Source organism: Enterococcus sp. AZ015 (assembly GCF_050499225.1).
GTDB lineage: Bacteria > Bacillota > Bacilli > Lactobacillales > Enterococcaceae > Enterococcus_D > Enterococcus_D entomosocium.
Window position 1 is genome coordinate 1627672 of the sequence record NZ_JBMHEX010000001.1, and the last position, 57671, is coordinate 1685342.

Here is a 57671-nt window from a genome sequence, read left to right on the forward strand (position 1 = left end):
ATACAAAGAAGTTGGGTGGGGAACGTTTTCTACTATTATAATAGATGCTCAGATGACACAAGAATGTTAGGAGTTGAGTGAAAGCCTTAAAAGATTTCTCTATAGAAGGCATTCCAGCTTTTTTGGTACAACCTTTTTTAAACACTGGCTAGGCTGAAAAAATGCATTTTCTAATCAGCGTTTTATGAAGTTATTTTTTAGGACAGCTCCTCGATTTTTACGCAAGAAACAGCATCAAATCAAAATACACAAAGTGTCAGTCTGGGGAGGAAGTGTTCTCGTGAAATCTAACACAGAGTTTGTACATAGGTTTTGCATGAAAGAATTCATTCCGATTTGTAAACAAAAAAACAAGCCGTAAAGGCTTGTTTTTTTAAGCAAAGTAATTGATGCCCATTGCATTTTTGACTTCAGCTAACGTCTGAGCGGCAACTTGTTCAGCTTTTTCACTACCAAGTTTTAGTAAGTTCATCACTTCACCGGGATCTTTTGCAAAAGCTTCACGGCGTTCACGAATCGGTGCAAATTCGGCTTCTAGAACATCGATCAAATAGCGTTTGATTTTGACATCGCCTAATCCACCACGGGTGTAATGTTCTTTTAATTCAGCAATTTTTTCTTTTTCGGTACCAAATACATCAAGATAAGTGAAGACCATATTGCCTTCAACTTGTCCGGGGTCGTTGACATGAATGTGATTTGGGTCCGTGTACATGCTCATCACTTTCTTTTGTAATACATCGGCTGGATCAGCTAAGTAAATGCCGTTGTTCAATGATTTGCTCATTTTCCCGTTCCCATCGATCCCCGCTAAACGTCCCATGCCTTTTGGCGGTAAAACCGCTTTTGGTTCGACTAATACTTCACTATACGTAGAATTAAAACTATGCACGATTTCTTGCGTTTGTTCCAGCATTGGTTTTTGATCTTCGCCGACTGGGACTAAATTTGCTTTAAAAGCGGTGATATCCGCTGCTTGAGAGACAGGATAGATGAAGAAACCAGAAGGAACGCCTTCACCAAATTTTTTTTGTTCAATTTCGGCTTTAACGGTTGGATTGCGTCGTACTCGAGCAACACTGACTAGATTGAGATAATACATCGTCAATTCAGAGAGCTGAGGGATTTGCGATTGAATAAACATCGTTGTTTTTGCTGGATCCAATCCAACGGCTAAATAATCCAAAGCAACTTCTAAAATATTCGCTGAGACCTTCTCAGGTGTTTTCGCATTATCTGTTAGTGCCTGCATGTCAGCGACCATGATATAAAGCTGATTTTCAGGGTCAGCTTGCATTTCGACCCGTTTTTTTAAAGACCCCACATAATGGCCAAGATGCAATTTGCCAGTTGGGCGGTCGCCAGTTAAAATCGTATTCACTTTTTTTCCACCTTTTCCTTTGTTATATGGTTTATCTTACCTTTTTTTAGCAAAAGAAACAACCGGTTCTCCTTGTGATCTGATGGGGTGAGAAAAATTTTCATGGACAAAAACCTCACATCAAAGTAAAATAGCACTTGTCTTTTCAGAAATAAGGGGGGAACATTGGAAAAGAACCTTTACAAATGAAAAAAGATTGAGCTATAATATGAATCAAATCTTTCCAATTACTCATTTAATTTTAAAAAAAGCTAGGAGTGTGAATCAATGGCAATGATCGAATTTAAGAACGTAGAGAAATATTACGGAAAGTTCCATGCATTAAAAAACATCAACCTTGAATTTGAAAAAGGTGAGGTCGTTGTTGTTATCGGGCCTTCAGGATCTGGTAAAAGTACAATGCTCCGTACGATTAATGGTCTAGAAACCATTTCAGGTGGTCAATTATTGGTCAATGGTAAGAACTTGTTTGACAAAGATGTCAAAATGACAGAAATTAGAAAAAACATCGGCATGGTGTTTCAACATTTCAACTTGTATCCAAATAAAACCGTGTTAGAAAATATTACGTTGGCACCGATTAAAGTATTAAAACAAAATGAGCAAGAAGCCATCAATTTGGCGGAAAAACTTCTTGATCGGGTAGGGATGTTAGATAAAAAAGATTCCTATCCTTCCATGTTATCCGGCGGACAACAGCAGCGGGTCGCAATTGCCAGAGGGCTTGCGATGAAACCAGAGATGCTGCTTTTTGATGAGCCAACGTCAGCATTGGATCCAGAAATGATTGGTGATGTATTGGATGTCATGAAAAAAATTGCCAGTGAAGGTATGTCCATGATCGTTGTTACCCATGAAATGAGCTTTGCCCGTGAAGTAGCAGATCGAATCGTCTTTATGGCGGAAGGACAAGTCTTAGAAGACCGGCGCGATGTCGATGGATTCTTTGATGCACCAAGAGACGAACGTGCAAAACAATTCTTGAGTAAAGTCACAAATCATTAAGCAATAGGAGGAACCCTTATGAGAAAGAAAATATTTTCCTTTCTAGTCTTAGCCTTTGCCCTTGTGACTTTCTCAGGTTGTAAAGGACAAAGTGCCGCAGATATCGATATTTTAGAAAACAGCAAAGAGACGAATCAGATCGTTTGGGGCGTAAAAAACGATACCCGTCTTTTTGGATTGATGGATATCGCGACTAGAGAAGTACGGGGATTCGATATTGATATCGCTCGTGCAATCACTGAGAAAATTTTAGGTCGTGATGGCAATGCCATCTTTGTTGAAGTTACCTCAAAAACCCGGATTCCTCTTTTGAAAAACGGCAACATCGATGCAATCATCGCCACGATGACTATCACGGAAGAACGTAAAAAACAGGTCGATTTTTCCGATGTCTACTTTGATGCAGGTCAATCTTTATTAGTTGCCAAAGACAGTCCTATTCAAGGGATCGAAGATTTGACCGCAGACACCACTGTATTGGTCGTGAAAGGCTCTACCTCAGCTGTGAACATCCGTGAAGCAGCACCAGAAGCGCAAATTTTAGAACTTGAGAATTATGCGGAAGCCTTTACTGCTTTACAATCTGGTCAAGGGGATGCTATGACCACGGATAATGCGATCTTATTAGGGATGGCGAGTGAAAATCCCAATTACCATTTAGTTGGCGAAACTTTTACAGAAGAACCTTATGGGATTGCCATCAATAAAGGACAAAAGCCGTTTCTTGATGCAGTGAATCAAGCCTTGCGGGAAATGCGTGAAGATGGAACCTATGATGAGATATACAACAAGTGGTTCCCTGAAGACGAATCAGGAAAAGTAGAGTAGGAGGAAACTGAATGGTTGAATTATTTCAAACGTATACCGGTCAGTTTATTGAAGGCTTTAAATACACAGTCATGGCGAGTTTGATCGCACTGTTTTTTAGTCTTTTGATCGGAACCTTAATGGCAATTTTTCAGTTGTCAGACAATCGCCTCATCAAAGGGATTGCCAAAGCGTATGTTGAGTTTTTTAGAAATATTCCCTTATTGATCATCGTGATGTTCTTTTATGTCGTTGTGCCAATGTATTGGGTTTCTTTTGACGGTTTTCAAGCGGGAACGATTGGCTTAACGATCTATACATCGGCATTTATCGCTGAGACGATCCGGTCAGGGATTCAAACGGTTCCTAAAGGCCAGATGGAAGCTTCCTTGTCTTCTGGTTTTACGTACAGCCAAGCGATGCGTTACATTATTTTGCCTCAGGCTTTCAAGATCGTCGTACCGCCGTTAGGCAATCAATTTATCAATCTTGTTAAAAACTCATCAATTTTGGCGATGGTCGCAGGATTAGATATTATGTATCAAGGGGATTTGATCGCAAGTGAGACCTTCAATACATTCGATACGTATATCATTGTTGGTCTTTTCTATTTGATCATTACCCTACCATTGTCTTATTTGATGGTTTACTTGGAACGGCGTTGGGCTGTCCGCTCATAGAAAGGAGCTAACGAACTATGGATTTTTTTGAAGCTTTTTCAGCGATTAACATTCGCTTCTTGATCGATGGCTTGCGGGTAACAGTTGAAGTGTCGATCCTATCGATTTTATTTAGCTTTATTATCGGAGGGATCGCCGGCATTTTGCGCTTCAGCTCGATCCCGGTCTTTTCGAAAGTATTAGGTGTCGTGATCGATGTTATTCGTAACTTGCCTTTGCTCTTGATCATCTTTTTCACTTACTTTGCATTGCCGCAGATCGGTATCCGCTTTAATATTTTTTGGTCAGCGGTTGTGGCGTTGACGATTTTTGAATCAGCGATGCTCTCTGAAATCTTTCGTGCTGGTTTGAATGCTGTGCCAAAAGGGCAGATGGAAGCTGGTTTGTCTACAGGGCTAAGCTATGTCGAAGTATTGCGGAGCATCGTCGTGCCACAGGCATTTAAAGCGATGTTGCCAGCAATCGTCAGTCAGTTGATCTCTTTGATCAAAGATACGTCATTAGCCGTGATTATTTCTTTACCAGAGCTGACTCATCATGCTCGAATCATTTATGGTCAAAATACAAACTATGTTTTGCCTATGTTTTTGGCAATGACTGTTTTATACTTTTTGGTTTGTTATGCCTTGTCATTGCTTTCTGGCTTTTTGGAAAAACGTCAGTACGATTACTAAAAAGAATAATCGACAAAAACATCCCCACGATCGGTCTTTTACCCATGCAAGTGCAACTTGTGGGTTGTGAGCCAATCGTTGGGGCTTTTTTCTTTTTGACCGTTTCGTATTTTTTGGGAAAGCTTTTTTAGCAAACGAAAGGAATACTTGAAAAATAGACAAAAAAAGTCCAAAATGAATAAGAGAGAAAAACGCACCAAACTCTTTTTTTCATGTAAAGGATGGAAACTATGACAAACAACAGACCAATTGGTTTTATCGATTCTGGTGTTGGTGGGTTGACGGTCGTCAAAGAAGCAATCAAGCAATTACCCAACGAATCGATTCTTTATCTGGGAGATACAGCCAGATGCCCGTATGGTCCGAGACCTGCTGAGCAAGTTATCGCGTATACGTGGCAAATGACCCGTTTTTTATTAGAAAAAAACATTAAAATGTTGGTGATCGCTTGTAATACAGCGACAGCGGTCGCCCTTGAAGAAATCAAAGAAAAACTAGCGATCCCGGTGATTGGCGTGATCCTGCCCGGTAGTCGAGCAGCAGTCAAAGCAAGTAAAAACCAGCGAATCGGTGTCATCGGAACAAATGGAACGATCAAAAGCGACTCTTACAAGCGCGCTCTTCATGGCAAAGCGCCCCATGCGTCAGTCGTCAGTTTGGCTTGCCCAAAGTTTGTGCCGATCGTAGAAAGCAAACAATACCATAGCTCGGTCGCCAAGAAAATCGTGGCAGAAACGTTGCGTCCATTGAAAAACAAGCGGTTAGATACAGTGATTCTGGGCTGTACTCATTATCCTTTATTGCGCCCTTTGATCCAAAATGAATTAGGCGCCCATATCCAGCTGATTGATTCAGGGGCAGAAACGGTGGGGGAAGTCAGTACCTTGTTGGACTATTTTTCCATTGCAGCAACGAGTCAGGACGATCCGCATCCGCAACATGCATTCTTTACTACTGGTTCACCGAAAATATTTGATGAGATCGCCAATGATTGGCTTGATTTAGATACGATCTCATCGATTCACACTGATTTAGGAGGCTTTTAAATGCGACATGATGGCAGAAAAGAAACAATGTTAAGACCAGTCAACATTCAAACCAACGTCTACAAACACCCCGAAGGATCGGTTGTGATCTCTTTTGGTGACACAACCGTGATTTGTTCGGCAACGATTGAAGATCGGGTCCCTCCGTTTTTACGAGATACGGGAAAAGGCTGGGTCACAGCCGAATACAGTATGCTCCCACGAGCGACCAACACTCGTAATCGTCGAGAAAGTGCCAAAGGCAAGCTTTCTGGTCGTACGATGGAGATCCAACGGCTGATCGCTCGTTCCTTACGAGCCGTAGTTGATTTAGAAAAATTAGGGGAACGTAGTATCGTCGTCGATTGTGATGTCGTCCAAGCGGATGGCGGTACCAGAACAGCCAGTATTACCGGCGCTTTTGTCGCGTTGCGTTTAGCTATCGATACCTTGTTGCGTGACAAAGCATTGACCGAAGATCCAATCAAGGAGCATTTGGCAGCAATTAGTGTCGGGATCTTACCAGATGGTACCTGTGTGACTGATCTCGATTATCAAGAAGATTCTTCAGCTGCTGTTGACATGAATTTGGTGATGACGGAATCTGGTCGATTTGTCGAATTGCAAGGAACTGGGGAAGAAGCGACCTTTGATGGTCAGCAGTTGAATGAGATGCTGATCTACGGAAAAACGGCTATCGAAGAATTGATCGCCTATCAAAAAGAGGCACTGTTTTTACCAGATGAACCCCCTTATGAGATTCCCGAAAAAACGATTGTCATTGCTACAGGCAATCCAGGAAAAGCCAAGGAGTTTAAAGCCGTATTTGGCGCAGCAGGTTACGATGTCCGCACCTTAAAAGACTATCCTTCCTTGCCGGATGTTGAAGAAACCGGCACCACCTTTGAAGAAAATGCCCGCCTTAAAGCGGAAACCATCGCCAGAATTTTGGGAAGACCGGTGTTAGCTGATGACTCAGGACTGAAAGTCGATGCATTAGGGGGTCGACCAGGGGTGTACTCTGCTCGATTTGCTGGTGAGCAAAAAAGTGACGCTGCCAATAATGCAAAATTACTTTATGAATTGACGGATGTCGAAGATGACAAGCGCAGTGCTCAATTTCACTGTACGTTAGTTTTCGCAGCGCCAGGAAAAGAGAGTTTGGTGGTTGAAGCTCAATGGCCGGGAAGAATCGGCCGTATCCCCCGTGGAGAAAATGGGTTCGGTTACGATCCATTGTTTATTCCTGATGGTTCAGAGCAAAGCGCAGCCCAAATGAGTCAAGAAGAAAAGAACCGAGTCAGCCACCGTGGTCTAGCAATCAAAAAGCTGCAGGAACAGTGGCAGGAGTGGTTAGAAGGAGAAAATGTATGAAATATTTAGTTGTCAGTGACAATCATTCAGATCGTGAGATTCTTGTTGATCTTAAAAATGAATTCGAAAATCAAGTCGATTTATTCCTGCACTGTGGGGACTCCGAACTACCTGACACAGACCCTTTGTGGGATACTTTTCAAGTCGTTTGCGGCAATTGCGATTATGGCGGTGATTTTCCCAATGAGCGTATCATCAAAACGCCGCTGGACACCATCTATATGACTCATGGCCATTTGGCAGATGTCCGTTTTGGTGTAACGAAATTAGGGCTGCAAGCGCAACAAGCCGATGCCTCGATCGCACTGTTTGGTCACACGCATCAAATTGCTTGTGAGAAAGTTGGGAATCGGCTTTTCTTGAATCCCGGCAGTATTTCCCAACCGCGAGGGCAAATTCAAATCAAAAGCTTTGCGATTATCGAAAGTACGCCAGAACAATGGGCAATCCAATACTATGATCGTTCCTTTCATAAAGTCCCTGAGCTAGCTTTTGTTTTCACACGCTAAGTAAGCGGAATCAAAAAGTAAAAATTTCATTATAATTTTGCAGGTTTCTACTTTCTATTCTCATTTTCAAGTAAAATAGAAGAGTAGCTGTGAAATGGAGGCAATTAGATTGATAGGACAGACCGTAGAAAAAATATTACTCGAGAATCAAGAAAATTTCTTGGTGCCGGCAGAGAATGTGGCATCGGTATTTTATAACCACCCTTTGAGTCACGCATTGCTTGTTTTATCAAAAGTGGGCTATTCAAAGATCCCAGTACTAGATAGTGAGGACCATTTAGTCGGCTTAATCAGCCTCTCAAACATCGTAGAACGAATGATGGATCTCACTGGCTTCAGTATGGAAAATATTGAAGGGCTGACTGTGGCAGATGTCATGGAAGTCAATGTGAATTGCATCAAAGAAAACGATGAGTTGGAAAGTATGCTGCATTTGTTAGTAGATCAAGCATTCTTGCCGATCGTTGATGATGACAATGTCTTTGTTGGGATTATCACCCGCAAAGAGATTTTAAAATCCGTCAATCATTTGGCGCACGAAATTGAAAGACGCTATTTGCTGATTTCTAAAGAAGATGCCCCAAAGGTGACAGATGAACTGCATGTGGTATAGAAAAAAGGTTATCCCAGCTTCGGGATAACCTTTTTTAAATACCGACGATCGGCGCATTGGGGATCGTATAGCCTTTGGCAGTTAAAGCATCGATCGATGCGGCCAAAAATTCCTCTTTGATTTTCCATTGCGTACCGTTGGTCACATACATGGTCGTACGAATTGCAAAGTTGTTGTTCCCTAGATCCACTAAACCGAAGACCGTAGGGGCCGTTTGAATCTCTTCTTCATGCTGCTGAGCAATCTGTTCATTGACTTCTTCAATGATGGCACGTATTTCATCTAAGCCTTCAGATGGTAAGATACGTACGTCGACCACGACTTGCATATTGGCTCTTGATGTATTACTGATGGTCGTGATGTTACGATTTGGGATATAATGAACGGTTCCATCGACGGATTTTAATTGAACAGTCCGAATACCGACTGCCGTCACCGTACCTTCAAGCGTCAGATTGGTCAAGCGGACGTAATCACCAACATTGATTTGTTGCTCGGTAATAATAAAGAAGCCAGTAATCAAGTCGTTCATAAAACCTTGGGCGCCTAAACCAAGTGCGACACCGACGACTCCAGCACCTGCTAATAGAGAGCCTACAGGTACGCCGATGGTTGAAAGGAGTGCATAGACCAAAAAGAAGCCTAATGTGTAATGAACCGTATTGCGGATCAGGGTATGGATCGTGTTGATTCGACTCACATTGAAACTGGCTTTTTTTTCATAGGAACGATAGATCCGATCGATGATCATATTGCTTATTTTCAATAAAATACCGAATAGGATACATAAAAAAAGCAACATCAATGCTTTTTGAATCAGTAGACCAATGATCGATTCCCAGTCGATGGACGCCCACCATTTTTGCAACGCATTGAGCTGAGCAGCTGCTGGTTCGGTAATGCTGGAACCACTTGAATCGGTCGTGCTAGCTGCGAGTAGCAGTTGTTTCATAAAATCCCTCCAAGTCTTACTGCATCTATTTTAACGAAGATAAAATAGAAATGCAAAGGAGGTTTTCTGAAATACCTGTTTTTTTCAGAAAAAGCCTGCTCAGCCAACGGGTAGGCAAACAGCAGACTTTTCTATGACAATCATTGATTAAGATAAATGAACGCCTTTATCAACAAAAATCACTTCGCCGATAATCCCGCTTGATAAAGGACTGATCAAGAAGGCACAAGCATTGCCGACTTCTTCAATCGTCACTCCAATATGATCTGGTGTTCGATCCTCTGACAATTGGATCAGTTTTTGATAGTCTTTTACACCAGTTACTGCCAGCGTCTTGATGGCGCCAGCTGAAATCGCATTGACACGGATCTTTTGCGGTGAAAGTTCGGCAGCTAAATAGCGAACACTTGATTCCAAAGCAGCTTTCGCAATACCCATCATGTTGTAGTTTGGTACTGCCCGTTTGGCACCTAAGTAGGAAAGGGTAACGATTCCAGCATTTTCAGCTAAGATTGGTTTGGCATATTTAGTGACGGCAATCAATGAATAACTGCTGATGTCTTGCGCCAAAGCATAACCGTCACGAGAAATATTCAAAATGTCGCCAGAAAGATCTTCTTTATTAGCATAAGCGACGGCATGGACGACACCATGGATCTCTCCAGCATATTCTTTGATTGTATCAAAGGCGGCAGCAATGCTTTCGTCATTAGCGACGTCACACTCCACTACAAATTCATCAGATTCCAATAAGCGCTCTAAAGGCTTCTTCATGCGGTCGTTTTGATACGTGTAGATCACTTCGGCTCCTTGTGCTTTTAATGCTTGTGCACAGCCCCAAGCGATACTGCGTTTGTTGGCAACGCCCATGACGACAACTTTTTTACCGGTTAAAAAACTCATAATTCCACTCCTTAATTAATTCAACAATAATAAAATACGTATAATGACAAATAGTAAATCAAACTATCTTGATTTCTAATTATTAAGCATAATTGTTTGATTGTCAAACTATTTTTTTCTTAATAAATATTTAGTTGCGAATTCCGCTGAACTATGATACTTTGATAATCAAACTATAATAAATTCTTAAGCAAGGAAGGGAAACCATGAAAAAACTATTGACTGAAACAGAAGTCATGGATTTGATTCCAAATCGCTACCCAATTATATATATTGATTATGTCGATGAAATCGAGTCTGGCAAAAAGATTATCGCAACGAAAAATGTTACCATCAACGAAGACTTTTTCCAAGGTCATTTTCCGGGAAATCCAGTAATGCCGGGTGCCTTGATTTTAGAAACATTGGCACAAGCAGGGTCGATCCTGATCTTGAAATCCGAGGAATTCCAAGGTAGAACGGCGTATATCGGCGGCATCAACAAAGCCAAATTCCGTCAAAAAGTTGTTCCGGGAGATACTATGAAACTTGTTTTTGAGATCACCAAAATCAAAGGCTCCGTTGGAACTGCTGATGCGGTAGCGACAGTGGATGGCAAAAAAGCTGCTGAGTGCGAATTTACCTTTATCGTAGGCGACCAAAAGTAAAAGAAAACCGCTGAAATTCCCGAGTATCGGAGACTTCAGCGGTTTTTTTATTTATTCTTTGGCTTCTTGTAAGACCTTGATCGTTTCGATCTTCACTGGCTCAACCGGTTGAGAATTCTCACCATTGCCAGAGTCTTGGGTTTCTGCTTGCGCAATTTTATCTACGACATCCATGCCTTCGATCACTTGACCAAAAACGGTATAGCTACCGTCCAATTGTGGTGTTCCACCATTTTTGTAGGCTTCGATGATTTTTTCAGGATAGTGTTGGATCGCTAGACCGTCGGATACGTCTTGATCATTTTGAACGATGTAGAATTGACTGCCTTGGCTGTTTGGCGCACTTGATTTTGCCATTGCCAATGCGCCTCGCAAATGATAAAGCTGGTTCGAGTATTCTTCGCCGAATCCTTCGCCCCATATGCTTTCTCCGCCAGTGCCATCACCATTAGGGTCGCCCCCTTGGATCATAAACTCTTCTACGACACGATGGAAAGTCAAGCCGTCATAATAACCATCTTTGGCATGGGTCAAAAAGTTTTCGACTGCTTTGGGCGCAATCTCTGGGAAAAGTTTGATTTTGATCGAGCCTTCTTCCGTCACCATTTCAACTAAAGCTTCATTCTCTTGCACATCCGTTGATAATTGCGGCAATTCCAGGGCATTCAAGTCAACGGATTCTGAGGTCGACGTGCTTTCTGCCGAATTGCTTGATGAGGGATCGGTGGTACTTGAACCTGTACAAGCAGCTAATAATAAAAGGCTAGCAGCTGCTGTCAGTGTGAATAGGATTTTTTTCATTCTTTCATTCCTTCCAGTTTTCTTAATGATAATCATAACAAAAAAGAGACATAGAAGAAAGCGCAGATTTTGTGGAATGAGAAAGAAACAGGCGGAAAGGTGTAGACCACTTTTTAGATGTTTGCTATAATGAAAGAGGATTCATTATAATAAACGGATAGAATTTACAGGAGGTTTTTTTGATGGGAAAATTAGGGATATCGATTTATCCAGAGCGCTCAACGTTTGAAAAGGACAAAGCGTATTTAGACTTGGCACACAAATACGGCTTTAAACGGGTATTTACCAGTTTGCTGCAAATCAACGATGACAAAGAAAAAGTCTTGGCAGACTTTAAACAAGTCGTGGATTATGCCAATCAGTTAGGAATGGAAGTCATGGTAGATATCAATCCTGGTTTATTCGAACAGCTAGGTATTTCTTATGATGATTTATCCTTCTTTGATGAGATGGGCGCTTACGGTGTTCGGTTAGATATTGGTTTTACTGGTTCAGAAGAAGCCAAAATGACGCGTAATCCTTACGGGATTAAAATCGAAATCAATATGAGCAGTGGTACGAGCTACGTGGATAACATCATGAGTTATTCGCCTAATACTGAAAATTTACTAGGCTCGCATAACTTCTATCCTCATCGCTATTCAGGGTTGGGCTTCGACCATTTCGTTTTTTGTTCGGAAAAATTCCGCAAATACAATTTAAATACGATGGCTTTCGTGAATTCTCACGAAGCTGATTTCGGTCCATGGCCAACACAAGATGGTTTATGCTCTTTGGAAGATCATCGTGATCTGCCACTAGCTACGCAAGTCAAACATTTAGTGTTGACTGGCTTGATCGATGATATCTCTGTTGGAAATGCCTATGCTTCAGAAGAAGAATTAGCAGCAATGGCTGAAGCGTTTCACGCGGATTATCCGACATTAAGAGTCGATGTCGTTGACGGAATCACTGAAGATGAACGAATTTGTCTCTTCGATAATCTGCACAGCTATCGAGGAGATCGTTCGGAATACATCTTGCGTTCAACGATGACGCGGATCTATTATAAAGACAAGGAATTTCCACCTCATGATACCCGTGATATGGTAAGAGGGGATGTCTTGATCGATAATGCTGGCTATGGACAATACAAAGGGGAGACGCAAATCGCCTTGAAAGCAATGAAAAATGATGGTCGAGTCAATGTCGTTGGTAAGATCGCTGATGAGGAACTATTCTTATTAGAATTTTTGAAACCTTGGTCAAGTTTTAAATTGGTCGAAAATAACTAATTACCACGAAAATCAACCATTGTCAACAAAGATTGTTGGCAATGGTTTTCTTTTTGGGCGCTTGCGATTGACAAACATGAGCAAAAAACGGTAATTTATGTAGTGGGTTCTTTCCTTGAGGAATGACGAAACCATAATAATATTATGTAAACTATATAACAAGAGGACGTGACAAGTGTGAAATTGCGCTGGAAGATTGCCATCGGAGTGGCTGTATTAGCAATTGCAGGATTAGGGTATGCAGGAAACTATTTTTACGATTATGCGGTGGTTCCTTCAGAAAAAGATTTTTTGGAAGGAGATACCCCTGGTACGGATGAAAATCAGACAGGAAATGAATCGCAAAATTGGTTTACAGATCCAGCAAATCGTGAGATGTGGCAGCTGACTTCTGAAGATGATTTAAAATTATCCGCCATTTATCTACCGGCGGAGGAGAAGAATCGAGGAAAAACGGCGATCATCGCGCATGGCTACATGGGGAATGCAGAAACGATGGCGGACTATGCTAAGATGTATCATGATTTAGGCTATAATGTCTTGGTTCCAGACGCTCGAGGGCATGGTCAAAGCGAAGGAGATTATATTGGTTTTGGGTGGCACGAACGTAAGGATTATCTGCAATGGATCGATGAAGTACTCGCAAAAAATGGTCCTGAAGAAACGATCACTTTGTATGGCATCAGTATGGGGGCTGCCACGGTAATGATGACCAGTGGGGAAGACTTGCCGAAAAATGTCACTTCTATCATTGAAGATTGTGGGTATACTAACGTCAATGAAGAATTGGGTTATCAACTCGATCAATTGTTTGGTCTACCGGCCTTTCCATTGATGAATGTCACTAGTCTTGTCACAAAAATCCGAGCGGGGTATTTCTTCGGTGAAGCAGATGCAGTCAAACAACTGCAAAAGAATACGCGTCCGATCTTTTTTATCCATGGCGATGCGGATACGTTTGTTCCTTATTCGATGCTGGATATTTTGTATAACGCGACCGATGCACCAAAAGAAAAGTGGGTTGTTTCAGGTGCCGAGCATGCGAAAAGCTACAAAACAGATCCAGACCTTTATAAAGAAAACATTGCAGCTTTTTTGGACAAATACGATCATCCAGCAAGTGAATAAAAAAGTGCCGGTTCTAAAAAAGAACCGGCACTTTTTGCTTGACCTTTAGCTTATAAACGAGCAAATTCTTCTAGCAAGCGAATCATTTGGCAAGTAAAGCCGTATTCATTATCATACCAAGCGACGGTTTTCACCAGTTGGAAATCGCCAGCAGTGGTTACTTCTGTTTGTGTCGGATCAAAGATAGACCCTTGAGTGGTACCAATCACATCTCCAGAGACGATTTCACGGTCATCGTAACCGAATGACGGATTATCGACGGTGTGTTTTCTGATCGCTTCATTGACTTCATCGGCGGTTACTTTGGTTTTCAAAATTGAGACTAACTCTGTTAAAGAACCATCGACGACCGGAACCCGTTGGGCGTGGCCTTGTAATTTGCCATTTAATTCTGGGATAACCAAACCGATTGCTTTGGCGGCACCCGTTGAGTGAGGGATCGTGTTGTCAGCAGCGGAACGAGCGGCTCTTAAGTTTCCGCCTTTTACAGGACCATCCAATAGCATTTGAGTAGAAGTATACGCATGAACCGTCGTCATCGTACCAACTTCGATCCCGAATTCCTCATTTAAAAAGTAGGCCATTGGAGCTAAGCAGTTGGTCGTACAAGAACCTGCGGATATGATAGTATCATCCGGTGTTAACGTGTCTGAGTTGACATTGTAAACGATCGTTTTCATATTACCAGCTGGTGCGGAGATAACGACTCGTTTGACACCTGCATCAAGATGGGCCTGGGCTTTTTCTGCGGAAGTGTAAAAACCCGTACATTCTAATACGATATCGACGCCATTTTCTTTTGCCCAGGGGATTTTGCTTGCGTCTGGTTCAGCGTACACTCGGGTCTCTTTGCCATCGACAACGATAGCATTATCCGTTGCAGTAACAGTTCCAGGGTACGTGCCGTGGGTCGAGTCAAATTGCAATAGATGTGCTAACATTACGGGGCTTGTTAAATCATTGATTGCCACAACTTCAATATCGGCAGAAACTTCTCTGATCCTACGAAAAGCCAAACGTCCAATTCGTCCAAAACCATTGATTCCAACTTTTACTGTCATTTCTTGTTTCCTCCTTTGATTGTGTACTGGTACACTTAAAAGTTTGCTACGATTTCCTGTGACTGTCAAAGAATAACCCTTAAGAATTCGCGATTTCTTACGGAAACCCATGAGAAAAGATAGACAAAAGGCGTTTCGGTCGTTACAATAAAATAGACTTTCTTATTAGAGAAATAGTAACCACTTAAAGTGAGATAACTGATAATCAAAAAGTATAGAAGGTAGTAAAAAAAGAATGGAGGACAAATAATGTCCATGTTTTTAGATCAAGTGACAATCGATGTCAAAGCAGGAAAAGGCGGCGACGGAATGGTTGCTTTTCGCCGAGAGAAATATGTCCCAGACGGCGGACCCGCAGGTGGGGACGGGGGACGTGGCGGTGATGTCATTTTAGTCGTAGACGAAGGTTTGCGTACATTAATGGATTTCCGCTTTAATCGTCATTTTAAAGCGCAACCCGGGGAAAATGGCATGAGTAAAGGAATGCACGGCCGTGGCTCAGATGATACTTACATCAAAGTACCCCAAGGCACCACCGTTCGTGATGCTGAAACAGGTACCTTATTAGGTGATTTGATTGAGCAAGGTCAAACATTAGTAATCGCAAAAGGCGGGCGGGGCGGCCGTGGGAACATTCGGTTTGCTTCTCCAAAAAATCCAGCCCCAGAATTAGCAGAGAACGGAGAACCCGGTCAAGAAAGAAAGATCGAGCTCGAACTAAAAGTCTTAGCAGATGTTGGTTTAGTTGGTTTCCCTTCAGTTGGGAAGTCAACATTACTCTCTGTGATTTCGTCTGCTCGTCCAAAAATCGGCGCGTATCATTTTACAACACTGGTGCCAAATTTAGGCATGGTAACGACCACTGATGGTCGTAGTTTTGCTGTAGCCGATCTGCCTGGCTTGATCGAAGGTGCTTCGCAAGGTGTTGGTTTAGGGACTCAGTTTTTACGTCATATCGAACGGACGCGGGTCATTTTACATGTGATCGATATGAGCGGCATGGAAGGGCGCGATCCATATGAAGACTATTTATCCATCAACAATGAATTGTCGACCCATAACTTGCGCTTACTAGAGCGCCCACAGATCATCGTTGCCAATAAGATGGATATGCCGGATGCTGAAGAAAACCTAGCCCTTTTCAAAGAGCAGCTGGCAAAAGAAAAAACGGATGAGTTCGCGGATGAACCAATGATTTTCCCAATCTCTGGTGTCACTCGTAAGGGAATCGATGCCTTGCTGAATGCGACAGCGGATCTATTGGAAGTCACTCCTGAGTTCCTCTTGTACGATGAAGAAATCGAAGAAGATGTGGTTCATTACGGCTTCCAATCGGATGAACCGGAGTTTGCAATCGATCGCGATCCTGATGCAACTTGGATCTTGAGCGGTGAGAAAATCGAAAAACTATTCCAAATGACGAACTTTGATCACGATGAGACTGTGATGCGTTTTGCTCGTCAATTACGTGGATTGGGTGTCGATGAAGCATTGCGTGCGAGAGGTGCCAAAGACGGTGATATTGTGCGTATCGGTAATTTTGAATTTGAGTTTGTCGAATAAGCGTTTAAAAGAACATCATTTTTTTAAAAAAATCCTTCATAGTTGAATTGGTTTTGACTGCCGATCATTGATTTTCTCTAAGAAATCAATGATCAGCAGTCTTTTTGGTTTCTTTTTTCATTTAAATGATTTACTGTTAAAATAAAGAAAAGAACAAATAAACCAAAGGGAGCGATTTTTATGTCAAAACGAGTCATTGTAATGAACTTTGATGCTAGTGCCAAAGCGTATCAAGCCTTTTCTGAAGTGAAACGGATGCATATGGAACGAAAGATCAAAGGAGAGCAAATGGCGGTTCTTACCCACACCAATGAAGGCGTGCATCAATTTAAAGTCGAGGATTTTCTTGATTTTACTGGAAACAATAAGACATCAACTGGTGGTTTGATTGGGATGCTCGTTGGTGTGTTAGGTGGGCCTTTGGGAATCATGCTGGGCTGGTTTGGCGGTAGTATGATCGGTGCTACTCGTGACGCAAAAGAGATCCAAAATGCGCAAATGCTCTTCGAACACGTCGGAAACCAAATTGGTGTAGGCGATACGGGGTTATTATTGATTGCCGATGAAGAGGACAATCGTCCTTTGAACCAACTGATCATGAATGAATTAGGCGGTGACATCACTCGTTTTGACTACGATGATGTCGAGGCAGAGATCGAGACGGCCAAAAAAGTCGAAGAATCCACCAAGGCACGTGTTCAAGAGGATTGGAAAAATTCCCATAACGATGAATCCGATAGCCAATCCGAGAAATAAAAACCGCAAGCTTCAATTGCAACTTGATTTCTTTTCCGCTAAAATTGGAAAGAGATGAAAGGAAAGAAGCTTATGGAATTAGAATTTTTAGGAACAGGTGCTGGAGTGCCTGCGAAACATCGAAACGTGACCAGCACTGCGTTACGATTATTAGATGAACGCAATGCTGTTTGGCTTTTTGATTGTGGCGAAGGGACACAAATGCAGATCTTGCATTCTACGATTAGACCGAGAAAGATTGAAAAAATCTTTATTACCCATCTTCATGGTGATCATATTTATGGATTGCCAGGATTGATCAGCAGCCGCTCCTTTCAAGGCGGAGACACACCTCTAGAGATTTATGGACCCAAGGGGATCAAAGCATACATTCAAACCGTTTTGCGGATTTCTCAGACGAAAGTCAGCTATCCATTGCATTTTTTTGAGATTGAAGAAGAAGGGATTCTTTTTAAAGATCAGCAATTTGAAGTATCTTGTCTGCGCCTTGACCACGGGATTGATAGTTTTGGCTATCGTATTGTCGAAGCAAGCCATCAAGGGGAGTTGCAAGTGCAAGCATTGCTTGAACTTGGGCTGAAACCTGGTCCTGTCTTCGGACGTTTGAAAAAAGGTGAAGTAGTTACCCTCGATGATGGTCGTCAAATCAATGGGGCTGATTTTTTAGGTCAAGCCAAAAAAGGACGGATCGTGACAATATTAGGTGACACCCGTAAATGTCAAAACGCCGTGCTTTTAGCGAAAGATGCGGATGTTTTGGTACATGAAAGTACCTTCAACAAAGAAGAAGCCAAGTTGGCTCGCGCTTATTTTCATTCGACGACGCGACAAGCTGCTGAAGTTGCCCAAGAAGCTCACGCCAAGCGTTTGCTATTGACCCATATCAGCGCGCGCTATGTTGGCAAAGATATTACAAATTTAGTAAATGAAGCAAAAGAAGTATTTCCGAATACGTTGATCGTCAAAGATTTTGATGTTGTCGAGATCCCTTTTGCCGGAGAGGAAGAATCAGATGAACTTGGAGAATAAAGTTGTCGTTGTAACAGGAGGTTCTGCCGGACTTGGAGAACAAATCTGTTATGAAGCCGCAAAACGTGGTGCGATCGTCGTGACTTGTGCCCGGAGGACGAATTTGATCGGAAAAGTCAAAGAACAATGTATGGAATTAAGCGGCAAAGAAGCGTATGCGTTTCAATTGGACGTAGCAAATCCTGAAAGCGTGGAGCGCTTATTAGAAAAAATCAGTGAGAAAGTCGGAAAGATCGATGTCTTTGTCAATAATGCTGGCTACGGGATCTTTCAAGAGTTTACAGAGATGGATCCTGCGATCATCCGTAATATGTTTGAAGTCAATGTACTTGGGATGATGGTTTTGACTCAGCAAGTTGCGATTCAAATGGCTGAACAAAAGCATGGTCATATCATAAACGTTGCTTCAATTGCGGGTAAGATCGCTACGCCGAAGACCGCAGTTTACTCTGCAACGAAATTTGCTGTACTTGGTTTTTCTAACGCCTTACGTTTAGAACTAAAACCACTGGGGATCAACGTAACAACGGTCAACCCAGGGCCGATCGAAACGGCATTCTTTGACCAAGCAGATCCTAGCGGTAGTTACTTATCATCGGTGGGCAGCCTTGTCCTTGAACCAAACAAATTGGCACAAACGATCGTCAAAGCCATGATTCATCCAAAACGAGAAATCAATCGCCCACATATTTTAGGGGCGGCAGCAAAACTGTATACACTGTTTCCTGCAATCGGGGATTATATGGCAGGAACGATGTTCAACAAAAAATAGGAGTTGAAACCCATGAAAAATCAATGGCGTGTTATCGTTGGTATTTTACTGATTTTAGTGATCGTTTTATTTGCGGTTGCAAACAATATGACTGTTCCGATCAATTTTGGCTTCACAACGATTCAATCGCCACTGATCTTAGTCATTATTGGTTCTGCTTTGTTAGGCGCATTGATTTTGTTGCTGGTTTCCACAAGTGCAATGTTCCGTCAAAAAAAAGAACTAAAACAATTGAGAAAAGAGCTCTCGGATTATCGCACGAATAACGAGAAAGTTCTGCAAGATGAACGAGAAGTATTGGAACGAGAATATACCAACAAGCAGGCGGAGTTAGCAGCTAGGCAGCAACAACTCGACGATCAAGAAGCGCAACTTTCGTCACGTGCTGCAGGCGCCTCAACGCCGCCAACGATTGATGAAGAAATGAAGTCTTTTGAATCGCAAGCCTAGTTTACATGAGAGCAATTAAGAAAAGAGTTTGCCGGCGCATCGTTCGCTGCAAGCTCTTTTTTGTGATATGAAAAAATAAATTGTTTCTTTCGTTGTTTTTCCTTTTTACATAAACTTTGCTATAATAACCTAGTTAGGAGTGATTTGGTGAAACGTGCAAATTTTCATTGGGTGCGACCGCAAGATAGCGAAGCTACCCCTGTATTTAAAGAATTGATCCAAGCAAGAAAGATTCCTGAGCGCATCGGCGCGTTGCTATGGCAAAGAAATATTCGAACAGCAGAAGCGCTAGACGCTTTTTTATCAACGGATCTGCAATACCTTCATGATCCGTTTCTCTTTCATGATATGGATAAGGCCGTGGAACGGATCCATGAAGCCATTTTAAATGGTGAGCGGATCTTGATTTATGGCGACTATGACGCAGATGGGATTACGAGCACCACCGTATTAAAAGAAACACTGGAGTTGCTAGGGGCTGAAGCTGAATATTATCTGCCCAATCGCTTTTCAGATGGGTATGGTCCCAACATAACTGTCTATCAAGATAAAATTGCGGCAGGGACGCAATTGATCATCACCGTTGATAATGGGGTATCTGGACATGAGGCAATTGCTTATGCTCAAGGGCAAGGGGTCGATGTGATCGTGACGGATCACCATGAACTTCCTGCAGAACTCCCAGAAGCCTTTGCCATCGTTCATCCCCGTCACCCTGAAGGAAACTATCCGTTTGGTGATTTAGCGGGAGTCGGTGTCGCATTTAAAGTGGCTTGTGCCCTATTAGAAGAAGTGCCCGTCGAACTGCTGGACCTTGTTGCAATTGGGACGATTGCTGATATGGTTTCTTTGACAGATGAGAATCGACTACTAGTCAGCAATGGCCTGAAAATGATCCAACAAACTGATCGGCTTGGTTTGAATGAGTTGTTGACGGTCAGTGGGTTGAAAAAACGAACAGTCAACGAAACCGATATTGGTTTTGCTGTTGGCCCCCGCCTCAATGCAATTGGTCGGTTGGAAGATCCTAATCCTGCTGTTCGTTTGTTAACCACATTTGATGAAGAAGAAGCAGTAACCTTAGCCAAGACATTAGATACGATCAATCAGCAGCGAAAAACTTTCGTTGAAGAAATCATGAAAGAAGCGCAAGAAAAAATCGACCCTGCCAATCATGTTCATCTGGTCGTAGGTGATAACTGGCACGAAGGGGTTTTAGGAATCGTAGCTGGACGTATCATGCAAAGTACCGGACAGCCCGTGATCGTTTTGACCAAAAAAGAAAATGGGTTAGCAAAAGGGTCAGGTAGAAGTGTCGCTGCGTTGAATCTATTTGAAATGTTGGCTACGATGAAAGACATGTTTACCAGTTTTGGTGGTCATCATGCGGCGGTCGGCTTAAGTATCCCGATTGATCATTTGGACATGCTACAAGCTCAGATGAATCGCTATGTGGAAGAAAATGGAATTGATCTTAGTCAGGGAATCCCCTTAGCGATCGATGAGGAACTGCCATTGGCGGAAGTATCGATCAACTTTATTGAGTCTTTAAACGTTTTAGCGCCTTTCGGAACGGACAATCCGTTACCGAAATTTCTGTTTTCCAATTTATCGACTCAAAATGCCCGCCAGATTGGTACCGAAAACCAGCACTTGAAGTTAGTGATGACAGATGAGTCCAATCTACAGCTAGATGTGATTGGCTTTGGTTTTGGAAAAGACTCAGTAGAGTTTGAAAATGATCGACTATCGATCGTCGGTCAGCTTTCAATCAATGAATGGAATGGCAACAAAAAACCGCAGCTGATGTTGGATGACTTTGCAGTGGAAGGGCTGCAGTTGTTTGATTATCGTTCGAAAAGGAGTCGGCAAAGTGTCTCTCTGGGAAATGAAACATTAGGGGTCGTTTTCAATAAGAAACTGCCTCGAGAGCTGCAAGGATTTTGTGGACAAACGATCTTATTCGACTCGGTGGCTGCTGTGAAAGATACATTTTGTGCTGGTCCGTTCCAAGAGATCGCGTTTTTAGATTGTCCTGCTGATATTGCTGTGATCAAAGAGGTCGTTCAAGCGCTTCATGCTTCAAGAATTGCGTTTGTGTTTTACTCGACGGAAGATGCCTATTTAGACGGGGTAGGAACCAGAGAGCAATATGGTCGGCTTTTTCAATTGATCAAGCAGCAGCCTCGTTTGGATATTCGCTACAAATTAAAGATGGTGGCTAACTATCTAAAAATTCCAGAAAAATTACTTATTTTTATGATTCAGGTGTTTTCTGAGCTGGAATTTGTTACAATACAAGATGGTGTTTTGAATAAAAGGGCTGATCCTGTTTCTCGTCCGCTGACAGAGAGTCATTTGTATCAGCAACGACAAAAAATGATCAAAACAGAAGAATTTTTATTAATGAGTGATTTATCAACCCTACGTCAGTGGTTGACAGTCTAGGAGGAAAAAAAATGGATTTAAAAGAGTATATTGCTAGTATTCCGGATTATCCCCAAGAGGGAATTATTTTTCGGGACATCTCGCCGCTAATGGCTGATGGAGAAGCGTATCGTTATGCGACACAGCAGATCGTTGAGTATGCACAAGAAAAAGGCATCGATATGGTGGTAGGACCAGAAGCCCGCGGATTTATCGTTGGTTGCCCAGTTGCGTACCAGTTAGGTGTCGGCTTTGCCCCAGTACGTAAAAAAGGCAAATTGCCACGGGAAACCATTGAAGCAGAGTATGAAAAAGAGTATGGCGTGGATGTTTTGACGTTGCATGCCGATGCTATCAAACCAGGACAACGTGTCTTGATTTGTGACGATCTACTAGCAACTGGCGGAACGATCAAAGCAACGATTGAACTCGTAGAAAAACTAGGCGGTATCGTTGTGGGCTGTGCCTTTTTGATCGAACTAATGGATTTACATGGAAGAGATAAAATCCAAGGTGTTGAAATCAAGACGTTAATGGAATACTAAAAAAGAAGAAACAAAAAAGGACTCGCAGGAGTCCTTTTTTGTTTCTTCTGCCTTATGGCGTATGTAGGGGAAGGATCATGGTTCGTAACGATAAAAATCATGATCGTGATAATAATGGCGGTTACGTTTGCGCTCTGCTTGGCGGAATTTCTTTTCATCCCATAGCATGAACCAAAGCATCATTAGAGGACAAAAAATCAGAACAGCACTTAGAACGCCAAAATAGCCAATAACAATACCCATCAATAAAACCCATAACATAAAACCAAATCGACGAACTGCTTTCATCTCATTCACTCCTTAAATAATACGAACTTATGTTTGTATACTTATTATACGAATGTTTGTTCGGTTTGTAAAGAGGAAAGAAAAAAAATCTTCGTAAAAACGAAGATTTCCTAGTCAGCTCGTTGAGCATTAAAGCAGATGTCGATACAACCCAACAACCAATCCTAAAATCGTTACGTCAGGCAAAATGATTGGTTCTAAGTAATCATTTTCCGGTTGTAAACGAATGTAATTCTTTTCTTTATAGAATCGTTTGCAAGTAGCTTCATCTTCATCTGTCATAGCGATCACAATATCACCATTTTGCGCACTTTGTTGTTTGCGAACGATCACTTGATCGCCGTCAAGGATGCCAGCATTGATCATACTTTCTCCTCGGATCGTCAACATAAACAAACTACCGGTACTATTTGCTAAATCTGGCGGAATCGGAAAGAAATCGGATGCATCTTCCACTGCTAAAATCGGTTCTCCCGCAGTTACGACACCAAGCATCGGAATGGATGCTGGCTGAACATCGATTTTTTCAAGACCGGAAGAAGTTAATTCAATGGCTCTGGGTTTTGTAGGATCTCGCAAGATCAACCCCTTTTTTTCAAGTCGGGACAAATGGCCATGAACAGTTGAGGTAGAAGATAACTGAACGGCTTCGCCAATTTCGCGAACAGTCGGCGGATAGCCTTTTTCAGTGACACGGGTATGAATGAACTTAAGAATTTCGATTTGTCGATTTTCTGTTCGTTTTGCCAAAACTGACACCTTCTTTCATTTGATAACATTAGTGTACCATAGGTATATCGAATATTCAAACAAATGTTCGCTTTTTACACTATTGTTTTTATTCGCTAGTTTGTAGTAAAATCAAGAGGGAAAAGGAGGAACGAATATGCTATCTCAAGAAAAATTAGCTCGAATCAATGAACTTGCCAACAAGAAAAAAACAGAGGGTTTGACTGAGGCAGAAACGAACGAACAAAAAGTTCTACGTGACGAGTATTTAACCGCCTTTCGTGGAGGAATGCGTCACCATATCGAAGGAATGAAGATCGTTGATCCTGAAGGTGCTGATGTGACACCAGAGAAATTAAAAGAGATTCAAAAGAAAAAAGGTCTCCACGGCAGATAATTGTGAATTCCTTTTCATTGCTATTGAAATAAGCATCTGAATCACGTATAATAAAAGATGTAATAAAGGTAAAAAAAACCTAAATTAGGAGGAACTACCATTGTTTGATAAAATCGATCAATTAGGAGTGAACACCCTTCGTACATTAAGTATCGAAGCCGTACAAAAAGCCAATTCAGGACATCCAGGATTACCGATGGGGGCAGCACCCATGGCCTATGCCTTGTGGACCAAACACTTGAAAGTCAATCCAACGACTTCTCGCAAGTGGGTGGATCGTGACCGTTTTGTTTTGTCTGCTGGACACGGTTCGGCGTTATTGTACAGCTTGTTGCATGTGTCTGGTTACGATGTGACCATTGAGGATCTAAAAAACTTCCGTCAATGGGATAGCCGCACGCCAGGACATCCAGAAGTCGATCACACAGACGGCGTGGAAGCAACCACTGGACCTTTAGGACAAGGGATCGCCATGGCAGTCGGTATGGCAATGGCCGAAGCCCACTTGGCTGCAACCTACAATCGCGACAAGTATCAAGTCATCGATCACTATACCTATGCCTTATGTGGCGATGGGGATTTGATGGAAGGTGTTTCGCAAGAAGCTGCATCCATGGCGGGTCACATGAAATTAGATAAACTGATCGTCTTGTACGATTCAAATGACATTTCCCTAGATGGTCCGACTTCAAAAGCCTTTACAGAAAATGTCGGTGCGCGTTTTGAAGCGTATGGCTGGCAACACATTCTCGTTGAAGACGGCAATGATTTAGAAGCAATCTCAAAAGCGATCGACGAAGCAAAAGCTGAAAGCGACAAACCAACCTTGATCGAAATCAAGACTGTGATCGGATACGGTGCGCCAAATCAAGGCACCTCTGCCGTTCATGGTGCGCCGATCGGTGCCGAAGGCATTTCTGCAGCTAAAGCGATTTATGGTTGGGAATACCCAGAATTTACCGTACCTGAAGAAGTTGCCGCGCGCTTCAAAGAAACCATGATCGATGAAGGGCAAAAAGCTGAAGCCGCTTGGAACGAAACCTTCCGTGCCTATGAAGCAGCCTACCCAGAACTTGCGGCGCAATTCAAACAAGCCTTTGCGGGTGAATTGCCAGCAGATTGGGATGCAACATTACCAAGCTACGAAGTTGGCAGCTCACAAGCTAGTCGGGTTTCTAGCAAAGAGATGATCCAAGCCTTATCCAAAGCCGTCCCTAGTCTCTGGGGTGGATCGGCTGACCTTTCTGGCTCCAACAACACGATGGTGGCAGCAGAAAAAGACTTTGAACCTGGCCAATACGAAGGCCGCAACATTTGGTTTGGTGTCCGAGAATTTGCGATGGCGGCAGCCATGAACGGCATCCAATTGCATGGCGGTACCCGAATCTATGGCGGGACCTTCTTCGTCTTCGTTGATTACTTGCGTCCAGCGGTGCGCTTGTCTGCGATCCAGCATGCACCTGTGATCTATGTCTTGACACATGACTCCGTGGCGGTTGGGGAAGATGGACCGACCCACGAGCCAATCGAGCAATTAGCTAGCGTCCGTTGCATGCCAAATGTCCAAGTGATTCGTCCAGCAGACGGCAACGAAACCCGTGCTGCTTGGAAACTGGCTATGACAACAACGGATAAACCAACGGTCTTAGTCTTAAGCCGACAAAACCTACCAGTGATCGAAGGCACGCAAACCGGTGCGGATGAAAATGTCGCAAAAGGTGGTTACGTGATTTCAAAACAAGCTGGTGAAACACCAGCGGGTATTTTGATCGCCACAGGTTCTGAAGTGAATCTTGCGGTCCAAGCACAAGCTAAATTGGCAGAAGAAGGCATCGATGTATCGGTGGTCTCCTTACCAAGCTTTGATTTGTTTGAAGCACAAAGCTCAGAATACAAAGAAAGCGTCTTGCCAAAAGCAGTGAAGAAACGGGTAGCGATTGAAGCGGCTTCCCCATTTGGTTGGGAACGTTACACCGGTTGCCATGGAAAAGTGATCGCGATCGATCACTTCGGTGCATCAGCACCTGGCGACAAAGTATTAGCAGAATTCGGCTTTAGTGTTGAAAATGTTGTGAATACTTTTAAATCAATCGATTAATTGATCGACAATCAATCAAAGCTAGCACGTTCGAGAATCTTTTCGATTTTCGAGCGTGTTTTTTTCGAGTACTGCTCACTCTGAAAGTGCCAGAGTGACTTATTTAAGGTAGTAGTGGCTAAGGTTTCTGAAAAATGGTTTCACCACAAGATATAGACTCTTTTAAATAGTAAGAGAGAAGCAATATAACCCCATTCTAATAGTTTTTTTAAAAACTTCTCAGTAATTAACAAACTGAGAGGGATGTCCGGGAAGTTTTTTAAAAGTCTTTTGTCGGGTCGGAAGTGAACATTGTTTGCACTGCTAGGCATTTTTCCGTATAATAGCTGTATTGATTTATTTGAAAAAACGTACAGTTACTGGAGGAAAAAGATGGGAAGTTATCAAACAAGAAGTGAAAGACATCATCAACCAAAGAAGACGATGAAAAGACCTAGTAAAAAGGCGGTGGTCTCTTTGATGGGTGCAGGAATGATGTTAGCGCCAATGACGGTCACTTTCGTTCCTCAACAGGTACAAGCTGCTGAGAATCAATATGCGACGCAGGACATCTCAGGGTTCATCGAACAAATTGGCTGGTCAGCACAAGATGTTGCTGTCAACAATGATCTATATGCTTCTGTGATGATCGCTCAAGCGATTTTGGAAAGCGGCTATGGTTCTTCCGCATTATCCAATGCCCCCTATTACAATTTATTTGGGGTCAAAGGCAGTTACAACGGACAAAGTGTGTATATGCCTACCCAAGAGTATTTGAATGGTCAGTGGGTAGAGATGAATGAACCGTTTCGTCAATATAACTCTTATTGGGAATCGTTTCAGGATCATGCGAACGTCTTGCGAAGTACAAGTTTCGCGACAGGGACTGCTCATTACAGTGGTGTCTGGAAAAGCCAAACAACCTCATTTTATGATGCAACGAATTACTTGACGGGACGTTATGCTACCGATCCAGGTTACGCACAAAAACTGAACTGGTTGATCGAAACCTATCAGCTTACACGGTTCGATACAGGAACGACACAAAATACAGCCTGGACAAACACAACTAGCACAACGACCAGCGAAACAACGACGACCACGTATTCAGGTAGTACATCTTCAGCACAGAGCTATCAAGTTGCTTCTGGGGATACGCTTTGGGATATCGCCAACCGATTTGGCACAACCGTTGATGCGTTGATGGCATCGAATGGATTATCCAGTGAGATCATCGTTATCGGACAAGAGTTGATCGTATAAGTAAGTTAAAAACCTTAAGATGGATTGCTACAATTGCAGCCAATCTTAAGGTTTTTTTGACGTGGCAATCAAACTCTGGTCAGTGGAAATAGAACAAAGTATAAAACTATATGAAAAAAAATTTGAAATTGCTTACTTTTTATTCGCAACTCCGAGGTATTTTAGGTAGAATGGAAGAATAAGAACGGGAGGGATTTTCAATGACAAAAATCTATCAATCGGTCAATGAATTAGTTGGTCATACGCCAATCGTCAAATTAAATCATATCGTAGAAGAAGGTTCTGCTGATGTGTATGTGAAATTAGAGTTTTTCAATCCTGGGGGTAGCGTAAAGGACAGAATTGCTTTAGCCATGATTGAAAAAGCCGAAAAAAGCGGCTTATTGAAAGCCGGCGATACGATTATCGAGCCAACCTCAGGAAATACGGGGATCGGTTTAGCCATGATCGGTACGGCAAAAGGCTATCGGGTTGTGTTGGTTATGCCAGAAACGATGAGTATCGAAAGACGGAAAATCGTACAAGCTTATGGTGCAGAGTTGATTTTGACGCCTGGGTCTGAAGGGATCACAGGATCCATTAACAAAGCAAAAGAATTAGCGGAGCAAGACGGCTACTATATGCCATTACAATTTGAAAATCCAGCTAACCCAGAAATTCATGAAAAAACGACAGGAAAAGAAATTGAGGATGCATTTGAATCAAAAGGTTTAGATGCTTTTGTCGCTGGAATCGGCACTGGTGGAACGATCACTGGAGCGGGCAAAGAACTGAAGCGCGTCTATCCTAATTTGAAAATAGTTGGTGTTGAGCCTGCTGAATCTGCGATTTTAGAAGGTGGTAAGCCAGGACCGCATAAGATTCAAGGGATCGGTACTGGATTTGTCCCTAAAGTATTAGATACCGAAATTTATGATCAAGTCATTGCAATTGCCAGTGACGATGCGATGAAAACTGCACGGCAAGTTGGGATGAAAGAAGGGATTTTAGTTGGAATCTCTTCAGGGGCTGCGATCCAAGCTGCTTTACAGGTAGCAAAAGAACTAGGCAAAGGCAAAAAAGTTTTAGCAATCGTGCCTGACAATGGCGAACGTTATTTGTCCACAGCACTGTATCAGTTTGAAGACTAACAATCGAGAGAAAGCAGGCATTGAAATGTCTGCTTTTCTTTCTCGAAAAAAGGGGACGGAAGCGGGCTGAAAAAAGCGTTTTGCCTTTGAAAAAATAAGGAAAGCTGTTTGAATTTTTAGGTTTTACATAGTATGATAGGTGAGATAAGAGAAATGGAGGAACTCCTGTGAGTACGATCTACGATGAAGCGATCAAACGATTAAAACATGAAAATATTCGTATTACACCGCAGCGAGTAGCGATATTAGAGTTTTTAGCCAGTCACGATGCCCATCCGACCGCTGAAGAGATTTATCGAGCGATTGAAGTTCATTTTCCTGGTATTAGTGTCGCAACGGTATACAATAACTTACGTTTGTTCACAGAAATTGGCTTTGTAAAAGAAATGAATTATGGAGATGCCTCCAGTCGTTTTGATTTTACAACGGAGCCTCATTATCATGCTATCTGCCAAAAGTGTGGAAAGATCGCTGATTTTTACTATCCAGGATTGGAAGATGTCGAAATGGCGGCTTCGAAATTAACTGGGTATCAAATAAATAACCATCGACTAGAAGTTTATGGTCTATGTCCCGAATGCCAAGTGAAAGAGGAGGAAACAAAATGAAGATAATTTCTACAGATCAAGCACCACAAGCAATCGGTCCTTATGTTCAAGCAAAAATCGCAAACGGCTTTTTGTTTGCTTCTGGTCAAGTGCCATTAGATCCTGTTTCGGGGGAAGTTGTCGGTACGACGATTGAAGTACAGACTCAGCAAGTATTGAAAAATATCAACGCGATTCTTGAAGCGGCGGAACTTACGCCAGATGACATCGTTAAGACGACATGTTTTTTAAAAAATATGAATGATTTCGTTCCTTTCAATAATACCTATAGCACATTGTTCAATGAAGAGTTACCTGCACGTTCTGCTGTAGAAGTTGCCCGCTTGCCAAAAGATGTTTTGGTTGAAGTTGAGATCATCGCAGCAGTCAAAGAAAAAGCGTAACCAAGAATGAATCGTGGGACGTCCGCCTTTGCGTCGTCCCCTTTTTATTGGATTGATCTTGGACCAAAGGATCATAGAGTTTCAGGTGAATCAAGGAGAAGAGGATACAGTATGGTTTCGTTAAAGGACTATTTAGCAAAAGGGCAAACAACGATATCAAATTTGCTTTTAGAAAATTACCATCATCTTGGATTGACAAATGACGAATTTTTGTTATGGCTGCAGTTGTATCGCAGTCATGAGCAAGGAAATGATTTCCCCGATTTACGTGAGATTGCCTCTGTGATGGGGAGTGATCAAAAAGAAATTTATCATTGGTTAAATCAATTACTTAAAAAAGATGTACTGCGAATGGAATCAAAAAAAGATGCTGCCGGAAAAATGGTTGATTATTATGATTTCACAGGAATCTATGACCGTTTAGAATTTCTCTTGACACAGCAATCGAAAAATGAGGCAGTAGAATCAAATGAAGAAAAAATCCGTGGGTTATATCGCTTGTTTGAAGGCGAGTTTGGTCGGCCATTGTCAGCAATCGAATACCAGCGGATCGGGCAGTGGTTGGATGAGGACCATTACGATCCGGAACTGATTCAGTTTGCTTTGCGAGAAGCGGTTTTGAATCAGGCTTATAGCTTAAATTACATCGATCGTATCTTACTTTCTTGGGAACGTAAGAATATCACGTCGAAAGCGCAAGTTGAGGAAGAACAAAAAAGAAGAAAAAAACAATTTCTTCAAAATGAGAATATTTCACAGGAAGAAGGGCCAATGCCCAAAATCCCTATGCATAATTGGTTAGAAGGAGAGTAACAGACAAGGAGTTCAAATAGTCCTATGATCAGCAAAGAAAAAACAATGATCGCCATCGAAACAATGTACGAGATGTTTCCCGAAGCGCATGGTGAATTGGTATCCAAAAATGCGTTTGAATTATTGATCGCAGTCATTTTAAGTGCGCAAGCAACAGATGTCTCGGTAAATAAAGTCACCCCGGCACTTTTTGAGGCTTATCCTACACCGCAAGCTTTGAGCGAAGCACCTTTAGAAGATGTGATTGCAAAAATCAAGTCGATCGGTCTGTATCGAAACAAGGCAAAAAATATCAAAGCTTGTGCTTCGGAACTATTGCTACGTTTTGGTGGTGAAGTGCCGAAAACAAGAGAAGATTTGGTTTCTTTGCCAGGTGTCGGTAGAAAAACTGCGAATGTGGTACTTGGTGATGCCTATGGGATACCGGCAATCGCTGTCGATACCCACGTCGAACGGGTGTCAAAAAGATTGCGCATTTGTAAATTAGATGCCAATGTACTAGAAGTTGAACAAACGTTGATGAAAAAGATTCCCGAACCATTATGGGTCAAAACCCACCATACGATGATTTTCTTTGGCCGTTATCATTGTACCGCGAGGGCGCCAAAGTGTGAGATTTGCCCGTTGTTGGCGATGTGCCAAGAAGGAAAGCTTCGCATGAAGGGGAAGAAAACCATTTAATGGTGAACATAGACCAAAAGTATCTAGGATCAAGACGCTAAGCGAAATCGCTTAGCGTTTTTTTTTGCACAATTTGATAAAAAAACAGGTAATTAACGTAATACCCTTTATTAAAGCCCTTTCAAGTAACTGGAAAAACACAAGCTTACTGAATTTTTTTGATTACACCACTCAAAATCAGGTGTTTTTCACAAATAGATCGTGTGAGGGGTGATGCTCGATGCGAAATGAACCTTCCAATACGCCTTTTTTTTGAAACTATTTGTAAGCTTAGTATGATGGGCTTCTTTCGCAAAATTTTTACCCTTTCTTTTTATAAAAATGCTTATTTTTGGTCAATAAAAAGGAATATTAATAAGAAAATTCACCCATTGGTGAAAAATAATATTTCAAATCTGTGAAAATCATCAGTATAGTGAACTTTGTCAAAAGTTATAAGTCTTTCTCTGCTATTTTACGAATGACAGAAAAAGCGTTGCACATCTCAAATGATTCTGAAACGATCTCAAAATCATTTTTGTTAACGGGTCTTAGGCAAACGCTGTTTTGAAAAGATCACTTATAAGACGTGGCAAGTATAGAGGAGGAGGGAGAATGAAAGGAGAAAAGGTATGGAAATTAGTTCGTATGGTTCTGTTTTGCACTCTTTTTTATGGGATAACTATTTCTACGGCAGCGGTGAATGCTCAGGAAGTGCAGTCGGTTGAAACAGAAAGCTCTGTGCTCTTTACCGGTGTTTATGAGCCTATTGGGCAACCCGAACCAGCACCGCCAGCAGGCCCTACAGAGAATATATCGCCACCAAACAAGGTAGCAAAACCAGGTGGTATTTTACCAAAGACCAACGAGACAAGAACTTACGGCGTAATCTTTCTTGGATTACTGCTTGTACTGGTTGTATTGTATGTGCAATATACCAAACATCGATCAAAATTTGTGATGGTTAAAAAGAAAAGACAAATAATTTGAAAGCAGGGATGAATTTGAAATTCGTACGATTTGCATCGGCAGCTGTTTTAGCTGCAACTTTATTTACTATTAGCGCGGAAGCCTTCGCTACTGAGAGTGTAACAAACCATGATACAGAAGGGAAAGTTCTCTTTGTACCAAACGATAGCGAAGCGACAGTAGTTCAACCACCAAATCCTGGTCCTAATGGTCCAGATGTAGAGATCAATCCAGTCGGCCCGGAAGGACAAACGGGACCATTGACCATTGCTTACGCACCTACGCTTAATTTCGGTGAGCAAGTGATTTCTAATACCGATCAAGAATATAAGCTAGTGGCTGAATTACACAAGCTAAAAGACGCGGAAGATAGTGAAGAAAGAGTTCCTTATGTTTCATTTGCCCAAGTCCAAGATACGCGTGGGACAAATGCTGGTTGGGATTTAAAAGTTTCCTTAAGTGCTTTTGAATCAGGAACACAGAATAATGAACTGACTGGAGCAAGAATTCGTTTTAATTCGCCAAAATTGGAATATAACGGAAGCAACCAAGAAAATGAGCCACAAATTCATGCGGATGGATTGATTTTAGATGCTACAAATAGTGAACGTTCGGTTCTGACCGCTGCTCAAACAAAAGGTGCTGGCGTATCGTCAGTCGTTTGGGGCGATCAGGAAGAAATCAATCGACAAGTAGAAGCAGGTGCAGAGGTTGTTGAAAATGCTGGAATTGAGTTACTTGTTCCTGGATCAACAGCAAAAGACGCTGCTCTTTATGAAGCAACTCTTACTTGGACTTTGGCTGCAACAGCTGGACCGGACGGAGAAACGGTTCAGTAACTTGGTTTTGTACTGAATAAAAAAAGAAAGAAGGAACTAGAAATGAAAAAGATTCGTTTAGCTACGGTCGCTGTATTATCCACCACTTTACTAGCAGGAGGCGTTCAAGCCTTTGCCCAATCTTCATTAGAAACGACTACCGATAACGTTGTAGGGTTTACCTCAGACGGAAGCGATCTAACAGTGGTACAACCGCCAGTCGTGCACCCAGAAGTAGAAACAATCGAACCAACACCGCCAGGACAAACGGGCCCATTTACCATTGCTTATGCACCACAAACATTCGATTTTGGTCAGAATGCTATTTCTACCAGTGATCGTTGGTATTCAATCGTTGCTGACGAGCGTAATTTGGCTGATCAATCAGGGACGACACCGTACGTATCGTTTGCCCAAGTGCAAGATACCCGAGGAACGCATGCTGGTTGGACATTAAATGTTAGTCTAACTGATTTTACTTCTGAATCAGGAGATGTCTTGACTGGGGCAAAAATCAAGTTGGCAAACCCTGAAATCGTGTTCAACAAAGGCGAGGGTGATCGAGACTTACAGCCAAGTGCCGTTATCAATAATGAAGAACAAAATGCGTTGATCCTAGATGTCAACGATCAAGACATTCCTGTCATGCGTGCTTCGGTCGGTCAAGGCGCGGGCGCTTCATCGATTTACTGGGGAGATCAGGAAAAATTGACGGAACAAAATCTTAATAAACAAGAAGGCGAAATGATCAGAAATGATGATATTCAACTATTTGTACCAGGCTCTACCACGCAGCTAGCAACTAACTATACTGCTGAAATGACATGGACGCTAACTGCTTCTGTTGATAGTGGCGGCGAAACAGTAAATCCGTAAGAAGGATCATAGCTTGCAACAAGAAACAACTGGCAGGAATAGTAAATTATTCCTGCCTTTTTTGGAAGGAGAACCACTTTTGACTGAACAACGTATGAGAATGAAATGGATAAAAACGGTTACCTGTGCGGTCATCCTACTATCATTCTTTTTTTCACCAAGAATGAGCTATGCTCAGACAGAATCAGAATTAAACTTTTATGTGACGCCTATCTTACCGGAAAGTCAGCTGGAAGGAGGGGCGTTGGGGTATTTCGATTTAAATCTTGGGGCAGGAGAACGTGATGAATTGGCTTTAGAGATCGAAAATGGTTCTGATCAAGCGATCGAAATAGAAATTTCTGCCCATACGGCATTTACGAATGTGAATGGTGTTGTGGAATATGGCAGGGATGCAGAATCCCCTGATCCGACTTTACCTGCATCAATTGATGAACTGGTAGAGGTGCCTGAAACCGTATCGTTCGATCCATTAGAAAAACGAATCATTTCTTTACCGATTACGATGCCAGAAGAGGAATTTAAAGGGGTTTTGGCAGGTGGCATTCGAATCAAAGAGGTTATTTCGGAAGAGGAGCAAACACAATCTGCTGAAGAAGGATTAGGCATTCGGAACGCATTTTCCTATGTCATTGGTGTGGTAGTAAGCAACAATCGGTCCGCAACGGATCCGGGATTGGAACTGCTTGATGTTTTTGCCGATCAAGTAAACTACCGAAACGTATTTAGTGCTGTTATCCAAAATTATACAGCAACATTTGTCAATCAATTGGAAGTAACAGCTGAAATTCGTTCTGTTGATGGTGAGACGATCTTATATGAAACAAGTCAATCATCTATGCAAATGGCTCCTAATTCACATATGCATTTCCCAATTCCCTTGGATGGCGATCGTTTTCGTAATGTGGAGTATGTATTGAATCTTACTGCGCGGTCAGGAGAGGAAGAGTGGTCTTGGGAACAGATATTTAGCGTAGAGGCAGAAGATGCTCGCCGCTTAAATGAACTCGATGTCACTGTAGATACGTCACTCAATTGGTGGATGATCGCCACGGCTGGTCTAATCAGCTTGCTTCTAATTATTGCGATCATCCTAATTGTTCATAAGAAAAAAAATGCAAAGGAAGGTGGGAAAAGTTGAAATGAAGAATACCCCGCACAAGGTAATAATTGCGATCATTATTGGATTACTAAGTGTGCAAACTTTTTTTCCAAGTCTGAGCAGTATCCTATTGCCGGAAATCCACGCCATCGATCACACGATTGAACCGTTGGACGAAACGCAGAATATGTCCTTGCTTGATAAAGCAACACAACCGATCCAAACAAAAGAATTTGACATCCATCAACCTTTTTTTCAGTTTCCAGTTAGTGTGATTGAAGGTGTCGTGGATCAACCGATCGACGTTTTCGTCGTATCAAGCCAACCTTTAAATGAGATTACGCTAGTTGTAGCGAAAGAAGCAGCGATCGTGGAAGAAGAATTTGCTGCAGAAGTGAAGAATAAGAAGCTGTCTGAAGAAGAACAGGAATGGACGCTTACCTTTGATGAAGAGCTAATGGAGTTCGAGATTCCTATCGTCTTTAATAAAATAGGCGATTATCGACTTTTTATAGGTGAAGCGGAACTAACGATCGAAGTACAGGCAGAAGATGACGGGGAAGAGGACTCGGATGATGATGCAGATAATGAAACGATCGAGACAGAGGTCTCACCATCAGACACGCCTCAGGAAGGGAAACGAACCACGCAACCTTCTAATGACGCGAACCTAAATGAGAATCAGCAAGACACAGAAGCTGACCAAGCAGAAGCAATTGCCCAATTGACAGAACCTGTCACACCGTTAGACGAAATCAGTCACCGGGATGTTTCCAACTGGCAAGAGTTTATGGCGGCAATCGTGAATAGAGAAGTAAATTATATCAATATCGTAAATGACTTTGAATCATCAAACAATCCTACTCAAGGAGTTTCCGGAGTGGCTGCGGGAAGTGCAACTTCCAACCCGTCGAATGGGGTAGCCTATATTTGGACCAATGCTTCTGGAATTTCGCGAACGCTTGTGATCGAAGGCAATGGGTATCAAATCGACTTTAGAGCTGTTGCTGTCGGATTTTATGATAGTACCGTCAATAGTGCAACGCCGTGGGATATCACGTACCAAAATATCGATATCGTTCATGGCAACTATTATGGCTTCATGAATTTTACGAATATGAGTATTCCGCAACAAAATCTATCCAGAATGCGTTACCACAATTTAACCAACGCGGGCAATCAGTTGATCCACTCGTTAGCGACACCTGTTATTATGTCTGGCGAAGTAATATCGCATCAAACTCCGACATATACTTCCAGATCTGGACGTGTGCAAACGATCAATGCAACCAACCAAGCGAATATGGAAGTAACACAATTGGAAATTCTTGATAACGCAACAGTTGACATGTCGACAATAAATTCCGGCAATATCTATTTATATTATGCAACGGGGCGTATGACTATTGGCAATGATGCAAAGATGTCTCTGCGTGCAGCTGGAACAGCCGGTGAGGCTTTTGGAGCAAATATTTATATTGCGAATGGACGGATCAATATCGGTAATCGATCAGAGCTTCATTTGACTGCCCGAGCCAACTCCCCCGCAATCAGTATGTATGCTAGCGGCGCCCACTTTGAAATGTCTGAGGATAGCAAAGTGGTAATCAAAGCTGACGGACGTACCACAAGCCTCAATGGATGGGGCTATAACATTATCTACATGGGTGCTGGAAGCACGATGCTTATTGGAAATAAAAGCAGTGTCGAAATTGATGCAGTGAATCAAGGGACCACCACCTCCGGAGTGATCCATGTAGCCGGTGCCGCCACATTTATTGTTGCTAAAGAAGGAGTCTTGGATATTAAGTCGGACGGAACCAATCCCTCTCATTCCTTGATGACATTTTTGAGCTCGGCCTCAACCTTCACTTTTGCGGATGCACAACGCATCAATTTAGAGAAAACAAGGGCGGTTACCGGAAATGCAGCAAATAGTAGCCTTATTTCGATTTCCGGCAGCGGCGGGCTATTAGATGTGGATATTCAAGCTGCGAAGCAATGGCGGCATGGAAACTTGACGGAGGAACCAGACTTCAGTTGGAGTCCAATCTTCAATTTAAAAGTGAATTTTGCCTCTACCTTGTCATCGATTTCGAATGTTTCTTCCATCTCACAAGAGATCGTTGATCATTTTCGCGCGAATTTTACCACAAGAGCACAACGTATTCTATTTGAATATATTCCAGATGTCGAGGTTCATTTAGAACCATTAACGGAAGATCCGGCACTGGAAGGCTCAAGAATCATTAGGGGAAAAGCCACACCATATAGTGTGATTCGTTTTGACGGAGATCCAGCGATTCCCGCACCGCAACTGCAATCACCCTCTTTTGATGATAACAGCTTGTTTCATCTTCAAGCAGATGCCAATGGTGATTTCAGCTTGACCTTAGCCGAGGGGGATCGGTTTACAAAACATAATACGGTGACGGCTTACGCTTTCTTAAATGGAAAATTTGATACAGCTGAAACAGTTGTTCAAGAGATTGTCACAATGAATCCACGAGATCCGATCGCGCCAGATATTGAAGTGAATCCAGAAAATAAACCGGATATACCAGAACATTTAGGGTTTATCAGTATCGATTTCATCTCCCAGTATAGCTTTGGAGATGTATCAATAAGTGCAGATACCAAACAGTACAAGGCATTGCCACAACGTCTTAGCAGTGCTGATGGCTCAGTAACTGAGGAACGGCCAAATTACGTGCAGATTTCTGACCGGCGCGCTCAATTTACCGGCTGGGAATTAAACGCGACATTATCCGCTGCAGGATTTCGTAATGATCGAGGAGAAGAACTTCGGGGTGCACGAATTATTTTAGAAAATGCAGTTATGCTGACGAATGCCGCCAATTCAGCAATTCCTCCCACTTATAGTGAATCAATGATCCTTGATCCTGGGGTACCCGCTTTGATCGCTGAAGCGGATGCAAATGAAGGAAGCGGTACCTGGATTCAGCGCTACGGGGATATGGGGACGATGGGGGATAGTGTCAAACTTGAAGTACCCATTGGATCAAATCCGCGTAACATGACCTATCAAGCAACGATTGAATGGGAGTTAAGTTTTGTCCCATCTACCGAATGATCGATGCTCAATCTTATCAAATGGAAGCTGTTGACGCCTATGACAGCTTCCATTCTTGATAGGAAGACAGTGAATAAATCGGTTGAAAAGCAGTGGATTTTAACGCTTTTTTATGGTAGATCACGCTGCTGAGCAAAATCTGCTTAAGCTGGCTAAATCAATCGTTTGCTTCAAAAATAATCGCGAAGATACAGAGTTCACCTAAACTCGTGCAAAAACTATTCAAGCAACTTTGAATCAGTTCGTCAGGTTTTGATCAAAACCAAGGATGCCGGCTGAAACAAGAGAAAGGAAACTGTATGAAGAGTAGAAAAAAGAAGTCATATTTAACATTATTCAGTGCTGGGATTTTAGCAAGCCAACTTTTTGTTTCTCCCGTATTACTGGCGAAAGAAAGCCCTCAGCCTGATAACTATTCAGAAAATACAAATGTCGAACAGCAACTTGATGACCAAGATTCATCGGCAGCAGAAGCCCAAGAGAGTCAAGAAGACGTCAGCAAAGAGCAAACGGAGGGCTCGACCGAGTTATCCTCCGAATCAAATGAGCCGCTTATGGATTCAGAAACAGCAGATACCGTTGTAGAATCTCTTGATTCGTCTGAAGAATCAGACTCAACACAAACGACCGAGTCAGCGGAAACGACCGAACTAGAGGAATCAGAGTCCAAGGAACCTTCCGAGGAAGAGGAAAAAAAAGATGCTGAAACGGACGATCTAGAAATAGAAACAGAGAACAAGCCAAAAGAGACCGACTTGATTGATGAGTCATTGGCACCAAAAGAAAATGAAATTTCAACTGAGAGCAACGAAAATACTGAAAATGCAAAAAAAGAGGAGCCGAAAACACCTCCGATTATTGCACCTGAGCAAGTAATAAACCCTGTCGTTCAATCACCAGATGCTACTTCTGACTTGAAAAATTCTTTTTATGATGGACGTACCATTGATTTACCAGAGAGTTTTCGGGCAGCAAAGATCGCAGATTCGAATCTGTTAGATTTCACCTTGCCGATATTAGCTGATTATGATGCGCAATGGCAAGCGGCATTCGTCTACGAGATCATCGGGCAAATTGGTGAACTAGAAGAACCATTGACGATGGACGAATGGATCAATGAACGGATCAAAGCGGTTATAAAAGGAGAAGCTAGCTGGATAGAAAAAGAACAGCAGGTTGAACAATTACAACCGGGGGATCTTTTATATGACGCAAATAAGTTAATCGGTATCTACCTCGCAGATGGTTACCAAGCAAGTTTAGTGACAAATCAAGAAGAGCCAACGAAAACTGCCATCGAAGTTCAGCGGGTTTCTATCGAAGAGCCGCTATCGATCAGACGGCTATCAAATCCTGAATTGGCTACATATGGCGAAAAGCTAGTTACTGAATATCCAGCCCCTTACGAATTTACAGTGAATCAAAAGACCCAGACGTTTATTGAAACATTGGCACAAGAAGCCCAAAGCTTAGGGCAAGAATACGATGTCTTTGCTTCTGTATTGATCGCGCAAGCGATCCTTGAAAGCGGCAGTGGCGACAGCGGGCTTTCCAGCAGTCCCCACTATAACCTTTTTGGGATCAAAGGCAGTTATCAAGGAAACAGCGTGACTTTACCAACAATGGAAGATAAAGGCAACGGAGAACTATTCCAAATTCAAGCCGCCTTTCGTTCCTATTCAAGTTATCGAGATTCCATGGCTGATTATGTCAAATTGATTCGCGGAGGAATCACTGGAAATCCAACCTTTTATCAAGACGTGTGGCGCTCTGAATCAAAAAACTATCTTCGGGCAGCAGATGCTTTGACGGGCACTTATGCGACCGATGTTAATTATAGTAAAAAAATCAATTCACTGATTGCGGTCTATGGATTGACGCAATATGACCAAGTGATCGCAACAGAAACAGGCTTGTTTATCCAAGGGAAAGAACAAATTCCAGAAGAGTATCGCTCCCTCATGACATTTCGAGAATACAACGGTCGTGACTACAATCTTTCTGGTTCGTATCCTGTTGGACAATGTACTTGGTATGTGTTCAATCGCGTGAGTCAATTAGGCGGTCAAGTAGATGACTACATGGGAAATGGTGGTCAATGGGGCAATACCGGACGACGTTTAGGTTACAACGTCAGTCAAACACCTAAAGCAGGCAGTATGATCTCTTTTGCACCTGGAACAGCTGGATCTGATCCTCGTTATGGTCATGTCGCTTTTGTTGAAGCCGTTGGTCCAAATGGTATTTTGGTTTCAGAAGGAAATGTCTATGGTGGAACCACAATCTCTTATCGCGTGATCAGCAATGAATTGGCGCACTCATCAAGTGTTTCATATATTATGCCAAAATAAGGATGGAGGGCTGGCAATATGAGTAAAAGGCATAGACAAATAGGTCTTCCTATCAGCGGTATCTTTTTGATGGTCCTTTTGCTTATTGCGTTTCTTCAGCCGTATCGACTGGCGTTAGTCAGAGGAGCGTCCATGCTGCCGACGATCGAGGATCGACAAGTTGTGCTGATCCATAAAAAGCGCCAGCCAAATCGCTATCAGCTGATCGCTTTCGAACAGGAAGGGAAATTTTTGATCAAGAGAGTGATTGGTGTGCCGGGAGATTCCTTCGTTCGTACACAGGAGCGTTTATTGATTGGGGCGGAGGATACTGACTTTGATTTTTCATTTATGATCACTGTGAAGGATGAAGCCTTTGAGGCGTTGCCGATTCGGGGGTACCTCAAAGAAGATGAGTACTTTGTCGTTGGCGATGCACTGCTCACTTCAAGTGATAGTAGAGAATTTGGAATCATTTCAAGTAAAACCTTTTATGGTGTGGTGATCACGTTCTTCTGACACATCAGCTTCTTGAAAGGAAGCTTGCGATGATTCATTTCTTGCAACATATCAACGAGACTAAGTTTGTATCAAAAGGGATGAATAAAACGAATTTTAGTTTTGATGGAAGGAAGAGACTGTGATTTTTATTTATATTGGGATGATACTGCTTGCCATTGGAGCAGGTAGTATCATCGGTTGGCGATTGTATCGAGAATATTTATTAAGAAAAGTTGAAAAGCAGCTGTCGTCAGATGCTTTAGCCAAAAGGAAACTTCGTTTATTTAAGCACAACCTGCGTAGTGGGCACTTGCTAATTGTATTGGGCTGCAGTAGTGCCATAATCGTAAGTGTCTTGCTATTAACAGTTTTTCAACTGACAGGCGGCATTCATTTGCAAAAGCTGCAAGAAGAAACTAGTCAATTGAAAGAGGAAGTCTTCGCGCTAAGAACTGAGCAAACGGAATGGATGCGTATGCCGATTTTTGCTTATCCTGAGAACGGCTTTGCTTTTGAAGCGATTGATTGGGAGCATTTACTCGTATCCAATGATCGTGAGGCACAGTTTGCAGCTGAATATGAGTTGGCCTATCAGTTATCACCATATCTAGGCCGCACTGTAGCGATGATTTTTGTTGATCAGCCCTTGCAAGAAATCTCGATTGTTCTATCTAGCAAATTACCATCAATTGATGACCTAAACGGATGGGAAGAAAATTTTTCTCGTCTACTCCATGATATGCAGAACGTTCCCTTGATCACCCAAGGAACCTTCTCTGTTCAATTTTCCAAGGATTCTGATCAGTCCTTTGAGCAGACGATCATTCGTGACGAGAATGGAGTTTGGACCCTTTTAGAACGCAGCTTTCCAAACACTGACGCTCAAGAAGTAGCTAATAACGAGGGGAGCGAAAGCATATCCTCTACTCCTCGAACGGATCAAAGTGAAACGATCAATACAAATGAACAAAAAGGCAGTGTGAAAAATTAATGATGAAAAAGAAAAACAAAGGTTTGTTTTCTGTCCAAAAGCTAATGGATGAAGTAAATCAATTATCCATAGAAGAGTTGAATGAATTTGAGGAGACAAATCAAGAAGAGGGAATCATTGAGGATCAAGGGTTCGCAAAGGCTACGCCTGAAAAAAAAGAGAAAGGAACCAATCGACAAGCGGACAATGAACCCCCTAAAACCCAGAAAGAAACTGCGAAACCTGTCGCACAGACTTTAGCAAAACCGATTTCTCAGCAAAGAGTGTCTGTTGATCAACAGACAGATCAAAGTGTCAAAAAGATAGCAGTGCAGCAAAAATCCTCTGGGAACCGTGATAACCACGCCAAGGATAGTCAACTCGTTGAAGATAAAGGAGAACGTATGGAGAAAGAATTGAGTATAAACCAGACACATAAGCAAGAGTCGGAAGAACAAGAAAAGGATCATATGATTGAAAATTTATCTTTTGAAATTAAAGAATTGATTTTAGAAAACGAGCAACTACAGGAAGAAAAAAAACAGTTAAAAAAACAGCAGAAGGTAGTGGCTCAACAAGAAGCAGAGGCAAAAGAATTAAAAGCTTCGCTAGTAGAAGCGAATAAGAAAGTCAAAGACCTAGAAGAACAGCTTAGAAAAGTAGATACAGAAAAACTTGAAGCAAAGATCCAGCAATTAGAAGCTAAGTTAGCTGTTCAGCAAGAAAAAGAGCAAAAAGAGAAACAAAATTACGAAAAGGAACGCGCTGAATGGACGTTGAAGCGGCAAGAAATCCAGCAGTTGCAAGAAGTAATTGCTGATTTGAAACAGCAATTGGCAGAAAAAGAAGAGCTTGCAGCAAAAGTTTCAGCTAGCGAATCAAATGAAGAAGTCGCAGAGCTTCAGGCGAAGATCGAATCACTACGGGAAGAAAATGCAACCTTACAAATCGAAAACGAGCAGTTCCAAACAGAAATCAGTGAGGTTTTAGTCTTTGCTAGAAGAAAAGCAAATCGCACGATTCAAGAAGCGAAGATCGAATCTGAACGAATGATCCGTACGACAGAAATGCGAATCGATGGCATTCATGATCGTGCCAAGGAGATTCTTTTTGAAGTGAACGAGACAAAAGAAAATGTGATTCATTTGTTTGACGATCTGCATAATCAAGTTTATCAGCTTTCAGATAAAAAATTGCTTTTTGAAGAACTTGAAAAGTAAGCTTCTACATTTATATGGTCGTTAGTAAAAAAAACAGTAGATCAAAATCTGATCTACTGTTTTTCACTATTCTCAGTTATTCGGAGTTACCATCATTTGGTTCTGGTGGATCCGGCGGTGAGGAAGGATTTTCTTCACTGCTGGAAGGCGTTGTTGAGCCAGGATCCTGACTAGAAGCAGGAGGTGTAACGACCGAAGATGAATCATCCTCATCAGGTGTTGTCACTGGGGGTGTCACTTCGCTTGATGATTCTGTTGTACTTGATGGTGTTGCTTCACTACTTTCTGTAGAAGGTGTCGTCGGTTCAACGTACGAACTACTGCTGGACGAACTTGGTGCTGAATAGCTTGGCTGCGTGTATGTCCCTTCAAGATAAAGCTCTCTTCCGATCCGTGTCAGTCCATCTGGCATTGTCCAGTCCGTGTTTTCTACAGAAGCAGAAACATAGCGCATCAATTCACGATAGACATCTGAAGCCACATGGGTACTGCTATCAGTGATCGGTGTCATTTTGTCGTTGTATCCGGTCCATACCGCCAATGAATAGGAGGGAGTATAGCCGGCAAAAGTAATATCCGGATAAGCACCGTTTGATGTATCCAGTTGTGCTAGCTGGTCATCGGTGTAATTGGAAGTTCCCGTTTTCCCTGCTTGGTATAACCCATCGATTTGCGCATTGGTTCCAGTACCGACAGAAATAACATCTTTCAAAATATCGGTCACCATATAAGCCGTCGTATCATCCATTGCTTCTTGACCATCAACTTTAAAGGATTCTTCATCTTCGGTCCCATCTTGCATGACGATTTTGTTGACGTACTGAGGTTCATAATAGGTGCCACCATTTGAAAACGCAGCATAAGCAGCGGCCATTTTCAGGCTGGAGATCCCATATTTTGTGCCATCTAATTTATCCGTATTGCTAGAAATCGCATTAGATTGAGTAATCGTGTGGTATTCGATACCCAACCCGCTAAGAAAGTCGGCGATATTATCCGCTCCAACTTCATCAAACAATTTCACTGCTGGTACATTTCTGGATTCTGCTAAAGCAGTTCGAAGCGTGATATTGCCCATATATTGGCGATCCCAGTTGTACACAGGAATATCGGTTCCTTTATAAGTATAAGGTTCATCTAAAATCATTCTACCGGTAGAGTCTTGTAGAAATTGGAAGGCAGGGCCGTAGTCTGTGATCGGTTTAACGGTCGATCCAAAGTCCCGAGCGACGTTGACAGCCAGGTTGTTTGCGAGAACGTCATCAACGTTGCGGGCACCAATTTGAGCCGTGACTTTGCCCGTATTGACATCAACTAAAGTAGCGGCAACTTGCATCTTGTCGTCTGGATAATTAACATAATCATCGCTGTTGACGATGTCATATAACCGTTTTTGCGCATCGATATCTACATTGGTGTAAATATCTAAGCCATCGGTATAAACATCTTTGCCGGTTTTTTCTTTGACTTCTGCGATCACTTCGTTGAAGTAATTATCAAAGTACTTCCACTCTTGGTTTTCTCGCGGGTTTTCTTGCAATCCTTCTTGAATATCTTCGGCAACGGCCGAATCATATTCCGCTTGCGTGATTTTCTCGTTTTCAAGCATTGCGCCTAAAACCACATCTCGACGACTTTTCGCATTATCAGGATGAGCGAAAGGATCAAACGCAGAAGGGGCATTTGGTAAACCAGCAATCAAAGCGGTTTGCGCTAGGTCTAGTTCAGCCAAAGGTTTGCCGTAAAACTTCATAGCAGCTGTTTGCATTCCATAAACCCCGTTGGACATATATACCTTATTAATATAGTAAGTCAAAATTTCCTGCTTTGATTTGGTTTGTTCAAGCCGAACCGCCATCCAAGCTTCTTGTGCTTTTCTTCGTAACGTTTGATCTTCGGCGCTGGTAGAAAAGAAGGACAGCTTGATCAATTGCTGAGTCAACGTACTTCCGCCTTGCATACCGCCGGTTGTGGCATTGGATAATGCAGAACCAACGATTCGGATCGGATCGACCCCGATATGCTGATAGAACCGACGATCTTCGACAGAGACGATCGCATCTTCCAGCAGTTGGGGAATCTCACTTGCGGTGATTTTTTCTCTCGTTTCACTTCCGAATTCAGTGATCAATTCACCGTTGGAGGCATAAAAGCGCGAAGAAACAGTCGAATCCAAACGTGTTTCATCAAGTGCTGGTGCATCTTTGGCGTACCACCAAAACAGCCCCATTCCTGATAAAATCCCGATACAGCCTAAGAAAAATAGGCCCATAAACACTTTTAAAATAATACTCCCAATACTTCGTTTGCCTTTGGCTTTAGGGGGCTTTGGTGCTTTTTTAGCAGTGCCTTTCTTAGAATCATGCCGAGAGGTCCTCGATTGTGATTCATTTGCCATACTCATCATTCTCCTTCATCGTTAAAAATTGATCAACTGCTTTTAAATAGGGAATACGCGGCGCAATAGTGGGGATGATTTCGATCCCATTGGTTTCGATATAGGCCAACGTCATTGATTTTTTTCCAGTTTCCTTTTGCAGGTGCCACTGAGAAACTAAGCACTTGCTATCTAGAAAAAAGCAGCGTTGTAGACTAGAAAACCATAAAAGAACAAAACATAATCCCGCTTGTTCCAAACAGTCTTCCATATGCTTGATTTGGTGTGGATGAAAATTTTTAAAGGGAAATGACGTTTTGTTTTGAGTCTCTTTCGCTTCAAAGTCGATATATTGCCCTTGATAAACCCCATTGTAATCGGTGGTAGAGGCCTCTCGAAAGTAGGCTTCTTTAATTACGGCGGCGCTTCTTCTCGGATAATCTACCTTGACGATTTGAACTGGTGTCGGTTTCTTATGAATGACCGCAAGTTTGCGATTTAAATAATAAAGGTTGCTTTCATTGATCGCTTCTTCAAAACGCATCCCACGATTGGCATACGTTTTTGGCTTTATTAGTTTTTCTTGCATTTTTTGTTTTTTGCCGTCATCATAGGTAGTAGATTGTCCATTCGGGTAACGAATAACCATGTTGTTCACACTCCTAGGCAACATTATACCAAAAAGTCGTTTGGAAAGAAAAGAGATGACCAGAGAAACAATGAAAACCTTATACTTTACTGGCTATCGTAATTATGAATTAGGTGTCTTTCAAGCAAAAGATCCCAAGATTGCAGTTATTAAGAAAGTAATAATGTCGGCATTGACCAATTATGTCGAAGAAGGGCTAGAATGGCTCTTGATCAGCGGGAATCTTGGAGCAGAGCTGTGGTGTGCCGAAGCCATTGAACAATTAAAACAAACATACCCGGAACTGAAACTAGGAATTATTTTTCCTTTTGAAGGGTTTGGTGAAAATTGGAACGAAACGAATCAACAGGCACTGCAAACAGCGAAGTCATTTGCCGATTATGTCAATGCCACCAGCCATAAGCCTTACCAAGACCCCAGTCAATTAAGAAATCACACAGCGTTTTTACTGGAGCATACTGAAGGTGCACTTGTGTTATATGATGACGAATTTCCAGGAAAACCTAATTATTTCTTAAGAGATGCGAAAGCCTATAGTGAGCAAAATCCCTACTTTATTCATCAAATAACAATGGATGATTTACAAAACGCAACATTTGATAGTAATTTACTTTGATTTTCGTATATTTTTTGATAGAATGGTCTAGAAAGTGAAAACCATTTGGAATAAACAATGAGGTGTAAATAATGGCAAATTTAATTTATAGTCCAAAAGATATTCTGCAACAAGAATTCAAAACAAAAATGCGTGGATATGATCCAGTGGAAGTGGACGAGTTTTTAGATAATATCATTAAAGACTACGAAAGCTACAATAAAGAGATCTTAGCCCTGCAAGAAGAAAACGATCGTCTGACAGCGAAAATCGATCAATTGTCGAAAAACCAAGCAATCGCTTCTCGTGTTCAACAAGAAGCACCGAAAAGCCAAACAGTCACAAATTTTGATATTTTAAAACGTTTGTCTAATCTTGAAAAAGAAGTGTTTGGCAAAAAGCTTGATCGTGAATCAGAACCTGTCACTCGTTCTTCTTCATACAACAGCAACTATACAAATGCTGATTTTGAAGACGACAACGAAAAAACCCGTCAATTCTAATGTAGAAAAGATAGTTGTGATTTTCGGGTAATTGCGGCATAACTCGATTATGCTGAGGAAAGTCCATGCTCGCACAAGCTGAGACGCTTGTAGTGTTCGTGCCTAGCGAAACCATAAGCTAGGGTACTTGAGAAAGTAACGGCAGGAAAAATGGCTAAGGTGCAAGCTATGCCAAAGTATCCTTGAAAGTGCCACAGTGACGAAGCAAGCCGGGAAACCGTCTTGGTGGAACGCGGTAAACCCCTCGAGCGAGCAACCCAAACAATGGTAGGGGCACTTTTTGCACGGAAATGAACGGAGCAAGAAGGCAAGTAATTGCAGATAGATAATTACCCAGTGTTTTCTTCTCCCTGAGGAAAATACGGACAAAACATGGCTTATAGAAAATCACAACCTATCAGGGAATCCTTCCAGCAACGGAAGGTTTTTTTATACCAAGAAGGAGAGCGTTATGACTGAAAAAACATTTAATTGTATTGCCACCGCTGCGAGCGGTTTAGAAGCACTAGTGGGCAAAGAATTACGGGATTTAGGGATCGAGTGTGAGGTTGAAAACGGCCGAGCGCGCTTTAAAGGGACAATGGAGACCATTGCTACCGCGAACTTGTGGCTCCGTACAGCCGACCGTATCAAAATCGTCGTTGGGGAATTTGACGTATTGACTTTCGATCAGCTGTTTGAAGAAGTTAAAGCGTTACCGTGGGAAGACTTTTTACCGTTAGACGCTGAATTTCCAGTAGCCGGAAAATCAATCAAATCAAAATTGTATAGTGTACCTGACTGCCAAGCGATTACCAAAAAAGCAATCGTCAATCGCTTAAGAGAAGTATATCATCGTCCGGCAAGTGTGCCGCTGACTGAAACTGGCGCTTTTTTCCAATTAGAAGTCGCTTTATTGAAAGACCATGCGATGATCACATTGGATACGACTGGCCCTAGTTTGTTTAAACGCGGCTATCGTTTAGAAAAAGGGGGCGCACCTCTGAAAGAAAACATGGCTGCGGCTTTAGTGATGCTGACAAATTGGTACAAAGACAAGCCTTTTGTCGATCCCGTTTGTGGATCAGGCACATTGTGTATTGAAGCAGCTTTGATCGGCCATAATATCGCCCCTGGATTTAATCGGGAATTTGTTTGCGAAACGTGGGATTGGTTCCCAGCAGAAGTATTTGAAAAAGTACGGAAAGAAGCAGATGAAGCAGCAGATTATGATGTCGAATTAGATATTACCGGTTCGGATATCAATGGTCGAATGATTGAGATCGCCCGCCGGAATGCGGAAGAAATCGGTCTAGGAGACTCGATCACCTTCAAACAACAAGCTGTTAAAGACTTTAAAACAGAAAAAGAGTATGGTGTCGTTGTGGCTAACCCTCCTTATGGCGAACGCTTAGGAGAAGAAGAGTCTGTTCAGCGACTGTATCAAGAAATGGGCCAAGTGTTTCGACCGCTTAAAACCTGGAGCAAGTACTTTTTGACCAGTGACTTGACTTTTGAGACCCATTACGGCGAAAAAGCGACAAAAAAACGCAAATTATACAACGGTGCGATTCGTACCGATCTCTTCCAATACTGGGGACAACGTCCGCCACGCAAAAAGGAGTTTGCTGAATGAAAGAACAAGAATTTCTGAAAGAATTAAAAGAAATCGATCTATTACAACAAGCAATGGGGATCTTAGGCTGGGACAATCAAACGGGGATGCCAGAAAAAGCCAGTGATTACCGGGCGGAAGTTGACAGCTATTTATATGGCCTCTATTTTGACAAAAAAATTGGAGAGCCGATCCAAGAAGCAATCAGCTATTTTGGGAAACACCCAGAAGAATTATCAGAAGTTGGGAAAGCGGCTTATCAGCTAGTCAAAGAAGAGTATGAATTGCAAAAAGATGTACCAAATGAGTTGGCGATGGCGGCTTCCGCAGCAACGTCAAAAGCACATACTGCTTGGCTCAAAGCCCGTAAAGAAAAAGATTTTTCTTTATTTAAAGACGCACTTTCTGAAAATATTCGCTTGACGAAAGAATTGATTCCTTATTGGAAGAAGAATGAGCTGACAAACTATGATGTGTTGTTAAACCAATACGAACCAAATATGACGGTTGAGATCTTGGATAATGTTTTCTCACAAGTGAGAGACGGTATCATGGATATTCGTCGTCAATTGGCTGAAAAAGGAACAGCACCAGATACTTCGATCCTGTCACGTAAGATGACCGAAGCGCAGCAACGTAAATTTATCTCAAAAGTGATTGCCGACTTAGGCTATGACTTTTCTCGCGGCCGCTTGGATAATACGGTCCACCCATTTGCTACGGGGATCAATCACAACGATGTGCGTTTGACTACTCGTTGGAGCGAAAACGATTTTTCAATGGGACTATTCGGTGTAATTCATGAAGCCGGACATGGAATGTACGAGCAAAATATTGACGAAAAATACGAAGGAACACCGGTTCATGAAGGAGCGTCTATGGGGATCCACGAATCTCAATCGCTTTTTAATGAAATCATTATCGGCAGTAATCGCAATTTCTGGGCCAAGCAATACCCATTTTTCCAAGAATGTGCGGAAGGCTCGTTTGATGATGTGTCTTTTGACACCTTCTATGATTCTTTGAAGCATTCTAAAGCCAGCTTGATCCGTATTGAAGCTGACAGTTTGACTTACGTAATCCATATCATTATTCGTTACGAGATCGAAAAAATGATCTTTAACGAAACAGTATCGATCGATGAACTGCCGAAAATCTGGAATGACAAATACGAGGAATATTTAGGGATTCGTCCAGAGAATGACCTTGAAGGAATCTTACAAGATGTTCATTGGTCAGGTTCCAGCTTTGGTTACTTCCCATCCTATGCGTTAGGGTATATGTATGCCGCGCAATTACTGCATGCGATGGAAAAAGAAATCAATGTCGATGAAGTGTTGGCTTCAGATGATTATTCACCGATTCGTAAATGGCTGACTGAAAATATCCATCAATATGGGGCATCAAAGAAACCAAATGAATTGATTTTAGATGCAACGGATGAATTATTGAATCCTCAATATCTATTAGACTATTTACGTAAGATCTATTTTAGTGTCTATAAAATCAGCGAGACGCAAGATTTCGCTTAAAAGAAACGAGTGAAAAGAAGCTTCGCAAGACGTTGCCGCCCTAACTGTTTCGTGGGGTGCTCGTTTTGTTGAACTTCTTTTCCTTTTGTATCGATAACCACTGAAAAAAGGAAGGCTTGCTGCTTTCGTATCGAAAGAAGGAGAAAGATGAAGGAAGAAAACAATGTTACCGATCTTAGCAAAGTAATTGCCTATGCCGAAAGTATTTTGGGGAATGATTACACAGGACATGGGTTTGATCATGTCAAACGGGTGGCGGGCTTAAGTCAAGCTATCATCGATGCCGACGAATTGGCGGTTGATCGTTTTGTCGTACAGGCAGCAGCTTACTTGCATGATACGGTGGATGACAAAGTTGTGGCGGATGTCACAGCGGCTTATGCCGAAGTGCGAGTTTGTTTGACTGCAGCAGGGGCAAGTGAAGCACAAACGAAAGAAATTTTTTCTATTATCGAAAATCTGTCTTTTTCAAAAGAACTTTTGCAAGGCGCACAAGTTGTCTCAGTAGAAGGCCGCGTCGTTCGTGATGCAGATCGTCTCGATGCTTTAGGTGCGATCGGTATTTTACGGACGAGCTATTTTGGTGGCAGTCATCAACACCCGATCCATGTCAGTGACTTAGCCCCAAAGACGTTTCAAAATCATGAGGATTACCGAAAAGGGACGACGGTGATCAATCATTTTTATGAGAAACTATTTTTGCTCCCTGAAAAGATGAACACGGATTATGGCAAAAAAGAAGCTCAGCGACGCGTGGCTTTCATGAAGGATTTTTTAGAAGAATTCTATGCAGAATGGGATGTCTAACTTTGTTTAGAGTTTTTTAAACTGCAATTCGATTATTTCCTTTTTCCTTTATTGTTCTTTATAATAGTAAGTACAAAGGAGGGATGGAAATGTACTACCAACAGGCATTACAACCGAGTGAACTATTGCCAGCGATTTCCAATTCAGGGGAATGCTTTTTTGTCATTCGGGCTGAGCTACCCATCCGGCAATATCAAATCGCAGTCTATCTTTACGACGATCAATTCTTTTTGTTGCAAGATGATCGCTTGTTTGATCAAATCGAACAAATCTCTAGTGAGACATTAGGGGACGAGGAAGAGATTTTACCATTTATCGAAGAAGCGTTGGAAGAAAACCATTATTTATTAGTGGAAAAAGCGTTTATTCGTTTAGATCTATCTACTTTACAAAAGATGACCGATCTTACTAGTTTCGATATCTTGTTTTATGAATTTTTTGATTCATGGGGGGAAGAAGAATGAAACGGACTGAATACGTAACACTCCAAGACAAAACATTGATTGACCTATTCCAGCAGTTAGGAGAGGATGTTTCGAATCTCGAGCTGATCGATGAAGAAAAGAATATCGATGTGGTGGTTGTGTCGAATAGTGACTGGCAATATTTATTGGAACAAGTCAATGATGATGTAAAAGAATCTTTTGCTGATACGTCAGAGACAGACCTGGATGAAGAACTAGCCGACGAATAAACGCTTTTTGTGGTTGATAAACTGTTTTACTACGGGAGTGGTGGTTGGATTTTTTGAAGGGATTTAGCAATCTAGGCAGCTTACCAAAAAAAATACGAAGCGATCTCATTTCCCATTAAGAGGAACAGGATCATTTCGTATTTCTAGGTAGGTTGCTTTTATTTTGTCCGCAGACGAACGTTTTTGACTTTTAGATAGCCGCGAATCAAGTTGAGAATAAGTAAAAGAATGCCCACAATCAATGGAATCGCTAATAAGTAGGGCGAGTAAAGGTGGGTTTCTTGCACGTGTTCAAGAGAAGTTTTCTCCACTTCATTGATGGCTTGTTGAATGACTTGTAAACTAAATCCAGTCAGAAAACCAGCAATGATGAATAGGGCAAATCCTAAGTAGGGTATATCGGAAGACCGGCGAAAAAGAGCAAAAGCTACATATAAAACCAAAAGGAATGCCGGTACGCCAAAGGCAAAATAGGGATTTAACATGGTTTTTTAACCTCCTTTTCTTTTATGATACTCCAAAATTTACGTTTTGGGAAATAGCGTGTAAGATAAAAAGAAAACGTGAAGGAGTTCTTTATGTCCGCTTATATTACCCCAATAAAGGTTGCTCTGCTGGTTTTTCCATTTCTAGCATTGGCGATATCAATGATTTTTTTTGTTATCCAATATCGAAAATACGGTCGTTTTATCTTTTCTCGTGCACTGGTTCTTTATTCGTTTGTCTTCTATTTATTATGCGCCTATTTTTTAGTTATTCTGCCATTGCCCTCGATTGAAGAGGTAGCTCATATGACTGGTCCTAAGATGGAATTGCAGCTAGGAGCATCCTGGCACCATTTTGTCCAACAGACGGTCTTAAATATCCACGACCCGCAAACCTATCTTCCTGCCATGAAGCAGGGGGTCTTTCTCGAACCACTCTTTAATTTATTGTTGACCTTGCCTTTCGGCGTTTACTTACGTTATTACTTCAAGTGTTCTTTTCTGAAAACGCTGGCGATTACGTTTTGTCTGACGTTGTTTTTTGAATTGACTCAGCTGACAGGACTTTATTTTATTTATCCCCGTCCTTATCGCTTATTTGATGTTAATGATCTCTTTGTCAATACACTAGGAGGATTGTTGGGGTGGAGCATTGCCCCGCTATTTACGTTCTTATTGCCATCAAGAGAAGAGATGGATGCCGATTCATACGCCAAAGGTACTCGGGTAACCGTAACCCGAAGGATATTTGCTTGGTTGATCGATTGGGGAATACTGAATGTGGTCAGTTTCATTGTGGTGATCGCTGTTCGTTTGCTTACTCAACAGACGGTACGAGACTTTAGTGGGGACTATTGGTACTTTGCTCTTGAAGTATTACTGTACTTTGTGTTGTTTGCTTATCTTGCCAAAGGACAAACGATTGGAAAAAAACTCGTACGAATCAAAATCATGCAAGAAGCCCGTCAGAGGGTCAGCTTGGCTGCGTTATTGAAACGTTATGGTTTGTTTTATCTGATTTATGCCAGCATCAGTCGGGTCAACATCTTTTTTGCACCGTTTCTTGATTCGGATAATACGCTGCTTCTGGTCGTCAGTTTATTGATGGTGGTCATTTTTGGCTTGATCCAGTTTGGCTTTTACATGAATCTCTTTTGGGCTGCAATAAAAAAAGAAAGCCGCTTTTTCTATGAACGCCGCAGTGCAACGTATACAATTAGCACGATTGATCCAAAACCCGTGACAAAAGAAAGTTAGGAAATCAAGGCAACATATGCTATAATCCAAAGGATGCTAAAAGAAAGAAGGTGTTTGAATGTCTTTTGAGTCATTTAAATTTCAACCATTTATTTATGAAGCACTTGCTGATAAAAAGTTCTCTAATCCAACAGAAGTGCAAGAAAAATTGATACCTGTTATCCAAAAAGGCCGTAGTGTTGTTGGACAATCTCAGACTGGGAGTGGTAAGACCCATACATTTTTACTGCCATTGATGGATAAAATTGATGCCGAAAAAGATGAAGTGCAAGTCGTGATTACTGCACCGAGTCGTGAATTAGCCACACAAATTTATCAAGCCGCAAAACAGATCGGCGGGTTTCATGATCCGGAGATTCGTGTGTCAAATTTTGTTGGAGGAACGGATAAACAGCGCCAATTGAGCCGTCTGCAAAATCAACAGCCCCATGTCGTGATTGGGACACCTGGTCGTATCTTGGATATGATCAACGAACAAGCCTTAGGGGTTCACACTGCCAATGTATTTGTCGTGGATGAAGCAGACATGACCTTGGATATGGGCTTTTTGGAAGAAGTCGATCAAATTGCGGGGCGTTTGCCTGAGAAACTACAAATGCTGGTTTTCTCCGCAACGATTCCAGAGAAATTGCGCCCATTCTTGAAAAAATACATGGCCAATCCATTGATCGAAGAAATCAAATCGAAAGCAGTCATCTCTGATACGATCGAGAATTGGTTGATTTCTACTAAAGGGAAAAATACCAATAAATTGATCTATCAATTATTGACTACAGGCCATCCCTATCTTGCCATCGTTTTTGCCAACACGAAGAGCCGTGTGGATGAAATTACGGATTACTTAAAGGAACAAGGCTTAAAAGTAGCGAAGATCCACGGCGACATCAGTCCTCGTGAAAGAAAACGGATCATGCGCCAAGTGCAAAATTTGGACTACCAATATGTTGTCGCAACAGATTTAGCTGCGCGAGGAATTGATATTGAAGGGGTTTCTCATGTCATCAATGCCGAGATTCCAGCTGATTTGGATTTCTTTATCCACCGTGTTGGTCGGACCGGTCGAAATCAAATGGATGGGACCGCGATCACTTTATATGATCCAAGCGATGAAGGGGCAATCCAAGCCATCGAAGATCTAGGGGTTGTTTTCCAACCGAAGGAAATCAAAAATGGCGAGATCGTTGCGACTTACGATCGGAATCGTCGGCAAAAGCGGGAAAAATCTCGTGACGAATTAGACCCAACCTTGATTGGCTTAGTCAAGAAAAAGAAGAAAAAAATCAAGCCTGGCTACAAGAAAAAAATTCAATGGGCCGTTGATAAGAAGAACAAAGAAAAACGGAAGATCGAACGTCGTCAAACGACTCGAACCGCCCGCAAAAACAAGAAAAATTCGAATAGCTAATGCTTACCAAAACAGCAGTCAAGGAAGAGAACTACTCTTCCTTGACTGCTGTTTTTAATTGTTTGGTCATTTCTACACACAATACGCCATCTTCAGCATAGGGTTCAGATGTTTTTTGATACCCACAGGATTCATAAAACGCACAAGCGTCGATCTCTGCGGATAACACTGATTGGAGGGCACCCTCTTGGACACCACGCATTTCGAGATAATGCAATAATTTGGTGCCGTATCCTTGGTGCCGAAAGGCCTTAGCTACGCAAAAGCGATCAGGTTGCAGAGTGTTCGGTGTAGAGAATTGATAGCGAATGGTAGCGATCGGTGTGTTTCCATCAAGCCAAAGAAAGTATGGACAGGTTTGGTCTTTTTCATCAAATTCCCATTCTGCCGGAATGTGCTGTTCTTCTACAAAAACGGCTTGCCGCAAGGCGAAAACCGCTTGTAGCATCCACGGACTGCGTCCAAAATAAAGCATCAGCCGTTTTCCTCCTTTTTCGTGGTATACTCGTTATATAGTAATTGTAGCAGATGAGAGGAGAAATGACGTGGATTTTTTTGAGGCGTTACAATGGTCAAATTGGAAGACACTGTCCTTTGAAATCAAAGAACAGCTGATCCAGCAAATTTTAATGTATTTTGTCAGTCCTTTAAAGGAGATCACCGATGTCCATTTTAGTCAGTTGACGTATGCAGGATTGAAATGTGCTACCTTTGAATTAACGATCGATGGCGAAGACTTTGTCTTTATACCAGGGAATTCTGAGGCGATCTTAGGTTGGGATCTCGGTGTGCAAGGGTTACCGGCTACTTGCTGGAGTAAAAATTGGCAGTCACCACCCAATGAGATCATTCGCCAACTGGAAACAATCTATGAGTTAGAAACCAGCCAGGATTGGGGGATTTTTGTCAATGAGTCGACGAGCCCTTTGCGTAAAGCTGTGATTGATCCCATGCTAGTCCAAAAAAGTTCTCTGCCTGCTGGCGCAAGGTATATCGGGCAGTTAAATACGATCACTGGGGAGTTTCACGGGTTAGTCGATCAATTCAGTGTTTTCGAAAAAGAGCTAAAGGCACAATTCACAGCACCAGCGTCCTTTGAGGAAAGCTTGCGTTGGGAATTACCCGCTTTTTATCACGAAGAGAATCGCTATTTTGCTGCACTAGAGCCGTTATCGGAAACCTATCAGTTATTTACCCACGAATCCGTCAGTCAAACAGAATTGAAACAGCAGTTAGATAAACAAGGCTTTCAGCTGCTTTCAGAGGATCAATGGGAATATGTCTGCGGTGCTGCTACTCGGCGACTTTTTCGCTGGGGCAATGAAAAGTCTTGCGACGATGGTGTCTCTTTGCCAACCGCTGAATTGCTTGAACCGAATTTATTTGGCTGCACCTATGGGCTTGCGGATGCGTGGGAGCTGACAGATGGCTTGTCTTTAAAAATGGAGAACTGGCAAATTTGTGGGCATCCCTTATTCGATGCCTTGCCTTATGCCAGTTATTACCGTTCACGGAAAATGCTACAGCCAGATCAAAAGCTTTCTCCGCAGAGCTATCGTTACCGCAAAGCGATTCTGATCAATAAAGACCGGATTTGAGGATTGACTTTTTCGACACATTTCCTTATACTTTGAATGACGAAGGATATGGTCGGTTTGATGATTCATTACAGAAAGTTTTTCACTGCTGAGAGAAAAACATGAATTCAGACGGATTGCTCCCTTTGGTGCTCAACTGTAGCAGAAATGTTGCCGTCCACTCCGCGTTAACGAGTCTAAGAGGTAATGAGTCACATCATTGCAAGCAAGGTGGTACCGCGTATCGACGTCCTTGCTCTGCAATGGTGTTTTTTTATCGTCAAAACGACTCTACAGGCATAAGAGCGCCTTACCAGCAATTTTGTCAGCCCCTGTATCTTAAGCGAACACAGAAGAAAGTAGGAGAATAACGTGAAACAATTATCCAGTGCAGAAGTACGCCAAATGTTTTTGGACTTCTTTCAATCAAAAGGTCATTCAATTGAACCAAGTGCGTCCCTTGTCCCAGTCAACGATCCAACCCTATTATGGATCAATTCAGGGGTGGCAACGCTAAAAAAATATTTTGACGGCAGTGTTGTTCCTGAAAACCCAAGAATGACCAATGCGCAAAAATCAATTCGGACCAACGACATCGAAAACGTTGGGAAAACAGCAAGACACCATACGATGTTTGAAATGCTAGGAAACTTTTCGATCGGCGATTATTTCAAAAATGAAGCGATTCATTGGGCATGGGAATTTTTGACTTCCCCAGAATGGATGGCTTTTGATCCAGAAAAGTTATATGTCACGGTTTATCCAAAAGACACAGAAGCAAAACGGATCTGGGCAGAAGAAGTCGGCTTAACACCAGAGCATATCGTTGAGATTGAAGACAACTTTTGGGACATTGGTGCAGGACCATGTGGACCGGATTCGGAGATTTTCTATGACCGTGGTCCTGAGTTTAATGACGTAGCGGAAGATGATCCCGAAAACTATCCTGGTGGCGAAAACGAGCGCTATTTGGAAATCTGGAATCTGGTCTTTTCAGAATTCAATCATCAACCAGATGGCTCCTATGAACCACTACCACATAAAAACATTGATACGGGGATGGGGCTGGAACGAATGGTTTCCATTGTTCAAAATGCACCAACCAATTTTGAAACAGACTTGTTTCTGCCGATCATCAATGCAGTGGCGGATTTAAGCGGTCGTGTGAACTACGGCGACAGCAAAACGACAGATATCTCCTTTAAAGTGATTGCAGACCATATCCGTGCGCTTTCTTTTGCGATCGGCGATGGGGCACTTCCTTCAAATGAAGGCCGTGGCTATGTTTTACGTCGTTTATTACGTCGTGCAGTCATGCATGGGAAAAAATTAGGGATCGATGCTGCCTTCTTATACAAATTAGTACCGATCGTTGGCGAGATCATGGAAAGCTACTATCCTGAAGTACTAGAGCAGCAAGAATTTATTGAAAAAGTGATCCGCAACGAGGAAGAACGTTTCCATGAAACCATCAATGAAGGGTTAGATATTTTAAATCAAGTGATCGCCCAAGTAAAAGCAGACAACCAAGATACGTTAGCTGGTCAAGATATTTTCAAATTGTATGATACTTACGGCTTCCCAGTTGAATT

The 57671-nt window shown here is 42.2% G+C and carries 57 protein-coding genes and 1 other RNA gene (1 of these 58 running past the window's edge); 47 read left to right on the plus strand and 11 right to left on the minus strand.

Translation table 11 applies throughout. The features are described from left to right. Positions 1–373: 373 nt before the first annotated feature. Complete coding sequence (gene trpS / locus IGK85_RS07580; protein ID WP_005236112.1) at positions 374–1381, minus strand: tryptophan--tRNA ligase; 1008 nt, start codon at positions 1379–1381, stop codon at positions 374–376. Positions 1382–1648: 267 nt separating this feature from the next. Between trpS and IGK85_RS07585 the strand changes: the two genes are divergently transcribed. The 8 genes from IGK85_RS07585 (at position 1649) to cbpB (ending at position 8068) form a co-directional block, all read left to right on the plus strand. Then, the gene (locus IGK85_RS07585) at positions 1649–2386 is read left to right on the plus strand and encodes an amino acid ABC transporter ATP-binding protein (RefSeq protein ID WP_008381909.1); all 738 of its coding nucleotides are present in this window, start codon (positions 1649–1651) and stop codon (positions 2384–2386) included. Between the two features lie 18 nt (positions 2387–2404). Next, on the plus strand, positions 2405–3214 hold the full coding sequence (locus tag IGK85_RS07590) for a transporter substrate-binding domain-containing protein (protein ID WP_008381907.1): 810 nt from the start codon (positions 2405–2407) through the stop codon (positions 3212–3214). 11 nt (positions 3215–3225) lie between these two features. After that, positions 3226–3873: an amino acid ABC transporter permease gene (locus tag IGK85_RS07595; RefSeq protein WP_005226186.1), complete on the plus strand. Its 648-nt coding sequence runs from the start codon at positions 3226–3228 to the stop codon at positions 3871–3873. 17 nt (positions 3874–3890) lie between these two features. Beyond that, positions 3891–4547: an amino acid ABC transporter permease gene (locus IGK85_RS07600; protein WP_005236107.1), complete on the plus strand. Its 657-nt coding sequence runs from the start codon at positions 3891–3893 to the stop codon at positions 4545–4547. Positions 4548–4777: 230 nt separating this feature from the next. Beyond that, positions 4778–5593 (plus strand): glutamate racemase, encoded by an 816-nt coding sequence (gene racE, locus IGK85_RS07605; protein WP_008381904.1) that lies wholly within the window; start codon positions 4778–4780, stop codon positions 5591–5593. Continuing rightward, positions 5594–6946, plus strand: coding sequence for a ribonuclease PH (gene rph, locus IGK85_RS07610; protein WP_008381902.1), 1353 nt, complete (start codon positions 5594–5596; stop codon positions 6944–6946). Further along, positions 6943–7455: a metallophosphoesterase gene (locus IGK85_RS07615; protein WP_008381900.1), complete on the plus strand. Its 513-nt coding sequence runs from the start codon at positions 6943–6945 to the stop codon at positions 7453–7455. The genes rph and IGK85_RS07615 overlap by 4 nt, the downstream gene beginning before the upstream one ends. Before the next feature lie 109 nt (positions 7456–7564). Next, positions 7565–8068 carry a cyclic-di-AMP-binding protein CbpB gene (cbpB, locus tag IGK85_RS07620; RefSeq protein WP_008381899.1) on the plus strand — a complete coding sequence of 168 codons (504 nt, stop codon included), beginning with the start codon at positions 7565–7567 and terminating at the stop codon, positions 8066–8068. Positions 8069–8102: 34 nt separating this feature from the next. Here the strand turns inward: cbpB and IGK85_RS07625 are convergent, their stop codons facing one another. Continuing rightward, complete coding sequence (locus IGK85_RS07625) at positions 8103–9020, minus strand: mechanosensitive ion channel family protein (RefSeq protein ID WP_008381898.1); 918 nt, start codon at positions 9018–9020, stop codon at positions 8103–8105. A 147-nt stretch (positions 9021–9167) separates the two neighbouring features. Then, a complete protein-coding gene (gene fabI, locus IGK85_RS07630; RefSeq protein ID WP_429972214.1) occupies positions 9168–9923 on the minus strand; it encodes an enoyl-ACP reductase FabI in 756 nt (251 codons plus the stop codon). Positions 9924–10129: 206 nt separating this feature from the next. Between fabI and fabZ the strand changes: the two genes are divergently transcribed. Next, positions 10130–10570 carry a 3-hydroxyacyl-ACP dehydratase FabZ gene (gene fabZ, locus IGK85_RS07635; RefSeq protein ID WP_005226178.1) on the plus strand — a complete coding sequence of 147 codons (441 nt, stop codon included), beginning with the start codon at positions 10130–10132 and terminating at the stop codon, positions 10568–10570. Positions 10571–10621: 51 nt separating this feature from the next. Here fabZ and IGK85_RS07640 read toward each other — a convergent pair whose 3' ends face one another. Beyond that, positions 10622–11371 carry a peptidylprolyl isomerase gene (locus IGK85_RS07640; RefSeq protein ID WP_008381897.1) on the minus strand — a complete coding sequence of 250 codons (750 nt, stop codon included), beginning with the start codon at positions 11369–11371 and terminating at the stop codon, positions 10622–10624. A gap of 182 nt (positions 11372–11553) precedes the next feature. Between IGK85_RS07640 and IGK85_RS07645 the strand changes: the two genes are divergently transcribed. Next, complete coding sequence (locus IGK85_RS07645) at positions 11554–12645, plus strand: DUF871 domain-containing protein (RefSeq protein WP_008381896.1); 1092 nt, start codon at positions 11554–11556, stop codon at positions 12643–12645. A 177-nt stretch (positions 12646–12822) separates the two neighbouring features. Beyond that, the gene (locus IGK85_RS07650) at positions 12823–13773 is read left to right on the plus strand and encodes an alpha/beta hydrolase (RefSeq protein ID WP_087664158.1); all 951 of its coding nucleotides are present in this window, start codon (positions 12823–12825) and stop codon (positions 13771–13773) included. Between the two features lie 50 nt (positions 13774–13823). Here the strand turns inward: IGK85_RS07650 and gap are convergent, their stop codons facing one another. Further along, positions 13824–14834: a type I glyceraldehyde-3-phosphate dehydrogenase gene (gene gap / locus IGK85_RS07655; protein ID WP_042890377.1), complete on the minus strand. Its 1011-nt coding sequence runs from the start codon at positions 14832–14834 to the stop codon at positions 13824–13826. Between the two features lie 249 nt (positions 14835–15083). Between gap and obgE the strand changes: the two genes are divergently transcribed. From obgE to IGK85_RS07690, 7 genes are all read left to right on the plus strand, one after another. Then, on the plus strand, positions 15084–16397 hold the full coding sequence (gene obgE / locus IGK85_RS07660) for a GTPase ObgE (protein ID WP_008381892.1): 1314 nt from the start codon (positions 15084–15086) through the stop codon (positions 16395–16397). 180 nt (positions 16398–16577) lie between these two features. Next, positions 16578–17153, plus strand: a complete 576-nt coding sequence (locus IGK85_RS07665) for a DUF456 domain-containing protein (protein WP_005236092.1) — start codon at positions 16578–16580, stop codon at positions 17151–17153. Between the two features lie 72 nt (positions 17154–17225). Next, positions 17226–18182, plus strand: a complete 957-nt coding sequence (gene rnz / locus IGK85_RS07670; RefSeq protein ID WP_008381890.1) for a ribonuclease Z — start codon at positions 17226–17228, stop codon at positions 18180–18182. Continuing rightward, a complete protein-coding gene (locus tag IGK85_RS07675) occupies positions 18166–18954 on the plus strand; it encodes an SDR family NAD(P)-dependent oxidoreductase (protein WP_008381888.1) in 789 nt (262 codons plus the stop codon). Before rnz ends, IGK85_RS07675 begins: the two co-directional genes overlap by 17 nt. A gap of 12 nt (positions 18955–18966) precedes the next feature. After that, entirely contained in the window at positions 18967–19404 is a 438-nt protein-coding gene (locus IGK85_RS07680; protein ID WP_008381886.1) for a lipopolysaccharide assembly protein LapA domain-containing protein, read from the plus strand. 147 nt (positions 19405–19551) lie between these two features. Continuing rightward, positions 19552–21852 (plus strand): single-stranded-DNA-specific exonuclease RecJ, encoded by a 2301-nt coding sequence (recJ, locus tag IGK85_RS07685; protein WP_008381884.1) that lies wholly within the window; start codon positions 19552–19554, stop codon positions 21850–21852. A gap of 11 nt (positions 21853–21863) precedes the next feature. Beyond that, positions 21864–22376, plus strand: coding sequence for an adenine phosphoribosyltransferase (locus IGK85_RS07690; protein WP_005226167.1), 513 nt, complete (start codon positions 21864–21866; stop codon positions 22374–22376). 75 nt (positions 22377–22451) lie between these two features. Here IGK85_RS07690 and IGK85_RS07695 read toward each other — a convergent pair whose 3' ends face one another. Both IGK85_RS07695 and lexA read right to left on the minus strand, forming a co-directional pair. Continuing rightward, entirely contained in the window at positions 22452–22664 is a 213-nt protein-coding gene (locus IGK85_RS07695) for a hypothetical protein (RefSeq protein ID WP_005236082.1), read from the minus strand. A gap of 129 nt (positions 22665–22793) precedes the next feature. Beyond that, positions 22794–23414, minus strand: coding sequence for a transcriptional repressor LexA (lexA, locus tag IGK85_RS07700; protein WP_008381880.1), 621 nt, complete (start codon positions 23412–23414; stop codon positions 22794–22796). 136 nt (positions 23415–23550) lie between these two features. Between lexA and IGK85_RS07705 the strand changes: the two genes are divergently transcribed. The 17 genes from IGK85_RS07705 to IGK85_RS07785 all read left to right on the plus strand — a co-directional run bounded on the left by IGK85_RS07705 (position 23551) and on the right by IGK85_RS07785 (position 42604). Continuing rightward, positions 23551–23790, plus strand: a complete 240-nt coding sequence (locus IGK85_RS07705; protein ID WP_005236078.1) for a DUF896 family protein — start codon at positions 23551–23553, stop codon at positions 23788–23790. A 100-nt stretch (positions 23791–23890) separates the two neighbouring features. After that, positions 23891–25888, plus strand: a complete 1998-nt coding sequence (gene tkt / locus IGK85_RS07710) for a transketolase (RefSeq protein ID WP_429961873.1) — start codon at positions 23891–23893, stop codon at positions 25886–25888. A gap of 372 nt (positions 25889–26260) precedes the next feature. After that, complete coding sequence (locus IGK85_RS07715; RefSeq protein WP_008379808.1) at positions 26261–27130, plus strand: glucosaminidase domain-containing protein; 870 nt, start codon at positions 26261–26263, stop codon at positions 27128–27130. A gap of 200 nt (positions 27131–27330) precedes the next feature. Then, positions 27331–28260: a cysteine synthase A gene (gene cysK / locus IGK85_RS07720; RefSeq protein WP_005236064.1), complete on the plus strand. Its 930-nt coding sequence runs from the start codon at positions 27331–27333 to the stop codon at positions 28258–28260. Positions 28261–28427: 167 nt separating this feature from the next. After that, complete coding sequence (locus IGK85_RS07725) at positions 28428–28868, plus strand: Fur family transcriptional regulator (RefSeq protein ID WP_005226158.1); 441 nt, start codon at positions 28428–28430, stop codon at positions 28866–28868. Then, positions 28865–29251 carry a RidA family protein gene (locus IGK85_RS07730; RefSeq protein ID WP_005236057.1) on the plus strand — a complete coding sequence of 129 codons (387 nt, stop codon included), beginning with the start codon at positions 28865–28867 and terminating at the stop codon, positions 29249–29251. The genes IGK85_RS07725 and IGK85_RS07730 overlap by 4 nt, the downstream gene beginning before the upstream one ends. Positions 29252–29362: 111 nt before the next feature. Next, complete coding sequence (locus tag IGK85_RS07735; RefSeq protein ID WP_005236055.1) at positions 29363–30064, plus strand: DnaD domain protein; 702 nt, start codon at positions 29363–29365, stop codon at positions 30062–30064. Between the two features lie 24 nt (positions 30065–30088). Further along, positions 30089–30745 (plus strand): endonuclease III, encoded by a 657-nt coding sequence (gene nth / locus IGK85_RS07740; RefSeq protein ID WP_005236053.1) that lies wholly within the window; start codon positions 30089–30091, stop codon positions 30743–30745. A gap of 594 nt (positions 30746–31339) precedes the next feature. Next, complete coding sequence (locus IGK85_RS07745; RefSeq protein ID WP_005236050.1) at positions 31340–31714, plus strand: LPXTG cell wall anchor domain-containing protein; 375 nt, start codon at positions 31340–31342, stop codon at positions 31712–31714. 14 nt (positions 31715–31728) lie between these two features. Further along, a complete protein-coding gene (locus tag IGK85_RS07750) occupies positions 31729–32532 on the plus strand; it encodes a WxL domain-containing protein (protein ID WP_008379814.1) in 804 nt (267 codons plus the stop codon). 42 nt (positions 32533–32574) lie between these two features. Next, entirely contained in the window at positions 32575–33387 is an 813-nt protein-coding gene (locus IGK85_RS07755; RefSeq protein ID WP_008379817.1) for a WxL domain-containing protein, read from the plus strand. 13 nt (positions 33388–33400) lie between these two features. Beyond that, entirely contained in the window at positions 33401–34528 is a 1128-nt protein-coding gene (locus IGK85_RS07760) for a DUF916 and DUF3324 domain-containing protein (RefSeq protein ID WP_008379819.1), read from the plus strand. 1 nt (position 34529) lies between these two features. After that, a complete protein-coding gene (locus IGK85_RS07765) occupies positions 34530–37583 on the plus strand; it encodes a WxL domain-containing protein (RefSeq protein ID WP_008379821.1) in 3054 nt (1017 codons plus the stop codon). A 299-nt stretch (positions 37584–37882) separates the two neighbouring features. Next, positions 37883–39934: a glucosaminidase domain-containing protein gene (locus tag IGK85_RS07770; protein ID WP_008379823.1), complete on the plus strand. Its 2052-nt coding sequence runs from the start codon at positions 37883–37885 to the stop codon at positions 39932–39934. 18 nt (positions 39935–39952) lie between these two features. Next, complete coding sequence (gene lepB, locus IGK85_RS07775) at positions 39953–40432, plus strand: signal peptidase I (protein ID WP_008379825.1); 480 nt, start codon at positions 39953–39955, stop codon at positions 40430–40432. Between the two features lie 121 nt (positions 40433–40553). After that, positions 40554–41405: a hypothetical protein gene (locus IGK85_RS07780; protein WP_008379827.1), complete on the plus strand. Its 852-nt coding sequence runs from the start codon at positions 40554–40556 to the stop codon at positions 41403–41405. Continuing rightward, positions 41405–42604 carry a hypothetical protein gene (locus IGK85_RS07785; RefSeq protein WP_008379829.1) on the plus strand — a complete coding sequence of 400 codons (1200 nt, stop codon included), beginning with the start codon at positions 41405–41407 and terminating at the stop codon, positions 42602–42604. Before IGK85_RS07780 ends, IGK85_RS07785 begins: the two co-directional genes overlap by 1 nt. A 76-nt stretch (positions 42605–42680) precedes the next feature. Here the strand turns inward: IGK85_RS07785 and IGK85_RS07790 are convergent, their stop codons facing one another. Then, positions 42681–45002 (minus strand): PBP1A family penicillin-binding protein, encoded by a 2322-nt coding sequence (locus IGK85_RS07790; RefSeq protein WP_008379831.1) that lies wholly within the window; start codon positions 45000–45002, stop codon positions 42681–42683. Then, positions 44992–45630 carry a Holliday junction resolvase RecU gene (recU, locus tag IGK85_RS07795; protein ID WP_008379833.1) on the minus strand — a complete coding sequence of 213 codons (639 nt, stop codon included), beginning with the start codon at positions 45628–45630 and terminating at the stop codon, positions 44992–44994. The genes IGK85_RS07790 and recU overlap by 11 nt, the downstream gene beginning before the upstream one ends. A 70-nt stretch (positions 45631–45700) precedes the next feature. Between recU and IGK85_RS07800 the strand changes: the two genes are divergently transcribed. From IGK85_RS07800 to IGK85_RS07835, 8 genes are all read left to right on the plus strand, one after another. After that, positions 45701–46246 carry a DUF1273 domain-containing protein gene (locus tag IGK85_RS07800; protein ID WP_008379834.1) on the plus strand — a complete coding sequence of 182 codons (546 nt, stop codon included), beginning with the start codon at positions 45701–45703 and terminating at the stop codon, positions 46244–46246. A gap of 71 nt (positions 46247–46317) precedes the next feature. After that, positions 46318–46728, plus strand: coding sequence for a cell division regulator GpsB (gene gpsB, locus IGK85_RS07805; protein WP_005226142.1), 411 nt, complete (start codon positions 46318–46320; stop codon positions 46726–46728). 19 nt (positions 46729–46747) lie between these two features. Next, an RNA gene (rnpB, locus tag IGK85_RS07810) (RNase P RNA component class B) lies at positions 46748–47113 on the plus strand. A 66-nt stretch (positions 47114–47179) separates the two neighbouring features. After that, positions 47180–48343 (plus strand): THUMP domain-containing class I SAM-dependent RNA methyltransferase, encoded by a 1164-nt coding sequence (locus IGK85_RS07815; protein ID WP_005236030.1) that lies wholly within the window; start codon positions 47180–47182, stop codon positions 48341–48343. Continuing rightward, a complete protein-coding gene (locus IGK85_RS07820) occupies positions 48340–49854 on the plus strand; it encodes a carboxypeptidase M32 (protein WP_005236028.1) in 1515 nt (504 codons plus the stop codon). The genes IGK85_RS07815 and IGK85_RS07820 overlap by 4 nt, the downstream gene beginning before the upstream one ends. 147 nt (positions 49855–50001) lie before the next feature. Beyond that, the gene (locus IGK85_RS07825; RefSeq protein WP_008379840.1) at positions 50002–50661 is read left to right on the plus strand and encodes an HD domain-containing protein; all 660 of its coding nucleotides are present in this window, start codon (positions 50002–50004) and stop codon (positions 50659–50661) included. Between the two features lie 83 nt (positions 50662–50744). Beyond that, a complete protein-coding gene (locus IGK85_RS07830; RefSeq protein ID WP_005236023.1) occupies positions 50745–51125 on the plus strand; it encodes a hypothetical protein in 381 nt (126 codons plus the stop codon). Continuing rightward, positions 51122–51355 (plus strand): hypothetical protein, encoded by a 234-nt coding sequence (locus IGK85_RS07835; RefSeq protein WP_005236021.1) that lies wholly within the window; start codon positions 51122–51124, stop codon positions 51353–51355. The genes IGK85_RS07830 and IGK85_RS07835 overlap by 4 nt, the downstream gene beginning before the upstream one ends. 158 nt (positions 51356–51513) lie before the next feature. Here IGK85_RS07835 and IGK85_RS07840 read toward each other — a convergent pair whose 3' ends face one another. Next, the gene (locus IGK85_RS07840; RefSeq protein WP_005236019.1) at positions 51514–51840 is read right to left on the minus strand and encodes a hypothetical protein; all 327 of its coding nucleotides are present in this window, start codon (positions 51838–51840) and stop codon (positions 51514–51516) included. A 93-nt stretch (positions 51841–51933) separates the two neighbouring features. Between IGK85_RS07840 and IGK85_RS07845 the strand changes: the two genes are divergently transcribed. Continuing rightward, positions 51934–53097: a VanZ family protein gene (locus IGK85_RS07845; RefSeq protein ID WP_008379845.1), complete on the plus strand. Its 1164-nt coding sequence runs from the start codon at positions 51934–51936 to the stop codon at positions 53095–53097. A 58-nt stretch (positions 53098–53155) separates the two neighbouring features. After that, on the plus strand, positions 53156–54502 hold the full coding sequence (locus tag IGK85_RS07850) for a DEAD/DEAH box helicase (RefSeq protein WP_005236016.1): 1347 nt from the start codon (positions 53156–53158) through the stop codon (positions 54500–54502). A 31-nt stretch (positions 54503–54533) separates the two neighbouring features. Here IGK85_RS07850 and IGK85_RS07855 read toward each other — a convergent pair whose 3' ends face one another. Further along, on the minus strand, positions 54534–54977 hold the full coding sequence (locus IGK85_RS07855) for a GNAT family N-acetyltransferase (RefSeq protein ID WP_008379848.1): 444 nt from the start codon (positions 54975–54977) through the stop codon (positions 54534–54536). Between the two features lie 70 nt (positions 54978–55047). Here IGK85_RS07855 and IGK85_RS07860 point away from each other — a divergent pair, with 70 nt between their 5' ends. Both IGK85_RS07860 and alaS read left to right on the plus strand, forming a co-directional pair. After that, on the plus strand, positions 55048–56100 hold the full coding sequence (locus IGK85_RS07860) for a DUF7278 family profilin-like fold-containing protein (protein ID WP_005236012.1): 1053 nt from the start codon (positions 55048–55050) through the stop codon (positions 56098–56100). A 351-nt stretch (positions 56101–56451) separates the two neighbouring features. Next, a protein-coding gene (alaS, locus tag IGK85_RS07865) for an alanine--tRNA ligase (protein WP_005236010.1) crosses the window boundary here: on the plus strand, positions 56452–57671 show its 5' end (the start). The gene runs 1423 nt beyond the window's last position; 1220 of the gene's 2643 nt are visible here — the first part of the coding sequence; it begins with the start codon at positions 56452–56454; its stop codon lies beyond the right edge, outside the window.

What these genes read in the sequence shown, in the direction of transcription:
- cysK (WP_005236064.1), top strand. Translation starts at nt 27,331, where the DNA reads ATGACAAAAATCTATCAATCGGTCAATGAATTAGTTGGTCATACGCCA.
- racE (WP_008381904.1), top strand. Translation starts at nt 4,778, where the DNA reads ATGACAAACAACAGACCAATTGGTTTTATCGATTCTGGTGTTGGTGGG.
- IGK85_RS07625 (WP_008381898.1), bottom strand. Translation starts at nt 9,020, where the DNA reads ATGAAACAACTGCTACTCGCAGCTAGCACGACCGATTCAAGTGGTTCC.
- IGK85_RS07790 (WP_008379831.1), bottom strand. Translation starts at nt 45,002, where the DNA reads ATGGCAAATGAATCACAATCGAGGACCTCTCGGCATGATTCTAAGAAA.
- IGK85_RS07615 (WP_008381900.1), top strand. Translation starts at nt 6,943, where the DNA reads ATGAAATATTTAGTTGTCAGTGACAATCATTCAGATCGTGAGATTCTT.
- IGK85_RS07815 (WP_005236030.1), top strand. Translation starts at nt 47,180, where the DNA reads ATGACTGAAAAAACATTTAATTGTATTGCCACCGCTGCGAGCGGTTTA.
- lepB (WP_008379825.1), top strand. Translation starts at nt 39,953, where the DNA reads ATGAGTAAAAGGCATAGACAAATAGGTCTTCCTATCAGCGGTATCTTT.
- IGK85_RS07600 (WP_005236107.1), top strand. Translation starts at nt 3,891, where the DNA reads ATGGATTTTTTTGAAGCTTTTTCAGCGATTAACATTCGCTTCTTGATC.
- fabZ (WP_005226178.1), top strand. Translation starts at nt 10,130, where the DNA reads ATGAAAAAACTATTGACTGAAACAGAAGTCATGGATTTGATTCCAAAT.
- IGK85_RS07770 (WP_008379823.1), top strand. Translation starts at nt 37,883, where the DNA reads ATGAAGAGTAGAAAAAAGAAGTCATATTTAACATTATTCAGTGCTGGG.
- IGK85_RS07855 (WP_008379848.1), bottom strand. Translation starts at nt 54,977, where the DNA reads ATGCTTTATTTTGGACGCAGTCCGTGGATGCTACAAGCGGTTTTCGCC.
- rnz (WP_008381890.1), top strand. Translation starts at nt 17,226, where the DNA reads ATGGAATTAGAATTTTTAGGAACAGGTGCTGGAGTGCCTGCGAAACAT.
- IGK85_RS07680 (WP_008381886.1), top strand. Translation starts at nt 18,967, where the DNA reads ATGAAAAATCAATGGCGTGTTATCGTTGGTATTTTACTGATTTTAGTG.
- IGK85_RS07690 (WP_005226167.1), top strand. Translation starts at nt 21,864, where the DNA reads ATGGATTTAAAAGAGTATATTGCTAGTATTCCGGATTATCCCCAAGAG.
- IGK85_RS07645 (WP_008381896.1), top strand. Translation starts at nt 11,554, where the DNA reads ATGGGAAAATTAGGGATATCGATTTATCCAGAGCGCTCAACGTTTGAA.
- IGK85_RS07850 (WP_005236016.1), top strand. Translation starts at nt 53,156, where the DNA reads ATGTCTTTTGAGTCATTTAAATTTCAACCATTTATTTATGAAGCACTT.
- IGK85_RS07590 (WP_008381907.1), top strand. Translation starts at nt 2,405, where the DNA reads ATGAGAAAGAAAATATTTTCCTTTCTAGTCTTAGCCTTTGCCCTTGTG.
- IGK85_RS07800 (WP_008379834.1), top strand. Translation starts at nt 45,701, where the DNA reads ATGAAAACCTTATACTTTACTGGCTATCGTAATTATGAATTAGGTGTC.
- IGK85_RS07755 (WP_008379817.1), top strand. Translation starts at nt 32,575, where the DNA reads ATGAAAAAGATTCGTTTAGCTACGGTCGCTGTATTATCCACCACTTTA.
- obgE (WP_008381892.1), top strand. Translation starts at nt 15,084, where the DNA reads ATGTCCATGTTTTTAGATCAAGTGACAATCGATGTCAAAGCAGGAAAA.
- IGK85_RS07820 (WP_005236028.1), top strand. Translation starts at nt 48,340, where the DNA reads ATGAAAGAACAAGAATTTCTGAAAGAATTAAAAGAAATCGATCTATTA.
- IGK85_RS07695 (WP_005236082.1), bottom strand. Translation starts at nt 22,664, where the DNA reads ATGAAAGCAGTTCGTCGATTTGGTTTTATGTTATGGGTTTTATTGATG.
- IGK85_RS07835 (WP_005236021.1), top strand. Translation starts at nt 51,122, where the DNA reads ATGAAACGGACTGAATACGTAACACTCCAAGACAAAACATTGATTGAC.
- IGK85_RS07675 (WP_008381888.1), top strand. Translation starts at nt 18,166, where the DNA reads ATGAACTTGGAGAATAAAGTTGTCGTTGTAACAGGAGGTTCTGCCGGA.
- recU (WP_008379833.1), bottom strand. Translation starts at nt 45,630, where the DNA reads ATGGTTATTCGTTACCCGAATGGACAATCTACTACCTATGATGACGGC.
- IGK85_RS07595 (WP_005226186.1), top strand. Translation starts at nt 3,226, where the DNA reads ATGGTTGAATTATTTCAAACGTATACCGGTCAGTTTATTGAAGGCTTT.
- IGK85_RS07765 (WP_008379821.1), top strand. Translation starts at nt 34,530, where the DNA reads ATGAAGAATACCCCGCACAAGGTAATAATTGCGATCATTATTGGATTA.
- IGK85_RS07840 (WP_005236019.1), bottom strand. Translation starts at nt 51,840, where the DNA reads ATGTTAAATCCCTATTTTGCCTTTGGCGTACCGGCATTCCTTTTGGTT.
- rph (WP_008381902.1), top strand. Translation starts at nt 5,594, where the DNA reads ATGCGACATGATGGCAGAAAAGAAACAATGTTAAGACCAGTCAACATT.
- IGK85_RS07735 (WP_005236055.1), top strand. Translation starts at nt 29,363, where the DNA reads ATGGTTTCGTTAAAGGACTATTTAGCAAAAGGGCAAACAACGATATCA.
- IGK85_RS07665 (WP_005236092.1), top strand. Translation starts at nt 16,578, where the DNA reads ATGTCAAAACGAGTCATTGTAATGAACTTTGATGCTAGTGCCAAAGCG.
- nth (WP_005236053.1), top strand. Translation starts at nt 30,089, where the DNA reads ATGATCAGCAAAGAAAAAACAATGATCGCCATCGAAACAATGTACGAG.
- IGK85_RS07585 (WP_008381909.1), top strand. Translation starts at nt 1,649, where the DNA reads ATGGCAATGATCGAATTTAAGAACGTAGAGAAATATTACGGAAAGTTC.
- IGK85_RS07825 (WP_008379840.1), top strand. Translation starts at nt 50,002, where the DNA reads ATGAAGGAAGAAAACAATGTTACCGATCTTAGCAAAGTAATTGCCTAT.
- IGK85_RS07845 (WP_008379845.1), top strand. Translation starts at nt 51,934, where the DNA reads ATGTCCGCTTATATTACCCCAATAAAGGTTGCTCTGCTGGTTTTTCCA.
- IGK85_RS07705 (WP_005236078.1), top strand. Translation starts at nt 23,551, where the DNA reads ATGCTATCTCAAGAAAAATTAGCTCGAATCAATGAACTTGCCAACAAG.
- IGK85_RS07830 (WP_005236023.1), top strand. Translation starts at nt 50,745, where the DNA reads ATGGAAATGTACTACCAACAGGCATTACAACCGAGTGAACTATTGCCA.
- IGK85_RS07715 (WP_008379808.1), top strand. Translation starts at nt 26,261, where the DNA reads ATGGGAAGTTATCAAACAAGAAGTGAAAGACATCATCAACCAAAGAAG.
- gap (WP_042890377.1), bottom strand. Translation starts at nt 14,834, where the DNA reads ATGACAGTAAAAGTTGGAATCAATGGTTTTGGACGAATTGGACGTTTG.
- gpsB (WP_005226142.1), top strand. Translation starts at nt 46,318, where the DNA reads ATGGCAAATTTAATTTATAGTCCAAAAGATATTCTGCAACAAGAATTC.
- IGK85_RS07640 (WP_008381897.1), bottom strand. Translation starts at nt 11,371, where the DNA reads ATGAAAAAAATCCTATTCACACTGACAGCAGCTGCTAGCCTTTTATTA.
- fabI (WP_429972214.1), bottom strand. Translation starts at nt 9,923, where the DNA reads ATGAGTTTTTTAACCGGTAAAAAAGTTGTCGTCATGGGCGTTGCCAAC.
- IGK85_RS07785 (WP_008379829.1), top strand. Translation starts at nt 41,405, where the DNA reads ATGATGAAAAAGAAAAACAAAGGTTTGTTTTCTGTCCAAAAGCTAATG.
- IGK85_RS07730 (WP_005236057.1), top strand. Translation starts at nt 28,865, where the DNA reads ATGAAGATAATTTCTACAGATCAAGCACCACAAGCAATCGGTCCTTAT.
- IGK85_RS07745 (WP_005236050.1), top strand. Translation starts at nt 31,340, where the DNA reads ATGAAAGGAGAAAAGGTATGGAAATTAGTTCGTATGGTTCTGTTTTGC.